The sequence below is a fragment of the Serratia sp. TMDUHS_CL genome (assembly GCF_037137105.1).
Lineage (GTDB): Bacteria > Pseudomonadota > Gammaproteobacteria > Enterobacterales > Enterobacteriaceae > Serratia > Serratia nevei.
Genome location: NZ_JBBBDV010000016.1, coordinates 1 through 55,772, shown reverse-complemented (window position 1 = coordinate 55,772; position 55,772 = coordinate 1). Strand labels below are relative to the sequence as shown.

Sequence of the window (55,772 nt, the reverse complement as noted above, 5' to 3'; positions counted from 1 at the left end):
ATAGCCCAAAGAGATCAAGGTTGCGGCGAATCGCGCGGGCTTTTATGCTCTGACGTCGGGAATTTCTCAGCGCAGCCCGCAGTTTCTACAATCGCGCTTGCTTATTGGCTGTATTTGCCGCACTCGGCAGGTATACTCTGGAACCTTGACTTATTTATCCCTTAACTGACGGGAGTTGTTACACCCCATGCTGCAAGAAATTATGCCATTCGTAAGCAGACACCCTATTCTGAGCCTGGCTTGGATCGCTCTGCTGGTCGCCGTGATCGTCATGACCTTCAAAAGCCGTTTCTCCAAGGTTAAAGAGATCGCCCGCGGTGAAGCTATTCGCCTGATCAACAAAGAAGAAGCCGTGGTGGTCGACACCCGCAGCCGCGACGATTTCCGCCGTGGTCACCTGGCCAACGCCATCAACCTGACCGCCAGCGAAATCAAAAACGGCAGCCTGGGCGAGCTGGAAAAACACAAAGCGCAGCCGATCATCGTCGTGTGCGCCAACGGCACCGCCTCCCGCGAGCCGGCGGAGAACCTGAGCAAGGCCGGTTTTGAAAAGGTGACGATGCTGAAAGACGGCATTTCCGGCTGGAGCGGAGAAAACCTGCCGCTGGTGCGCGGTAAGTAACCGTTTAACCTATTTGAGGTGGCAATCCATGGCTAACATTGATATCTACACCAAAGCGACCTGTCCGTTCTGCCATCGCGCCAAGGCGCTGTTGAACAGCAAGGGCGCGGCGTTTAACGAGATCGCCATCGACGGCGATAACGCCAAGCGCGAAGTGATGATCGAGCGCAGCGGGCGCAACACGGTGCCGCAGATTTTCATCGACGGCCGGCATATCGGCGGCTGCGATGATTTATATGAACTCGATGCTCGCGGCGGCCTGGATCCGCTGCTTTAAGCAGCTTGCCGGTTCACCGAGTGTCAATAAGGACGTTTAACCAAGGGTATTACTCACATGTCAGAACAAAACAGCACCGAAATGGCTTTCCAGATCCAACGTATTTATACCAAGGACATCTCCTTCGAAGCGCCGAACGCGCCGCAGGTTTTCCAGCAGGAATGGCAGCCGGAAGTTAAACTTGATCTGGATACCGCGTCCAGCCAGCTGGCTGACGAAGTGTATGAAGTGGTACTGCGCGTAACCGTGACGGCGAGCCTGGGCGAAGAAACTGCGTTCCTGTGCGAAGTGCAACAGGCGGGCATCTTCTCGGTAGCAGGCATCGAAGGCACGCAGCTGGCGCATTGCCTGGGTGCATACTGCCCGAACATCCTGTTCCCGTATGCGCGCGAGTGCATCACCAGCCTGGTTTCCCGCGGCACATTCCCGCAGCTGAACCTGGCACCGGTCAACTTTGACGCGCTGTTCATGAACTATCTGCAGCAGCAGGCGGAAGGCGAAGGTGCCGCACCACATCAGGATGCCTGATGAACACCGTCAATGCTTCAATGACTGTCATCGGTGCCGGCTCGTACGGCACCGCATTGGCCATTACGCTGGCGCGTAACGGCCACTCCGTGGTGCTGTGGGGGCACAACCCCGCGCAAATTCAAACGTTGCAGCAAGATCGCTGCAATCAGGCGTTTCTGCCCGACGTTCCCTTCCCCGATACCCTGCTGCTTGAAGCCGATTTGGCGCGTGCGCTGGCGGCCAGCCGCGACGTGCTGGTGGTGGTGCCGAGCCACGTGTTCGGCGACGTGCTGCGCCAGCTGAAGCCGCATCTGCGCCCGGACGCCCGTATCGTGTGGGCCACCAAGGGGCTGGAAGCGGAAACCGGCCGGTTGCTGCAGGACGTGGCGCGTGAGGCGTTGGGCGAGACGATCCCGCTGGCGGTGCTCTCCGGGCCGACGTTCGCCAAAGAGCTGGCCGCCGGCCTGCCGACGGCGATCGCGCTGGCGGCGACCGATGCGCAGTTCGCCGACGATCTGCAACAGCTGCTGCACTGCGGCAAGAGCTTCCGCGTCTATAGCAATCCCGACTTCATCGGCGTGCAGCTTGGCGGCGCGGTGAAGAACGTGATCGCCATTGGCGCCGGCATGTCCGACGGCATCGGTTTCGGCGCCAACGCCCGCACCGCGTTGATTACACGCGGGCTGGCGGAAATGAGCCGTCTGGGTTCTGCGCTGGGCGCCGATCCTTCGACGTTCATGGGCATGGCGGGGCTGGGGGATCTGGTGCTAACCTGCACGGACAACCAATCGCGCAACCGCCGCTTCGGCATTATGCTGGGGCAGGGCAAAGGCGTGCAGGAAGCGCAGGACAGCATCGGCCAGGTGGTCGAGGGCTATCGCAATACCAAAGAGGTGTTGGCGCTGGCGCAGCGGCACGGCGTGGAAATGCCGATCACCGAACAGATTTATCAGGTGCTTTACTGCCATAAAGACGCCCGCGAAGCGGCGCTGAGCCTGCTGGGGCGAGCCCGAAAGGACGAAAAACCCAGCGCGTGACATAAAACGATATGCCGGGGCAGCGTGCTGACCCCGCAAATGACCTGGGCCGCTTCGCGCTACCGTGTGAAGCGGCCCGTTTGGCAAGGCAGAGGGGAATGTGATGTCGTCAGAAGAGTTGGAGCAGGTCTGGAACAGCATTAAATCAGAAGCGCGAGCACTGGCTGATTGTGAACCGATGCTGGCCAGCTTTTTCCATGCGACGTTGCTCAAGCACGAGAACCTGGGCAGCGCGCTCAGCTATATGCTGGCCAACAAGCTGGCGACGCCGATCATGCCCGCCATCGCGGTGCGCGAGGTGGTGGAAGAGGCCTACAAGTCCGACAACCAGATGATCGTTTCGGCGGCGCGCGATATCCTTGCGGTGCGGCTGCGCGACCCGGCGGTCGATAAATATTCCACGCCGCTGCTTTACCTGAAAGGGTTCCATGCGCTGCAGGCTTACCGTATCGGTCACTGGCTGTGGCAGCAAGGGCGGCAAGCGCTGGCTATCTACCTGCAAAATCAAATTTCCGTCGCCTTCGGCGTGGACATCCACCCGGCGGCGACCATCGGCTGCGGCATCATGCTCGACCACGCCACCGGCATCGTGATCGGTGAAACGGCGGTGGTGGAGAACAACGTCTCTATCCTGCAGTCGGTCACCCTGGGCGGTACCGGTAAAACCAGCGGCGATCGTCACCCGAAAATTCGCGAAGGGGTGATGATTGGTGCCGGCGCCAAAATTCTCGGCAATATCGAAGTGGGCAAGGGCGCGAAGATCGGCGCGGGCTCGGTGGTCTTGCAGGCGATACCGCCGCATACCACCGCCGCCGGCGTACCGGCGCGCATCGTCGGGCGTCCGGAGAGCGATACGCCGTCGATGGATATGGACCAATACTTCAACGGCACCAATCACGGCTTTGAGTACGGCGACGGCATTTGAGTGCCGTCTGCGCAGCCATTCAGGGGGAGCTTCGGCTCCCCCTGTGTTTTTCAGGCGGCGGTCAGCCCTGTTTCGGGAAGTTGGTGATATCGGTAACGATGTCGTCGATCGCCGCCTTAACGTCATCCGCCGTGACCGGCGTGCTGTCGTTGTTGACGGTTTTGCCGTAAGCCTTGCGTACCACTTCCATCACCGTTTTACCGGTATCCTGGTCGATCAGCTCGCCTTCGATATACAGCGCGGTATTTTGCGTCCGGTGCCCGGTCGCCGCCATGGTGCTGGCAACGACCGCCGCGACCGGTACCACCTCATAGAACTTCATGTCTTCGTTTTCGGCGGAAACGGCGGTGATGGCGAGTTTGGCTACTAACACACGTGAGCCTGCCGGGCTGGGCAGAATGGTGAAGCGGTTCTGCAGCGCGGCTTTAATCCGCTGGGTCGCATACGCCTTGATTTTGTTCAGCGTGTCCTGGCTGACGCGCGTGGTCGGTTTTTCCGCCGGGAAATAGACCACCGGTTGGAAATAGAGGCCGCGGTAGTTGGATTCCTTGTAGTTTGGATCTATCCAGCGCAGCGTTTTATGGCCGCTTGGCGAGGTGGTTTCCTGCAGTTTGCTGTAATCGGACAAGAAGCCCGAATATTGAGACGTTTGGGTGACTTTGGACGAACAGCCCGCCAGCAACAGGCCCGCTGCCAGAACCGCCATGGCAACGCTCAAGCGTTGTTTCTTCATATGGTTTCCTATGATGAGTGGTGATTACCCTTACAAAACATAGCGCATTATCTGTGCCTCATCGGGCATTTTCGGGGCCGGGCGTGCCCTGCCGTGGCCTTTTTTCAGGATCGTGATGCGCCGCCGGTTTTCGCCGCCAGCGCCGGTGATAAGGCGGCGAGTAGGGTATCCGCTCTGGCCAGCGCCTGGCGTTGCTCAACTTGCCATAGGGGCAACAACGGCCAGAGATCCGCCTGATGCTCGGCCTGCAGGCACCAGACCTCCCGATCGTGCCAGTCGCCGAGGGCGTTTTGCGCCGCTTTGAGGCCCGCCGTCGCTTCGGCAGAGAGGGAAAGGCGTTGCGGATAGGCTTCGGCGGCATAACGCAGGCGTTTTATCAGCAGCCGCAGACGGTGGCGATCGTAGCCGGTATCGGCCAATGCCCGGCGCAGTTGCCGCTGCTGGCGCTGTAGGCGCCGGTTCAGGCGGTATTTGGCGGTGCGTCGCGCGGTGCGGCGGAAGCGGCGCGGCCAGGCGTGCAACAGCGAGGGAAAGTCGATGAGCTGCGGATGGGCGAGCAGTTGACGGCAGCGAGCCTGAAGATCGCTCCGGCGCACGTTGGCCTGCCAATCGAGGCGATGGCGCGCCAGGTCGGCGCTCAGCACCTCGAGATCGCGCAGCGGCGTCGTGAGCCTGCCCAACTCGGCGGCGGCCCGATCGAGCCGCGTTGCGCCGGGGCAGCCGCGCAACGGGCGCAGCAGGCTGCGAATGCGGCGCAGACAGACGCGCAGGTCGTGCAGCGCTTCGCTGTCTTGCGCCTGCTGCAGCCGCAGCAGCGCCTCGTTCAGCGCCGTCTCGAGGCGGCGAAGCTGGGTGACAATATCCTCGATGAAAGCCATGTGCCGTTCCTGGAAAGAACATCGCAGCGATGATGCTTCCAGTATGGCGCGTCGTCGCGGATTATGCCTTGATCAGCGCGCCGGCATAGTCCAGCTGCCGCCAGGCCTCATACACCACCACCGATACGGCATTCGACAGGTTCATGCTGCGGCTTTGCGCCTGCATCGGGATGCGGATTTTTTGCTGCGCAGGCAGCGCATCGAGGATGTCGGCGGGCAACCCGCGCGTTTCCGGGCCGAACAGCAGGTAGTCGCCGGCCTGATAGCTGACGGCGCTGTGCGCCGGCGTGCCTTTGGTGGTCAGGGCAAACAGCCGCTGTGGGTTTTCGGCGGCGAGAAAGGCGGCGTAATCGGCATGGCGGCTGACGCGGGTGAACTCATGGTAGTCCAGCCCGGCGCGGCGCAGGCGCTTGTCGTCCCACGGGAATCCCAGCGGTTCGATCAGGTGCAGGTTAAAGCCGGTATTGGCACACAGGCGGATGATATTGCCGGTGTTGGGTGGAATTTCGGGTTCAAATAAAACGATGTTCAGCATGTTGCAGGCCCCTCGTGAACGAGGGGCGCAGGATAGCAAACTCTTACTGTTCTGTCTTAGTCGACAGACGTTGATGATGCAGCGGCAGCCACAGCACCAGCCGCAGGCCGCCAAGCGGGCTGTCTTCGGCCTTCACCCAGCCGCGATGCTGGTTGACCGCCGCTTCGACGATCGCCAGGCCGAGGCCGGTGCCGCCGGATTCGCGGTCGCGCGCTTCATCGGTGCGGTAGAACGGACGGAAGATCTGCTCGCGATCTTCGGCGCTGACGCCGGGGCCGTCGTCGTCAACCTCGATGGTCACGCCCTGATTGTCGGCGCTGAACGCCACGGCAATGCGGGTGTGCGAATAACGCAGGGCGTTGCGCACGATGTTTTCCAACGCGCTGTCCAGCGCACTCGCGTTGCCGAACAGCGTCCACGGGCCGGGCGGCGCGGTGATCTCCAACTGCTTGCCCATCTGTTCCGCTTCGAAACGGGCGTTGTCCAGCACGTCGGCCCACAGGTCGTTGGCCTTCAGCTGCTCGCGCGCCAGCTCGCCTTTTTGCTGCCCGCGCGACAGCGCCAGCAGATCGTTGATCATCGAATCCAGCCGCTGCGCTTCGGTTTCGATGCGCGCCAGCTCGTGGCCTTCACCATGGCGGCGACGCATCAACGCGGTGGCCAGCTGCAGGCGCGTCAGCGGCGTGCGCAGCTCGTGCGAGATGTCCGAGATCAGCCGTTGCTGCGCGTTCATCATGCGCTCCAGCGCGCTGACCATCTGGTTGAAGCTGGCGCCGGTGGCCAGAAACTCCTGCGGGCCGGCCTCCAGTTCCGGATGCTGCTTCAGGTTGCCACGCGCCACGTCATCGGCGGCGTTCTTCAGCTTGCGTGCCGGTTTCGCCAGGCTCCAGGCCAGCCACAGCAGCAGCGGGGCGCTGATCAGCATGGTGACGATCAGCAGCAGCAGCGGCCGGTCGAACATCAGGTTGATGAAATCGGATTGCGGGCTGTTGGCGGGGCGGATCAGGTACAGCTGGTAGTTGTCTTCGCCGTCGCGCACCGCGAACGGCCCGACCAGCTCGACGCGACCGTACTTTTTCTTCTTCGGATGATCTGAATTATCGGATTGGCCGATGAAGTTGCGGACGATTTGCATTTCATTGCGCTGCGCGCCGATCACCCGGCCTTCGCTGGTGACCAGCAGCAGGCGTTGGCCCGGCGGCGCCCATTTGTCGATGGCGCGGAACAGGCGGCGCCACCACATCAGATCGTTGGCCGGATCGTTTTGCAACTCGGCCTCGACGTGCTGTTCCAGCATCAACCCCTGCCGCTGCTCGCTGTCGAGCAGCGAGGTCATTTGGCGGGAGTCGAGCTTGGGCACCATCAGCACCAACATTAGCACCAGGGCTAACGTGAACCAGAAAATGGCGAAGATGCGTGCCGTCAAACTGTTGATCATGTTGCAGATACCATCAAATAACCCCGCCCGCGCAGGGTTTTGAACCACGGATGCCCGTCTTTGCGATCCGGCAGCTTACGCCGCAGGTTGGAAATGTGCATGTCGATGGCGCGATCGAACGGGGTCAGGCGTTTGCCCAGCACTTCCTGGCTCAGCAGTTCGCGCGACACCACCTGGCCGAGATGCTGCGCCAGCAGGTAAAGCAGGGTGAATTCGGTGCCGGTCAGATCCAGTACCTGACCGTCGAAGCTGGCCTCCTGGCGGCCGGGGTTGAGCTGCAGGCCATCGACATCCAGCGTCGGGGCGCCGCTGTCGACCTGCTGCTGCTGTTCGCTCCAGTTGGAACGGCGCAGAATGGCGCGAATGCGCGCGACCAGTTCGCGATCGTTGAAGGGTTTCGGCAGGTAATCATCGGCGCCCAGCTCCAGACCCAGCACGCGGTCCAGTTCGCTGCCGCGCGCGGTCAGCATGATGACCGGCGTCTGGTGATGTTGGCGCAGTTCTTTCAGCGTATCGATGCCGTTTTTCTTCGGCATCATGATGTCGAGCAGCAGCAGGTCGACGGAGCTGTCCAGCAGCGACAACGCCTGCTCGCCATCGTGCGCGACGACGATATTAAAACCTTCCATTTCAAGCAGTTCTTTTAACAGCGAGGTCAACTCGCGGTCGTCGTCAACTAACAGAATCTTGTTCATTATGATTTACCTCCAGACGCAAAATACGTCATCAACTGTTGCCATTCCATGACTTTACGTAGTTTTACATGCACTGACGCAGGTTTTCAGGTGTAGCGGTACACTGCTCCTCGTTGATTCGCAAAGTGAGAAAGCTTGAGGAGTTGAAATGCGTAAGGTGACCGCATTAGTTATGGCATCACTGCTGGCAATTGGTTCGACCGCTGCCTTCGCTGCCGACACTATACCGGACACAGCCCAACCTCCCGGCAACGACGCGATGACCCGAATACCCGGCCAGCACCATATGTTCGACGGTGTCAGCCTCAGTGAACAGCAGCGCCAGCAAATGCGCGATTTGATGCGCCAGGCCCGGCACGATCTGCCTGGTGTCAATGTAGCTGAAATGGAAGCCATGCATAAACTGGTGACCGCAGAGAAATTTGACGAAGCCGCCGTGTATGCCCAGGCGGAAAAGATGGCCCAACAGCAGGTCAAGCGCCAGGTCGAAATGGCCCGGGTGCGCAACCAAATGTATAACCTGCTGACGCCAGAGCAAAAAAGTGTTTTAGACCAGAAACATCAGCAGCGTATGCAGCAGATGGAGCAACAAATTTCTGGTTTGCAGCAAGCTTCTGCCCAGAAGTGAAGTACGACTGAGTAGTCCCCTGTTTTTCCTTGCCATAGACACCATCCCTGTCTTCCCCGCCATGATGGCGGGGTTTTTTTTATCCGACATTTCGCTATATTGAGCGCCACACCTTTTGACCGGGATCCCTTCATGGAACAGCGCTATGCACGCCTGGTAAAGTCCGCTGCGTTGGCCGCTACCGCGCTGGCGTCGTCGCTGCTGTTGATCAAAATCGTCGCCTGGTACCACACCGGTTCGGTCAGCCTGCTGGCGGCGCTGGTGGATTCGCTGGTCGATATTGCCGCCTCGCTGACCAACCTTCTGGTGGTGCGCTATTCGCTGCAGCCGGCCGATGCCGAGCACACCTTTGGCCACGGCAAAGCGGAATCGCTGGCGGCGCTGGCGCAAAGCATGTTTATTTCCGGCTCCGCCCTGTTTCTGTTCCTCACCGGCTTCCAGCATCTGTATGCGCCGCAAACGCTGCGCGATCCCGGTATTGGGATCGTCGTGACGGTGATCGCGTTGGCCAGCACCCTGATTCTGGTTACCTATCAACGCTGGGTGGTCAGAAAAACCCGCAGCCAGGCCGTGCGCGCAGATATGCTGCATTATCAGTCAGATGTCATGATGAATGGTGCTATTCTTATCGCTCTTGGGCTAAGCTGGTACGGCTTCCACCGGGCAGATGCGCTGTTCGCGCTGGGCATCGGCGTATACATCCTCTATAGCGCGCTGCGTATGGGCTACGAAGCGGTGCAGTCGCTGCTGGATCGGGCGTTGCCGGATGACGAACGCCAGGCGATTATTGAGGTGGTTTCCTCTTGGCCCGGGGTGAAAGGCGCGCACGATCTGCGCACGCGGCAGTCGGGGCCGACGCGTTTCATCCAGCTGCATCTGGAGATGGAAGACACGCTGCCGCTGCGTGAGGCGCATCGGTTGGCCGATCAGGTGGAACAGGCGTTGCGTCACCGTTTTGCGGGGGCGGACGTCATCATTCACCTGGATCCGTGCTCCGTGGTGCCGCCGGGTAGGCAGGGGCATTGGGAGCTATAATCAGATAGAGGCATAGATCGAAGTATTATCATGAATATCTGAGTTAGCTCAGCGTGCCATGCGGTGTTTTTACCGTTATATTGCGTGACTTGAATCAATTCAGCTGGGTGTTTTTGATATAATATCCAGCAATAAGCCGTAAAGCTGGTTTTCTGCAGCCGGAGAGGTTTCAAGACGATCGGCGGAGACAGAATTCTTAAGAAATTGCATCTACACAGTTCAGAGGTAGTCATGATCAAGAAAATCGGTGTACTGACGAGCGGCGGTGATTCGCCGGGTATGAACGCTGCAATCCGCGGCGTTGTGCGTTCTGCGCTTTCAGAAGGTCTGGAAGTTTTTGGTATTTACGATGGCTACCTTGGCTTGTACGAAGATCGCATGGAGCAGCTGGACCGCTATAGCGTGTCCGACATGATCAACCGCGGCGGCACCTTCCTCGGCTCGGCCCGCTTCCCGGAGTTCAGGGATGAAAACGTGCGCGCCAAGGCGATTGAAAACCTGAAGAATCGCGGCATCGACGCGCTGGTGGTGATCGGCGGCGACGGTTCCTACATGGGCGCCAAACGCCTGACGGAAGAAGGCTTCCCGTGCATCGGCCTGCCGGGCACCATCGATAACGACGTTGCCGGCACCGACTACACCATCGGTTACTTCACCGCGCTGGAAACCGTGGTGGAAGCGATTGACCGCCTGCGCGATACCTCCTCTTCGCACCAGCGTATCTCCATCGTGGAAGTGATGGGCCGTTACTGCGGCGATCTGACGCTGGCGGCGGCGATTGCCGGCGGTTGCGAATTCATCGTGCTGCCTGAAATCGAATTCAACCGCGAAGACCTGGTGTGCGAAATCAAGGCCGGTATCGCCAAGGGTAAAAAACACGCCATCGTGGCGATCACCGAGCACATCTGCGATATCGATGAGCTGGCGCGCCACATCGAGCAGGAAACCAAGCGTGAAACTCGCGCTACCGTGTTGGGCCACATTCAACGCGGCGGTTCGCCGGTTGCCTACGACCGCATCCTGGCCTCGCGCATGGGCGCCTACGCCATCGAGCTGCTGCTGCAGGGTTACGGCGGCCGCTGCGTCGGTATCCAGAACGAAAAAATGGTGCACCACGACATCATCGACGCGATCGAAAACATGAAGCGTCCGTTCAAGGGTGACTGGCTGGAAACGGCGAAAAAACTGTACTGATATGCCGCTCACCGCACGACAAAAAAGCCTCCGCTCGCGGGGGCTTTTTTATGCCCGTCGGCGATATATTCCGGAATCATCTATCCCAAAATTTTTTATTCTTTAATTGCCGGGAAAGTTTCTGGCAGGCTCTGATGCTAAATCAACCGATTGAGGTTGCGCTTAATTTTCTGGGAGAGCCTGTCGATGCGTAAATGGGGTGTTGGTCTGACATTGGTGCTGTTGGCGTCCGGCGCCATGGCGAAGGATATTCAACTGCTGAACGTGTCATACGATCCGACGCGTGAGTTCTATCAGGCTTACAACACGGCATTCAGCAAGCACTATCAGGCGGAAACCGGCGACAAGGTGACGGTGCGCCAGTCGCATGGCGGCTCCGGCAAACAGGCGACCTCGGTGATCAACGGCATCGAGGCCGACGTGGTGACGCTGGCGTTGGCCTATGACGTCGACGCCATCGCCGAACGCGGGCGTATTGAGAAAGATTGGATCAAACGCCTGCCGGACAACTCGGCGCCTTACACCTCGACCATCGTCTTCCTGGTGCGCAAAGGCAACCCGAAACAGATTCACGATTGGCCCGATCTGCTCAAACCGGGCGTGTCGGTGATCACCCCGAACCCGAAAACCTCCGGTGGCGCCCGCTGGAACTACCTGGCCGCCTGGGGCTACGCGTTGCACCACAACAACAACGATAAGGCCAAGGCGCAGGACTTCGTCAAAAACCTGTACAAGAACGTCGAAGTGTTAGATTCCGGCGCGCGCGGCGCGACCAACACCTTTGTTGAGCGCGGTATCGGCGATGTGCTGATCGCCTGGGAAAACGAAGCGTTGTTGGCGGAGAAAGAACTGGGCAAAGACAAGTTCGAGATTATCACCCCGAGTGAATCGATCCTGGCCGAACCGACGGTGTCGGTAGTGGATAAGGTGGTCGATAAACGCGGTACCCGCAACGTGGCGACCGCCTACCTGAAGTATCTGTATTCGCCGGAAGGGCAGACCATCGCGGCACAGCACTATTACCGTCCGCGCGATGCGGCGGTGGCGGCCAAGTTTGCCGGGCAGTTCCCGCAGCTGAAGCTGTTTACCGTGGATGACACCTTCGGCGGCTGGACCGAAGCGCAGAAGGTGCACTTCGCCACCGGCGGCGTGTTCGACGAGATAAGCAAACGCTGATGCCGTCTGAGCGGCAATAAAAAACCCCGGCAAGCCGGGGTTTTTTTATGGCAAGCCTAAGGTAATCAGGCTTTTTTCGCTGCGGCAGCGGCTTTGACGATCACGGCGAAAGCGTCGGCTTTCAGCGAAGCGCCGCCAACCAGCGCGCCGTCGATGTCCGGCTGAGAGAACAGCTCTGCGGCGTTCTTGTCGTTCACCGAACCGCCGTACTGGATGATGATTTCAGCGGCAACCGCGGCATCGTGTTTGGCGATGTGGTCACGGATAAATTTGTGCACGGCCTGCGCCTGCGCAGGGGTAGCGGACTTGCCGGTACCGATGGCCCAGACCGGCTCATAGGCGATCACGGTGCCTTTCATCGCCGGTGCGCCCAGCGTTTTCAGCACGGCGTCGATCTGGCGCGCGCACACTTCTTCAGTTTTGCCCGCAGCGTTTTCCGCTTCGGTTTCACCGATGCACAGCACCGGGATCAGGCCGGCTTCTTTCAGCACGGCGAATTTCTCGGCGATGACTTCGTCGCTTTCTTTGTGGTAGGTGCGACGCTCGGAGTGGCCGATGATGATGTACTGGGCGCCGACGTCTTTCAGCATGTTGGCGGAAACTTCACCGGTGAAGGCGCCGGACAGGTTAACGTCCACGTTCTGCGCGCCCAGCGCGATGCGGCTGCCGGCCAGCGCGTGCTTGGCCTGATCCAGATACATCACCGGCGGGGCGATGGCGACGCCACAGCCGTCAACGCTGCTCAGCTCATTGCGCAGGCCGGCGATCAGTTCGTTGACCATGTGGGTGCTGCCGTTAAGCTTCCAGTTACCCATAACTAATGGATGACGCATGTTTTTTCCTCCAACTAGAAAACGCGAGAGTCGAAATGACAACTGCCGGACCGGCAGTTTACCTGCCCAACAGTATAGAGATCATTAAGCGCGAAGGCTTTGCTTTTCGTCATTAAATGCCGCGCCGTTACGGCTCGGAAAGCGCCAGCTTAATCGGTTCAACCGCGAAGGTTACGCCTTTATCGCCGTTGTCCGAGACGACATAGCGAATGGCGCCGACCTGCTGTTGGTAAAAGCGCGACCCTTTGCCTTTTTCCAGCAGGCTGTTCACCTTGTTCTGGCTCTGTTCCATTGTCAACGCCGGTTCGAACTGGCGCATCAGCGCCGCCATGTAGCTGATGGCGATGGCGCGCGCGGCTTTTTCTTCATTGGCCTGCTGCAGCGGCAGGTGAGTGATCTGCAACGTTTTGATTTTACCGGTGCCTTTCTCCAGCGCGGTGGAGGCGTACAGGTTTTCGTTGAGTTTGCTGGCGGCGCGCGTCAGCAGCGGCGAATCGTCTTCGGCGGTGGGAATGGCGCGGAATTCGCCAATCGGCAGCTTCGGGTTATCGCGGTTGTATTTTTCGCGGAATTTGACCACCGTCAGATCGAACGTCGGTGCCCCGGCCAGCAGGTAAGGTGCGGCGGGCGTCGCATCGGCGGGCGGCGGATCGGCCCAGGCGCTGGCGGCCACCTGCAGCAGGCAGGCGATGGCGAGGGTTTTTCTCAGCATGGCGTATGGCATCAAGGACAAAGATGGCTCCGATTAAAGCGATAACCCGCGGGGCTTGTCAAAGATCCCACGCCATTATCGGTTCGCTGACGAGAAAGCTGTGCGGCGCACCGCGTTATGCGAGGCGGAAAACTCGGCCCGGCAGCGCCTATGTTACACTGCGGCGCAGAATATGGGCAGGCTTAGAGCGCAGGAATCGATGACGTTACAACAGTGGTGTTTTTCTTTTAAGGGCCGCATCGGGCGGCGCGACTTCTGGATTTGGATGGGGCTGTGGTTGGTGCTGATGGCGGCGGCGTTTACGCTGGCCAATTATCAGCTGGTCGCCATCCAATCCATCGCCTTCTTTATCGTGGCGCTGCTGTGGCCGACGGCGGCGGTGCTGGTCAAGCGCCTGCACGATCGCAACAAGGCCGGCTGGTGGGCGCTGCTGCTGATCCTGGCGTGGATGCTGGCGGCGGGGAACTGGCAGATGCTGGCGCCGATCTGGCAATGGGGCGTTGGGCGTTTCATTCCGACGCTGATTATCGTGATGATGATGATCGATCTGGGTGCCTTCGTCGGCACGCCGGGAGATAACCGGTTTGGCCCGGAAGCCGAACCGGTGAAGTTCCGCTGACCCTCGCCGGGTTACCAGTAGTGTTCGCTGGTGATGTGGCCCGGCTTGCGGCGCAGGTGCTTGCGCATCTGGCGGTGGTCTTTCAGCGTTTGCTGGGTGTCCCGCACCATTTGCGGGTTGCCGCACAGCATCACGTGGCTGGTTTCGGCGTCGATAGTCAAACCGATCGCCGCTTCCAGCCGGCCGTCCTCGATCAGCGCCGGTACGCGGCCGGTCAATGAGCCGGGCGCCTCTTCGCGGCTGACGACGGTTTGGATGCGCAGCTTGCCGTTGTAGCGCTGCTGCAGTTGCTGCATCAGCGGCAGGTAGCTCAGGTCACGCGCAAAGCGCGCGGCGTGCACCAGCACCAGGTTGTTGAAGCGCTCCAGGCCGGCGCCCTGCTGCAGAATCGATAAATAGGGGCCGATGGCGGTGCCGGTCGCCAGCATCCACAGCGTATCGCAGTCGGGCACCTCGTCCAGCACGAAGAAGCCGGCCGCTTCTTTGGTTACCATCACGTCCGAGCCCGGCTGCAGCTGACTGAGGCGCGGGCTCAGCTTGCCTTCCGGCACGGTGACCAGATAGAACTCCAGATTGGCGTCGTCGGGGGCATTGACGTAGGAGTAGGCACGTTGCACCCGTTCGCCGTCGATCTCCAGCGCCAGCTTGGCAAATTGCCCGGCGGTGAAAGGATCGATGGGGGCATTGACCACCAGGCTGAACAGCCCGTCGGTCCATTGTTTTACCTGCGTAACCTTGCCGTTTACCCATTCAGCCATACTCTAAAGCTCCCGTGGTCGAATCAAATAAGCACAATGTCGTGAGCCGGAAATGGCGTGCGCGGTGCGCTCTACCCGGTAGTCGTTGCCGAACAGGCGGTGAAACAGCTGCAGCTCGGAATTGCACAGGCTGCTGCAGCTGGAACCGGCCACGCCAATCGGGCAGTGGTTTTCCACCAACAGCGTGCCGTGCGGGTGGTCGAACAATTCGGCCATGTAACCGTCGTGTTGCCGCAGGCGCACCAGGCGGGCTAACCGGTCCTGATGGCTGCGCTCGGCGGACAGCTCTTCGGCATAACGCAGATAAAGCTGCTCTTCGCGCGCGTTGAGCAACGGCTCCACCCCGGCGCCGCCAAACAGCTGCAGCGCGGATGCCCGCAGCCGCTCCTGATCGGCGGCGGCAAAGGCGTGCCCTCGCTCGGTCAGCGACCAGTAGCGCGTCGGGCGGCCGACCTTGCTGCGCGCTTCTTCGTAACAAACCAACTCACGTTTTTCCAGGGATTGCAGATGTTGTCGGATGCCCATCGGCGTAATGTCCAGACGCTCCGCCAGCATTTTGGCCGAGTGCGGGCCGAGAGCCTTTAACTGCAATAAAATCAGCTCAGGTGTTTTCATGAACCAAATCCCTATGGTGTTATTTTATTTCAAGTTGATGAAAAGAATTATCGATTAAATGCTAAAGCGCGGCTACTGCAAGGGCGCTATTTTTAACTCCAAAGCGTTAGACGTACAGTTTAATTTACGAGCCTGGTCGGGTTTGCTGCCAGTGTGACCTGGATCAATATCTGCCTGAAACTCGCTAAAAAAATCAGATTTGATTAGTTTATGCCGCCATAGAGGGCTGCTCGCCGTTCTGGCTGCTGCAACGGCCATACCGGGACGCTGTGACGAGTTGAAACGTTAACGAAGATAATGAGAAAACTAGAGAATTTTCACCTGCTGGTGATGCTTATCCTGTTGGTCGCCGTCGGCCAGATGGCGCAAACCATTTATGTTCCCGTGATTGCTGATATCGCCCACGATCTGTCGGTTCGCACCGGCGCCGTGCAACGGGTGATGGCGGCGTATCTGCTGACCTACGGTTTCTCCCAGCTGATTTACGGTCCGATATCGGACCGTATCGGACGTCGTCCGGTGATCCTGACCGGCATGATGATCTTCCTGGTCGGTGCGCTGGGCGCGCTGCTGTCCACCAACCTGACGATGCTGGTCGCCGCCAGCGCGATTCAGGGCATGGGCACCGGCGTGGCGGGCGTGATGGCGCGCACCATGCCGCGCGATCTGTATGCCGGCACCGCGCTGCGCTACGCCAATAGCCTGTTGAACATGGGGATTCTGGTTAGCCCGCTGCTGGCGCCGGTGATCGGCGGCGCATTGGCAATGGTGTTCGGCTGGCGCGCCTGTTATGCCTTCCTGTTGGCGCTGTGCGCCTGCGTCGCCTTCGCCATGTTTCGCTGGTTGCCGGAGACCCGCCCGGTGCAGACGGAAAAACGCCGCATGCTGGCCAGTTTTCGCCAGCTGCTGGGCGACAGCACTTTCAGCTGCTATCTGGTGATGCTGATCGGCGCGCTGGCGGGGATTGCGGTATTCGAGGCCAGCTGCGGCGTGTTGATGGGCGGCGTGTTGGGGCTGAGCGGTCTGACCGTCAGCATCCTGTTCATTCTGCCGATCCCGGCGGCGTTTTTCGGCGCCTGGTACGCCGGGCGCGACGGCAAGACCTTCCACACGCTGATGTGGCATTCGGTGATTAGCTGCCTGCTGGCGGGGGCGATGATGTGGATCCCGGGCTGGTTCGGCGTGATGAACATCTGGACGCTGATCGTGCCGGCCGCGCTGTTCTTCTTCGGCGCCGGCATGCTGTTCCCGCTGGCGACCACCGGGGCGATGGAGCCGTTCCCTTACCTGGCCGGCGCGGCGGGCGCGTTGGTGGGCGGCATGCAGAACATGGGATCGGGGCTCGCGACCTGGCTTTCCGCCATGCTGCCGCAAACCGGGCAGTTCAGCCTCGGATTGCTGATGTTCGCGATGGCGCTGCTGATCCTGCTGTGCTGGTGGCCGCTGTCCAACCGGATGCAACATCAGGGGCATACCGCATAACCCTCTTCCTGAACCGGCGCAGGCCTTAGTCTTGCAAGACGACTAAGGTCCTGCCGCCGGTTTGACCCAGGTTATTACTGCGCTGAGGCGATCGGTATACACTTTACCGACAGTATTTTTCCGGGTTATTCGCTATGTCATCACTGCAGTGCATTCAACGTGTTCCCGTCGGCTTCTTTGGGATGGTTCTGGGGGTTTTCGGCCTCGGCAGCGCCTGGCGATACGCCGCCACGCTCGGCTATGGGCCCGGCTGGCTGGGTGAGTCGCTCATCTTTCTCGGCAGTGCTATCTGGCTGGCGTTGGCGCTGATCTATCTCTGCCGCTGCCTGATTGACCCACGCGCGGTGCGTGACGAGTTTCGCAGCAACACTCAGTTCAGTTTTATCAGTCTGCTTCCGGCAGGCGGCGTGTTGGTGTCCATCGGTCTGCACCCCTACAGCCTGCCGCTGGCGAATGGGCTGATGGTCGCGGGCTCCGTCGGCCAGCTCATCTTCTCGGCCTGGCGCTGTGCGCCGTTGTGGCGCGGCGAGTTCGCGTCGGAGGCCACGACGCCGGGATTCTACCTGCCGACGGTGGCCGCTAACTTTATCTGCGCGATGGCGTTTGGCACCGCCGGCCACCCTGATATCGGCATGATGTTTCTTGGCGCCGGTTTGATTTCATGGCTGACCCTTGAACCCGCCATTATCCACCGTCTGCGCACCAAGGCCGCGCTGCCGGCCGCCGCCCGCGGCGTTATCGGTATTCAGCTGGCTCCGGCCTTTGTCGCCTGCTACGCGTGGTTATGCGTCAATGGCAATGACTTCGATACGTTCGCCTTAATCCTGTTGGGCTACGGCCTGCTGCAGCTGTTTTTTATGTTCCGGTTGGTGCGTTGGTTTTTTGCCGGTGGCTTCAGCCCGGGCATGTGGGCTTTCTCGTTCGGCTTATCGGCGATGGCGAACGCGTCGCTGCGGTTGTTGCAGAGCCAGCGCGGGGCAGATATGCAAGTGCTGGCCTGGGGGCTGTTCGCGTTGGCTAACCTGCTGCTCATCGGCCTGATGGTGAAGACGCTGTGGCTGCTGTTGTGTGGGAAACTGCTGCCCGCCAAAACGCCGGTGGCGGGATGAACCCGCCCTCAGCGGCGGCTGGGGGCGGTCTCTTGTCGGCTTACAGCAAAAACTCGTGCAGCGCCGGGTCTTTGCGATCCAGATAGTGGGTCGAACGGATGCGGCGGATGGTGCGCGACTTGCCGCGGATCAGCAGGGTTTCGGTCGTGGCCATGTTGCCCTGGCGGCTGATGCCCTCCAGCAGATCGCCCTTGGTGATGCCGGTGGCGGAGAAGATCACGTTGTCGTTGCGCGCCATCTGGTCCATGCGCAGCACCTGACCGGCCTCGATACCCATTTCCCGGCAGCGCGCCAGCTCCTGTTCGCCGATGCGGCGGTTCTCGGCGCTGTCGCCTTTCACCTCATGGCGCGGCAGCAAACGCGCCTGCATGTCGCCGTCCAGCGCGCGGATCACTGCGGCTGAGATCACCCCTTCCGGCGCGCCGCCGATGCCATACATCACATCGACCTCGCTTTCCGGCATGCAGGTGAGAATGGAGGCCGCCACGTCGCCGTCAGGAATGGCGAACACCCGCACGCCCAGCTGCTGCATCTGCGCGATGACGCCGTCGTGGCGCGGTTTGGCCAAGACGATCACCGTCAGCTGCGACAGCGGTTTGCCCAGCCGTGCGGCGACGTTCTGCAGGTTCTCCGCCAGCGGCAGGTCGAGATCGATGGTGCCGCGCGCCGCCGGGCCGACCACCAGCTTCTCCATGTACATGTCCGGCGCGTGCAGGAAGGTGCCGCGATCGCCCACCGCCAATACCGCCAGCGCATTCGACTGGCCCATGGCGGTCATGCGGGTGCCTTCGATCGGATCGACCGCGATGTCGACCGCGTCGCCCTGGCCGGTGCCGACCTGTTCGCCGATATACAGCATCGGCGCTTCGTCGATCTCGCCTTCGCCGATCACGATGCGGCCATCGATATCCACTTTGTTGAGCATGATGCGCATGGCGTGGACCGCCGCGCCGTCGGCGGCGTTCTTGTCGCCGCGTCCCAGCCATTTGTAGCCCGCCAGCGCGGCGGCTTCGGTAACGCGGGAAAATTCGATGGCTAATTCACGTTTCATGGCAAACCTGTCTGTGAGAAAGGGAAGAAAATATCGGCAAAGTCTATCACAGCACGGTGGCGGCGGGGCGGGGCAAAAAAAAGCGCCGCCCGCAGGCAGCGCTTGTTGGAGAAACGGCAGCGTCGAGATTACTCGTGATCTTCCCATGCCTGAGCACGAGCCACCGCTTTTTTCCAGCCGCTGTAGCGGTAGTTGCGTTCGGTGGTTTCGATGCTTGGGCGGAATTCGCGCTCAATCACCGCTTTGCTCTTCACTTCATCCAGATCGTTCCAGTAGCCGATGGCCAGGCCCGCCAGGAACGCGGCACCCAGCGCCGTCGATTCACGCACCTCAGGGCGTTCTACGCGGGTGCCGAGGATATCGGACTGGAACTGCATCAGGAAGTTGTTGGCGACCGCGCCACCGTCCACGCGCAGCGATTGCAGGCGGGTGTTGGCGTCGGCCTGCATGGCGTCCAGTACGTCACGGGTCTGGAAGGCGATGGATTCCAGCGTGGCGCGGATGATGTGGTTGCTGTTGGCGCCACGGGTCAGGCCGAAGATGGCGCCGCGGGCATACGGATCCCAGTAAGGGGCGCCCAGGCCGGTAAAGGCCGGCACCACATAGACGCCGTTGCTGTCTTTCACCTTGGTGGCGAAGTATTCGGAGTCGGCGGCGTCGCTGATCAGTTTCAGCTCATCGCGCAGCCACTGGATAGACGCACCGCCGATGAACACCGCGCCTTCCAGCGCATAGTTCACTTCGCCGCGCGGGCCGCAGGCGATGGTGGTCAGCAGGCCATTTTTCGAGCGCACCGCTTCTTTGCCGGTGTTCATCAGCAGGAAGCAGCCGGTGCCGTAGGTGTTCTTCGCCATGCCCGGTTGAACGCACAGCTGGCCGTACAGCGCTGCCTGCTGGTCACCGGCGATACCGGCGATAGGAATACGCGTGCCGCCTTTACCGCCGATGTTGGTCTGGCCGTACACCTCGGAGGAAGGACGGACTTTCGGCAGCATGGCACGCGGGATATCCAGCACTTCCAGCATGCGCTCATCCCAGTCCAGCTCGTGGATGTTGAACATCATGGTGCGTGAGGCGTTGGTGTAATCGGTAACGTGTACGCGCCCCTGGGTCATTTTCCACACCAGCCAGGTATCGACGGTGCCGAACAGCAGTTCGCCGCGCTTGGCGCGCTCGCGGGCGCCTTCGACGTTGTCCAGGATCCACTTCACCTTGGTGCCGGAGAAGTACGGGTCAACCACCAGGCCGGTGTTGTGACGGATGTACTCTTCCAGGCCGTCGCGCTTGAGCTTCTCGCAGATGTCGGCGGTGCGGCGGCACTGCCAGACGATGGCGTTGTAAATCGGCTTGCCGGTCTCTTTTTCCCAGACGATGGTGGTTTCGCGCTGGTTGGTGATGCCAATGCCGGCGATCTGATCGGAACTGATGTCGGCTTTCGCCAGCACTTCTACCAGCGTCGAGCTTTGCGACGCCCAGATCTCCATCGGGTCGTGCTCAACCCAGCCGGCCTTTGGATAGATCTGCGGGAATTCGCGCTGCGATACCGCAACGATGTTGGCGTCGTGATCGAGCACGACGGCGCGTGAACTGGTGGTCCCTTGGTCGAGTGCGACAATGTATTTTTTTTCTACAGTCATGGTAATTATCCTGCTGTTGTTAACCGTGTAAAACTGCACCCATCACGCTTTGCGCTGCTGGGTCTTGGCATCAGGCTCTTCTTCCGTCACGCAGACGTCGCACGGCAGGTGGCGGCCAATCAGCGCGCGGTAACCGAAAGCGCCCAGGCCACAGCCGACGATAGGGGCGAAGATCGGCACCAGGAAGTACGGGATGTCGCGTGCGCCGGTGAAGGCGACTTTGCCCCATCCGGCCAGGTAGGCGAACAGTTTCGGCCCGAAGTCACGCGCCGGGTTCAACGCAAAGCCGGTCAATGGTCCCATGGAGGCGCCGATCACGGCAATCAGAATACCGATCAGCAGCGGGGCCAGCGGGCCGCGCGGAATGCCGTTGCCGTCGTCGGTCAGCGCCAGGATCAGGCACATCAGAATGGCGGCGATTACCGTTTCTACCAGGAAGGCCTGGCCGACGGAGATGTGCGCGTTAGGGTAAGTCGAGAAGATGCCCGCCAGTTCGAGGCTTTCGTTGCTGCCGCGCACCATGTGGTGGGCCGCTTCGAAGTCGAAGAACAGGTTGTAGTACAGCCCATAGACCAGGGCAGCGGCGCAGAAGGCTCCGGCGACCTGAGCAATGATGTAAGGCACCACTTTGCGCCCGTCGAAGCAGGCGAACAGCCACAGAGCGAGGGTGACCGCAGGGTTGAGATGCGCGCCGGAAATGGCGGCGGTCAGATAGATGGCCATGGCGACGCCCAGGCCCCAAATGATGCTGATTTCCCACTGGCCGAAGCTGGCGCCCGCCAGTTTCAGCGCGGCAACGCAGCCTACGCCAAAGAAGATCAGCAGCGCCGTGCCGAGGAACTCGGCGATGCACTGGCCTTTTAATGTCGGACTGGTGGTTTGGCTCATAATGTTGTTGTCCTGCAAAACGGCGGTTGTTGGTTTATAGGCTCAGTTGGGTATACATCCGGCCTATGGGCACAGTTTTTTTCATCTCGTCCAATTATTGAATAAGGACGTGATGTAAATTTATCGTTAACGAACATAAACGAGAAATAGCGAAATCAAAATGTGTGTGGCGCGTCATAAAATTGAGCGATTTCGCGTCGTTTAGTGTTCTTTCTGAGCCATAAAAGTGTGATCTGACCAGTGGTTTGGCGAGGGTTGTTAACAACTCGCGGCGGTGGCGGCGGGGATTTTCAGTTTTTGCTGATGGCGGGGGCAGGAAAATTGCAACAGACTGCGCGATGATCCGGTATGTTGCTAGACAGGCGGAGACTGGCTACTTACAATCGTTTTTAACGAATCGAGACTGGCGCGCCTTCTGTAACGGCGCGCGTCACTGAGCGCGATGCAATATTCGCAGTAGCTGCAGCCGACGTTGCGGCCGCTACTTATAGATGTACGCCTTGCTATCATGAGGGGACTGAAGCATGTCATTTGAAGTATTTGAGAAACTGGAAGCAAAAGTACAGCAGGCGATTGATACCATCACCTTGTTGCAGATGGAAATTGAAGAGCTGAAAGACAAAAACAACTCTCTGTCGCAGGAAGTTCAGGCTGCCTCCGGCAACCACGAAGCGCTGGTGCGCGAAAACCAACAGCTGAAAGAAGAACAGCACGTATGGCAAGATCGCCTGCGCGCTCTGCTGGGCAAAATGGAAGAGGTCTGATTCCTCACGCCATGCAGCAACGAAAAGGGCGCCTCAGGCGCCCTTTTTCATGACCGAAAATCACTCGATGTCGAGCGGGTCTTCGGAGAGGATGATGCCGGTGTTGTCGGCATACAGGTGATCGCCGGAGAAGAAGGTGACGCCACCGAAGTTGACGCGGATATCGCTTTCGCCCACGCCTTCGCTCACGGCACCCACCGGGATCGCTGCCATCGCCTGAATGCCGATGTCGAGCTCTTCCAGATCGTCCACCTGACGCACCGCGCCGTACACCACGATGCCTTCCCATTCGTTCTGGGCGGCCAGGCGCGCCAGTTCGGCGTTGATCAGCGCCCGGCGTACCGAACCGCCGCCGTCGACCAACAGCACGCGGCCGCGGCCGTTTTCTTCAAGCAGATCGAACAACAGGCCGTTATCCTCAAAGCATTTCACCGTGGTGATCTGCCCGCCAAATGAAGTACGCCCGCCAAAATTGGAGAACAGAGGTTCAACAACGTTCACCTCTTCATGATAGATGTCGCAAAGTTCGGAAGTATCGTATTTCATAGGATTTTACGTCTGTTTGCCGCTGGAATGTTCAGTATATCCCTTTATTCGCCCTGTTGGCAAAATCATCAGTTTTTAACTGAGCGCCACGCCGATGGCGAACAGCAGGTTGGCCAGCAACGCCGCCTTGACCATGTGTTCCAGCATCGGCCGCATGCCGACCGGCGTCGGATCGCGCAACACGCGCAGGCCGTGGCGCACCAGCAGCGGGATCGCCAGCACGAACAGCCAGCCCCACGGGCTGTGGAGATTGAACAGCGTAAACAGCGCGAAACACAGCACCGCGCCGCCGAGCAGCAGGGCATGGTAAATGCGCGCCTTGTGCGGGCCGAGGCGCACCGCCAGCGTGTTCTTGCCGTTTTCGCGATCGCTCTCGATATCGCGCAGATTGTTGATGTTGAGCACCGCCGTCGCCAGCAGGCCGCAGGCGGTGGCCGGCAGCATCACGACGCTGTCGAAGGTGTGCGTTTGCAAATAGTAGGTGCCGGCCACGCTCAGCCAGCCGAAGAACACCAGCACCGAGATGTCGCCCAGCCCCAAATACCCGTAGGGTTTGTTGCCGACGGTATAGGTGATGGCCGCCACGATAGACAGCCCGCCCAGCACCAGGAAGCCCACCACGTCGCTGGGTTGCTCGCAGGCGACGGCGATCAGCGAACAGCCGGCGAGGGCGATCAGCACCACCGTCACCACCAGCGCCCGTTTCATCTGCGCCTGGGTGATCATGCCTTTTTGCATGCCGCGCAACGGCCCGATGCGATCTTCTTTGTCGCTGCCTTTGACCGCATCGCCGTAGTCGTTAGCCAGGTTGGAGAGGATCTGCAGCAGGCCGGCGGTCAACAGCGCCAGCAGCGCCACTTCAGGTTTCAGGCTGCCGTGCCAGGCGGCGATGGCCGAGCCGACCACGATGGAGGCAAAGGCCGACGGCAGGGTTCGGGGGCGTAGACTTTCCAGCCAGGCGGAGATCGGGGTGGTGGAGGTTGATGAGCTCATGTTTCGCTTCTGTCAGTGAGTTGCGGTGTCCGTTAGAAATAATTGTGGGAGGCAATGCCTCCCACACAGATGACTGACAAGACAATGATTGAGCGATTATAGGATAAAACGACTCAAATCTTCATCCGCCACCAGTTCATCCAGATGACTGCGCACGTAATCCGCATCAATTGTAATGGATTGGCCATTAATTTCACTCGCATCGTAGGAAATATCTTCCATCAGACGTTCCAGCACGGTGTGCAGACGACGCGCGCCGATGTTCTCGGTGCTTTCGTTGACCTGCCACGCGGCTTCGGCGATGCGGCGGATGCCGTCGGCGGTGAACTCGATGTTGACGCCTTCGGTGCCCATCAGCGCTTTGTACTGCTCGGTCAGCGACGCGCTCGGCTCGGTCAGGATGCGCTCGAAGTCTTCGGTGGTCAGCGCCTGCAGCTCAACGCGGATCGGCAGACGGCCCTGCAGTTCCGGGATCAGATCCGACGGATTGGCGGTCTGGAACGCGCCGGAAGCGATGAACAGGATGTGGTCGGTCTTCACCATACCGTGCTTGGTGGATACGGTGCAGCCTTCCACCAGCGGCAGCAGATCGCGCTGCACGCCTTCGCGCGAGACGTCCGGGCCGGAGCTCTGGCCGCCGCGCTTACAGATTTTGTCGATCTCGTCGATAAACACGATGCCGTGCTGTTCAACCGCTTCGATCGCCTGCTCTTTCAGCTCTTCCGGGTTCACCAGTTTTGCAGCTTCTTCTTCCACCAGCAGCTTGAAGGCTTCTTTGATCTTCACCTTGCGCGGCTTTTGCTTCTGGCCGCCGAGGTTCTGGAACATCGACTGCAGCTGGTTGGTCATCTCTTCCATGCCCGGAGGCGCCATGATTTCCACGCCCATCGGCGCCGCGGCCAGATCGATTTCGATCTCTTTGTCGTCCAGCTGGCCTTCGCGCAGTTTCTTGCGGAATGCCTGGCGGGCGGCGGACGGCTCCTGATGCTCTTCCGGCTGGCCCCAGTTGTTCTTGGCCGGCGGGATCAGCACGTCGAGAATGCGCTCTTCGGCCAACTCTTCGGCACGGGTGCGGTTTTTCTCGATCGACTGCATGCGCACCATTTTGATGGCGGCATCGGTCAGATCGCGGATGATGGAATCCACTTCTTTGCCCACATAGCCCACTTCGGTGAACTTGGTGGCTTCAACCTTGATGAACGGCGCGTTGGCCAGCTTCGCCAGACGACGGGCGATTTCGGTTTTACCGACGCCGGTCGGGCCGATCATCAGAATGTTTTTCGGGGTCACTTCGTGACGCAGCATCTCGTTGAGCTGCATCCGGCGCCAGCGGTTGCGCAGGGCAATGGCGACAGCGCGTTTGGCCTTGTTTTGGCCAATGATATAGCTGTCCAGTTCGCTGACGATCTCGCGCGGGGTCATTTCAGACATGGTATTCGATCCTTACGCTTTGGAAGGCAATTCTTCAATGGTGTGGAAATGGTTGGTGTAAATACAGATGTCGCCGGCGATGTTGAGGGATTTCTCAACGATGTCGCGGGCGCTCAGCTCGGTATTTTCCAACATGGCGCGGGCTGCGGCCTGGGCGTACGGGCCGCCGGAGCCGATGGCGATCAGATCGTTTTCCGGCTGCACCACATCGCCGTTGCCGGTGATGATCAGCGAGGCGGTTTCATCGGCGACCGCCAGCAGCGCTTCGAGCTTGCGCAGCATGCGGTCGGTGCGCCAGTCTTTCGCCAGCTCGACGGCGGCTTTCACCAGGTGGCCCTGATGCATTTCCAGTTTGCGTTCAAACAGTTCAAACAGCGTGAAGGCGTCAGCGGTGCCACCGGCGAAACCGGCGATCACTTTGTCGTTATACAGGCGACGCACTTTCTTGACGTTACCCTTCATCACCGTATTACCCAGGGTTGCCTGGCCATCACCACCGATGACGACCTGGCCGTTGCGGCGTACGCTTACAATTGTTGTCACGAGCAGACCCTCGTTAAAGACGGAAAGAAGTCCCCGCAGCGCCTGCTTTCGCAGACGCTACGAGGCATATTGAGAGTATAGATGGGGGGGGATTGACGCTTTTCAACCCCCAACGGAGAGGGGAATGCAACTCGACATGCCGACGCCCTTCAGGCGCGAAAGGGTTTTGTCCGCGGCGGCACGGCTGCTGTACGGGCCGAGCACCACGCGATTCCAACCGCCGCCGGCGGTGATGCGGCTCTCGATGCCTTCGAACGCCAGGCGCGCACGCACGGATTCAGCCTGATCGGTGGCGCGGAACGAACCGCATTGCACCATCCACTTCTGCTTCGATTCCGGTTTGGTTTCCTGCTTGGCCGTTTCCTGCTTCACTTCCGGTTTGGGCTCCGGCTTCGGTTGCGGCTTCGGCTCAGGCTGTTTCACCTGCACCGGTTGCTGGGTAGTCGGTTTTGGCTGCGGGTGCGGCTGCACCGGCGCGGTAGTGGCCCCGTTGCTGAACGGGTTGCGCGGCGGCTGGCTGACCTGCTGCTGTTGCTGTACCGACTGCTGCTGCATTTGCTGTTGTTGCATCTGCTGCTGCTGGCGGGTGCTGCGCGCGTTGGCCTGGCCCGGATCGTTATACGGCACTTCGTTCAGCTGCGTCGGGCGCTGCTGCATATCGGCCTGCATCTGCTCCAGCAGCTGCCGCTGTTCGGCGGTCAGCTGAGTTTTGGAATTGAGTTCGCCGCCGGCCGTCGGTTCGGTCGGGGTTTGCACACCGATCTGCCGGTTTTCCAGCTCTTTGATGTAGCGCCAGCGCTCTTCCGGCTTCGGCGGCAGGCCGTTGCCGGGGCGCGTGGTGTGTGCAGGCAACAACGGCGCGTCTTCCGGCTTATTGTGCGTAATGAAATAGAGGCCACCGACAAAGACAACCAGCAACGCGGCGGCTAACGCCAGCACGGTTTTGGAAACCTTCGGAGAACTGCGTTTTTTACGGCTGGGGGTTTTACGCTTAGCTCCTGCTGCGCGCCCACGGCTTACATAGTCTTTTTGTGCCACTATTATTCCGCTGTGTCCTGATGAGAGGATAAGTCCGTCATGTTACTGAACCCTAAAATATTTGACTAGCGTTTCGGGGCAGCGGTGCTGCCTCTGATAATCAATTCACTGTCCAATAGCCGGGAGCCGCTGGCCACCGTCTGGCCGTTCAACTGCTCCAACAGCAACAACATCGCCTGCTGGCCGATCTGGAAGCGCGGCTGCGCCACCGTGGTCAGCGGCGGATCGCAATACTGCGCCAGCTTGAGGTCGTCAAAGCCGACGATCGACAGATCCTGCGGTACCCGCAGCCCCATTTTCTTCGCCTGGGACAGCACGCCGATCGCCATGACGTCGCTGTGGCAGAATACCGCCGTTGGCGGTTTCGGCTGCGCCATCAGCGCCGTCAGCGCTTGCGCGCCGGCTTCGTAGGTAAAATCACCCCGGGTAATATAGCTGCTTTCGACGGTAATGCCATTACGACGTAGCGCTTGAACGTAACCCTGCAGCCGATAATGGCTCAGCGGCATCTGTTCCGGCCCGGCGACGCAGGCGATCTGCCGGTGGCCCAATTGATGCAAATAATGCACGGCTTCAAAGGCGGCGGTCAGGTTGTCGATGTGCACCGTCGGCAGTTCCAGCTCGGGGGCGAACTCGTTGGCCATCACCATCGGCGGCAGGTTGCGCTGTTCTTCCTTGCTGGCGTCGAACGGCAGGTTGGAGCCCAGCAGCAGCATGCCGTCGATCTGTTTGGTGATGATCAGATTGACGAAGGTGCGCTCTTGCTGGTTTTGCTGCGCGCAGTCGCCGATCAGCACCAGATAGCCTTGTTGGGCGGCGGTCTGTTCGATCCCCTGGATCACATCGGCGAAAAACGGATCGCAGATGTCGGGCACGATCACCAGGATGGTGCGGGATTCGTTGCGCTTGATATTGCGTGACAGAGCATGAGGAGAATAACCCACGGCCAGGACGGCCTGTTCCACCTTCTGGCGCGTTGGCGTTGACACCTTTTCCGGGTTCATCAGCGCACGCGATACGGTAGCCGTTGAAACGCCCGCCATTTCGGCGACGTCTTTCATGGTCGCCATGGATAACTCTTTCTTGTGTTCCAACGCCTTTCTCCTTGCGTCAGCCCCATGCCGACGCCACTACTGCTGTTTGCTCACAATGTCCGGCATGCGGTGGCGGGATTGTTGTCATTGAGCGCCACTCGCGTTCGGGCACTCCGTCGCGCTGCGATGTGGCGACAAAATTTGCCCTCGCAGACATTCTAAACAGAATACGCCCCGCCTTTGTTACCTAATTTGCATAAAAAATGTGACCTGAGAAGGTTTTTTAGCGTTCGCTCGCAATTTCAAGGGTAAACGTTTGCACTGCGGCAGCTAAATCGGACTTTTCCGGGATCAGCTGTCGATCGGATCGACATCCAGCGTCCATTTCACCTTGCGTGTTTGCGGCAGGGTGCCGATCAGCGGCAGCGAGCTTTTCATCAGCTGTTGCAGGACGCGCCGCGTCGGGTGCTGCAGCAGCAGCTGCCAGCGGAAACGGCCGCCGCGTTTGGACTGCAGCGCCGGCACCGGTCCCATTACCCACAGCGAATCGTCCTTCAGCGGGCTGGCTTCCAGCAGGTTGCGCAGCTGCTGCAGGAACAGCGGGGCCTGCTGGTTGTCGTGATCTTCGGCGCGCACGATGATGTGGCTGGTGTAAGGCGGCAGAAACACGCTGTTGCGCTCCGCCAGCGTCTGTTTGGCGAAGGCGTCGTAACCCTGTTGCAGCAGCACCTGCAGCAGCGGGTGCTCCGGATGGTGGGTTTGCAGCAGCACTTCCCCCTGCTTGCCCGCACGGCCGGCCCGCCCGGAGACCTGGGTATACAGCTGAGCGAAACGCTCGGCGGAGCGGAAGTCGGCGGAGAACAGCGCGCCGTCCACGTCCAGCAACGCCACCAGGGTGACGTCGGGAAAATGGTGGCCCTTGGCCAGCATCTGCGTGCCGATCAGAATGCGCGCTTCGCCGCGATGGATATCCGCCAGGTGCTGCTCAAGCGCGCCTTTACGGCTGGTGGTGTCGCGATCGATGCGGGTGATCGGCGTATCGGGGAACAGCGGCGCCAGCTCCTGCTCCAGCTGTTCGGTGCCGACGCCGACCGACACCAGGTGGGTGGAGCCGCACTGCGGGCACTGGTGCGGCACCGGCCGCTGGCTGTCGCAGTGGTGGCAGCGCAGCTGGCGCTGATGCTGGTGGAAGGTGTAGTAGTGATCGCAGCGCTGGCATTCGGCGATCCAGCCGCACTCGTGGCACAGCAGCGCCGGGGCGTAACCGCGGCGGTTGAGGAACAGCATCACCTGATTGCCGGCTTTTAAATGGTGCTGCATGCTCTTCAGCAGCGGCTGCGACAGGCCGACCTTCAGCGGCAGCCCTTTCAGATCGATCAGGTGCTGTGCCGCCGGTTTGGCGTTGCCCGCGCGTTGGGTGAGCTTCAGTTGGCGGTATTTGCCCAGCTGCACGTTGTGCAGCGTTTCCAATGCCGGGGTCGCGGAACCCATCACCATCGGGATATCCTCTTCCCGGGCGCGGAACACCGCCAGATCGCGGGCGTGGTAGCGCCAGCCTTCCTGTTGTTTATAAGAGCTGTCGTGCTCTTCGTCGATGATGATCACGCCCAGCTGACGGAACGGCGTGAACAGCGCCGAGCGGGTGCCGATGACGATGGCGGCTTCGCCGCTGCGCGCGCGCAGCCAAACCGCCAGCCGCTCGCTGTCGTTCAGGCCGGAGTGCAGTACGTCTACCGGCGCGTTGAAGCGCTCGCGAAAGCGGGCGATGGTTTGCGGCGTCAGGCCGATTTCCGGCACCAGCACCAGCGCCTGCCGGCCTTTGGCCAGCACGTTCTCCAGCACGCTGAGGTAGACCTCGGTCTTGCCGGAGCCGGTCACCCCGGCCAGCAGCCAGGCGGCGAACTGCTCATCCTCGCTTCTGATCGCCCCGACGGCGGTAGCCTGCTCAGTGTTCAGCCGCAGCCGCTCGCCGAGCACCGCGAAGTTGGGGCGCCAGTCGTGCGTATCCGCGACCTGAGCACGCAGATCGATCAGCCCTTTGGCGCGTAGCGCCTGCAGGGCGCTTTCCGTCAGCTCCAGCTGGCTGACCTGGTGGCGATAGACCGGGCGTTGCAGCAGCGCCGCCAGCGCCTGCTGCTGTTTCGGCGCGCGTTTCAGGCTTTCGGGCGGGGTGGCACGCCCCTCTTCGGTGGCGAACCATTGCCACAGCGGTGCGGCCTCGGCCGGTTTGCCTTGCCGCAGCAGGATCGGCAGCGCATGGAACAGCACCTCGCCGATGGGGTAGTGATAGTAATCGCTGGCCCAGCGCAGGATGCGCCACAGGCTGGGGGAGAACAGCGACTCGGCGTCGATCACGCTGTCGATCGGTTTGAGCTTGTCCAGCGGCAGTTCGCTGGTGTCGCTGCAGCCGGTGACGATGCCGATCGCATGCTGCCTGCCCCAAGGGACGCCCACGCGCGCGCCGGCCACCGGCTGCATGCCGGGCGGCAGCAGATAGTCGAAGGTGCGGGCGAGGGGGACCGGCAAGGCAACGTGTACGACGGGCATGATCTCATCCAAATTGAAAAAAGTGGGCATCAGTTTACACGGCGCATCGGCAAATGTACGGTTCCGATTGCGCGCCCCGACTAATGCTGTATAATTTGCCGCCTTTGGTATAATTCGATACCAAAATTCTATTATCAACCACGTGTGGTGTCTGGCGAAACAGGGCTGGATAGCGACACGGCCTTAACTGAGGTTTCCCATGAAACAAGGTATCCACCCAAAATACGAAGAAGTTACTGCTAACTGCTCTTGCGGTAACGTGATGAAGATCCGCTCCACCGTGGGCCACGATCTGAACCTGGACGTTTGTGGCGCATGCCACCCGTTCTACACTGGCAAGCAGCGTGACGTTGCTACCGGTGGCCGCGTTGACCGCTTCAACAAGCGTTTCAGCGTACCAGGCGCTAAGAAATAAGATTTCTTATCGTCCGATGAAAAAGGCGCCTTTGGCGCCTTTTTTCGTTTCTGCCGCCGGCGTTCGCCGGACGGTTCTCAATATTCCCAGGTATCGGGATCGACACCCAGTTCGCGCATCAACACTTTTGCGGCTTCCGGGATTTCATCGCTGCGCTCTTTGCGCAGGTCTTCATCGTTCGGCAGCGGCTGGCCGGTAAAGGCATGCAGAAACGCTTCGCACAGCAGTTCGCTGTTGGTGGCGTGGCGCAGGTTGTTCACCTGGCGACGGGTCCGTTCGTCGGTGAGGATTTTCAGGACCTTCAGCGGAATGGATACCGTGATCTTTTTGACTTGCTCGCTTTTTTTACCGTGTTCAGCGTAAGGGCTGACATACTCGCCGTTCCACTCAGCCATGGGACACCTTAACTTTGTCAGAAAAATTACAAAATTCTAAAAACCGGCCAATTATGCCCGATCTTCACTGTTCTCACTAAATAAATGTCAATTTTACGCGACCAGGGTCACTGAATGCCCCGCCTCGGCCGGACATTGTGGCTTAACATCTTATCGTCATGTCATATCGGCATAATTTTAGCGGGTATTGTGCCATTGCTCAATCTATACGCAGAGAAGTTTAGATGTCCAGATGTATTGACGTCTATCAATCCTGCGATTACTCTTTAGGCCTCATTCACCGAACCGAGAGCCGAGCGAGCCCATGACGCGTAAACCAGCCACGATTGCCGTACGCAGCGGCCTGAACGACGACGAACAGTATGGCTGCGTTGTCCCGCCGATTCATCTGTCCAGCACCTATAACTTTACCGACTTCAACCAACCCCGAGCCCATGATTACTCGCGCCGCGGCAACCCGACGCGCGACGTGGTGCAACGCGCGTTGGCGGAGCTGGAAGGCGGCGCCGGCGCGGTGATGACCGGCAGCGGGATGTCGGCGATCCATCTGGTGACCACCGTGCTGCTGAAGCCGGGCGATCTGCTGGTGGCGCCGCACGACTGCTACGGCGGCAGCTATCGGTTGTTCGACAGCCTGAGCAAGCGCGGCGCCTATCGCGTGCTGTTCGTCGATCAGGGTAATGAAGAAGCCCTGCAGCAGGCGCTGGCGCAAAAGCCGAAGCTGGTGCTGATTGAAAGCCCCAGCAATCCGCTGCTGCGGGTGGTGGACATCGCGGCGATCTGCGCCGCCGCACACGCGGCGGGCGCGTTGACGGTGGTGGACAACACCTTCCTCAGCCCGGCCCTGCAACAGCCGATCGAACTCGGTGCCGATCTGGTGGTCCATTCTTGCACCAAATACCTGAACGGGCATTCGGACGTGGTGGCCGGCGCGGTGATTGCCAAAGATCCCGAGCTGGCGGTCGAATTGGCCTGGTGGGCGAACAATATCGGCGTGACCGGCGGCGCGTTCGACAGCTATCTGCTGCTGCGCGGCATGCGCACGCTGTCGCCGCGCATCAAGGCGGCGCAGCAAAACGCCGAAGCGATTGTCGGCTATTTACAGCAGCAACCGCTGGTGAAAAAGCTGTATCATCCTTCCCTGCCGGAAAACCCGGGGCATGAGATCGCCCGCCGGCAGCAGCGTGGCTTCGGCGCGATGCTGAGTTTTGAACTGGACGGCGATGAAGCGGTGCTGCGCCGTTTTCTCTCTGCCCTTGAGCTGTTTACTCTGGCAGAATCGCTGGGCGGCGTAGAAAGCCTGATCTCGCATGCAGCGACCATGACCCACGCCGGCATGGCGGCGGAGGCGCGGGCAGCGGCCGGCATTTCCGAGAGCCTGCTGCGCATTTCCGTGGGTATTGAAGACAGTGAAGATTTGATTGCCGATCTGGAACGCGCTTTCCAGGCGGCGGCAACGAGGTAAGCATGAATGCAATTGCTGTAGCAGGGCCGGTGAGCGGGCGTCAACTGCACAAGTTTGGCGGCAGCAGTCTGGCGGATGTGAAGTGTTATCTGCGTGTGGCCGGGATTATGGCGGAATACAGCCAGCCGGGCGACATGATGGTGGTATCGGCCGCCGGCAGTACCACCAACCAGTTGATCAACTGGCTGAAGCTCAGCCAGAGCGATCGGCTGTCTGCGCACCAGGTGCAGCAGACGTTGCGCCGCTATCATAGCGATCTTATCGGCGGCCTGCTGCCGGCGGAAAGCGCCGAGCCGCTGATCGCCGAGTTCATTCAGGATCTGGAACGTCTGGCGGTGCTGCTGGACGGCAAAGTCGACGAGGTGTGCTATGCCGAAGTGGTCGGGCACGGCGAGATCTGGTCGGCGCGCCTGATGGCGGCGGTGCTCAACCACCTGGATATGCAGGCGGCCTGGCTGGATGCGCGTGATTTCCTGCGCGCCGAGCGCGCCGCGCAGCCGCAGGTGGATGAAGGCCGTTCTTATCCGCTGCTGCAACAATTGTTGGCCCAACATCCGGGCAAGCGCCTGGTGGTGACCGGCTTCATTTCGCGCAACGACGCCGGGGAAACCGTGCTGTTGGGGCGCAACGGCAGCGACTATTCAGCCACTCAGGTCGGCGCGTTGGCCGGCGCGGCGCGCGTCACCATCTGGAGCGACGTGGCCGGGGTATACAGCGCCGACCCGCGCAAGGTGAAAGACGCCTGCCTGCTGCCGTTGCTGCGCCTGGACGAAGCCAGCGAGCTGGCGCGCCTGGCGGCGCCGGTGCTGCATACCCGCACCCTGCAGCCGGTCTCCGGCAGCGATATCGATCTTCAGCTGCGCTGCAGCTACCAGCCGGAGCAGGGCTCGACGCGCATCGAGCGCGTATTGGCGTCCGGCACCGGCGCCAAGATTGTCACCAGCCACGACGACGTGTGTCTGATTGAGCTGCACGTCGCCGCTCAGCACGACTTCAAACTGGCGCAGAAAGAGTTGGATCTGGTGCTCAAGCGCGCACAGATCAAACCGCTGGCGGTGGGCATCCATCCTGACCGCAATCGGATACAGCTGTGCTACACCTCCGAGGTGGTCAACAGCGCGCTGGCGACCCTGCAGGCCTCGGCGCTGCCGGGTGAACTGCACCTGCGCGAAGGGTTGGCGCTGGTGGCGATGGTCGGCGCCGGGGTATGCAAGAACCCGCTGCACAGCCACCGTTTCTATCAGCAACTGAAAGATCAGCCGGTCGAGTTTATCTGGCAGGCCGAAGATGGCATCAGCCTGGTGGCGGTATTGCGCCAGGGGCCGACCGCTCTGCTGATTCAGGGGCTGCACCAAAGCCTGTTCCGTGCCGAGAAGCGCATCGGTCTGGTGCTGTTCGGCAAGGGCAACATCGGGTCGCGCTGGCTGGAGCTGTTCGCCCGTGAGCAGACCAATATCTCCGCGCGCAGCGGCTTCGAATTTATCCTGGCGGGGGTGGTGGACAGCCGCCGCAGCCTGCTGAACTACGACGGGCTGGATGCCAGCCGTGCATTGGCGTTCTTTGAGGACGAGGCGCAGGAACTTGACGAAGAGTCGCTGTTCCTGTGGATGCGCGCGCACCCGTTCGACGATCTGGTGGTGCTCGATGTGACCGCCAGTGAAGAGCTGGCCGGGCAGTATCTGGATTTCGCCAGCTACGGTTTCCACGTGATCGGCGCCAACAAGCTGGCGGGCGCCTCGTGCAGCGATACCTATCGCCAAATTCGCGACGCCTTCGCCAAAACCGGCCGCCACTGGCTGTATAACGCTACCGTCGGCGCCGGGCTGCCGGTCAACCATACGGTGCGCGATCTGCGCGACAGCGGCGACAGCATTTTGGCGATCAGCGGCATCTTCTCCGGCACGCTTTCCTGGCTGTTCTTGCAGTATGACGGCACGGTGCCGTTTACCGAACTGGTGGATCAGGCCTGGCAGCAGGGGCTGACCGAACCGGATCCGCGGGTCGATCTCTCCGGTCAGGACGTGATGCGCAAGCTGGTGATCCTGGCGCGCGAAGCGGGCTACGACATCGAACCGAACCAGGTGCGGGTCGAGTCGCTGGTGCCGGCGGGCTGCGAGCTGGGCTCCGTCGATCAGTTCTTCGAGAACGGCGAGGCGCTGAACCAGCAGATGCAGCAGCGCTTTGAGGCCGCCAGCGAAATGGGCCTGGTGTTGCGTCACGTGGCGCGTTTCGATGCCAACGGCAAGGCGCGGGTCGGCGTGGAGGCGGTGCGTCCTGAGCATCCGCTGGCCTCGCTGCTGCCGTGCGACAACGTGTTCGCCATCGAAAGCCGCTGGTATCGCGATAATCCGCTGGTGATCCGCGGGCCGGGCGCCGGCCGCGACGTGACCGCCGGCGCGATCCAGTCAGACCTTAACCGGTTGGCACAGCTGCTTTAATCCTCTGCGGGCGCGGGTTCACCGCGCCCCTTTGCTTTTCCTGCCATACTTATCCCTGCCGCCGTCATGAAATTCCCTCGTTGAGCGGGTGAAGATTAATCATCTTATTCCCCTCATTTTCCTGTTGACTCTTTAGCCAACATGCGGCATTTTCTATCTAGACGTCTAAACGTATAGACGCTCATCAAAATGAAATAAAAACAGTGATCGATAAGAGGTGAGCAGGGTATGAGCTTTTTCCACGCAAACCAGCGGGAAGCGCTGAATCAGAGTCTGGCGGAGTTGAACGGCCAGATTAACGTATCATTCGAGTTCTTCCCGCCGCGCACCAGCGAGATGGAAGAGACCCTGTGGCAGTCGATCGATCGTCTGAGCATCCTCAAACCCAAATTCGTTTCCGTCACCTACGGTGCCAACTCCGGCGAGCGCGATCGCACCCACAGCATCATCAAGGGGATCAAGGAGCGCACTGGCCTGGAGGCGGCGCCGCACCTGACCTGCATCGACGCCAGCCCGGCGCAGCTGCGCGACATCGCGACCGATTACTGGAACAGCGGCATCCGCCATATCGTGGCGCTGCGCGGTGATCTGCCGCCGGGCGCCGGCAAGCCGGAAATGTACGCGACCGATCTGGTGGCGCTGCTGAAAGACGTGGGTGACTTCGATATTTCCGTCGCTGCCTACCCGGAAGTGCACCCGGAGGCGAAGAGCGCCCAGGCCGATTTGATTAACCTGAAACGTAAGATCGATGCCGGCGCCAGCCGCGCCATCACCCAGTTCTTCTTCGACGTTGAGAGCTACCTGCGCTTCCGCGACCGCTGCGTCGCCGCCGGTATCGACGTGGAAATCGTGCCGGGCATTCTGCCGGTGTCCAACTTCAAGCAGCTGCAGCGCTTCGCCACCATGACCAACGTGCGGGTGCCAAGCTGGATGACCAGCATGTTCGAAGGGCTGGACGACGATGCGGAGACCCGCAAAATGGTCGGTGCCAACATCGCCATGGACATGGTGAAGATCCTCAGCCGCGAAGGGGTGAAAGATTTCCACTTCTATACGCTGAACCGCGCCGAGATGAGCTACGCCATCTGCCACACGCTGGGCGTGCGCCCGGTGGCCGCCGCCTGACAGGCTTGTTCCATTGAAAAAGGGCGTCGCTTTACCGCGGCGCCCTTTTTTTGTGGGGAAGACAAGACATAAAAAAACGGCCCCGATAAACGGGGCCGCGATTAGGCTCACTAGCCGGTGTTGCGCATCCCGGCGGCGACGCCGGCGATGGTGACCATCAGCGCCTGCTCGACGCGGGCGTCCGGCTGCTCCTGCTGACGCGAACGATGCAGCAGCTCGGCCTGCAAGACGTTCAGCGGGTCGGTATAAACGTTGCGCAGCGCGATGGATTCGGCGATCCACGGCAGGTCTTCCATCAGGTGCGCATCGTTGGCGATGGTCAGCACCACCTTGATGTCGCTTTCCAGCTGATCGCGCAGCTGTTGGCCCAGCGGCCACAGCGATTTATCCACCAGGCGCTGATCGTAGTATTCCGCCAGCCACAGGTCGGCTTTGGCGAACACCATTTCCAGCATGGCGATGCGGGTGGAGAAGAACGGCCAGTCGCGACACATCGCCTCCAGCTCCGCCTGCTTGCCGGCTTTCACCGCTTCCTGCAATCCGGCACCGGCGCCGAGCCAGGCCGGCAGCATCAGGCGGTTCTGCGTCCAGGCGAAGATCCACGGAATGGCGCGCAGGCTTTCCACGCCGCCGTTCGGCTTGCGTTTGGCCGGGCGTGAGCCCAGCGGCAGTTTACCCAGTTCCAGTTCCGGCGTGGCCGCGCGGAAGTAAGGCACGAAGTCCGGGTTTTCACGCACGTAGCCGCGATACATTCGGCAGGAGGTCTCGGACAGATCGTCCATCAACGCCCGCCATTCTTTCTTCGGTTCCGGCGGCGGCAGCAGGTTGGCCTCGAGGATCGCGCCGGCATACAGCGCCAGGCTGCTGATGGTGACTTCCGGCAGGCCGAATTTGAAGCGGATCATCTCGCCCTGTTCGGTGACGCGCAGGCCGCCCTTCAGGCTGCCTGGCGGCTGCGACAGCAGCGCCGCATGCGCCGGTGCGCCGCCGCGGCCGATGGAGCCGCCGCGCCCATGGAACAACGTCAGCGCCACGCCGGCTTTTTCACAGGTTTTGATCAACGCGTCCTGCGCACGGTACTGCGCCCAGGAAGCGGCCATCACGCCGGCGTCTTTCGCCGAGTCGGAGTAGCCGATCATTACCATCTGTTTGCCCTGAATAAAGCCGCGATACCAGTCGATGTTCAGCAGCTGGGTCATTACGTCGTCGGCGTTGTTCAGATCGTCGAGGGTTTCGAACAGCGGAGCGACCGGCAGCGCGAACGGGCAGCCGGCCTCTTTCAGCAGCAGGTGCACCGCCAGCACGTCGGAAGGCGTGCGCGCCATCGAAATCACGTAGGCGGCGATCGAGCCCTGCGGCGCTTCGGCGATCACCCGGCAGGTTTCCAGCACTTCCTGCGTGTCGGCGCTCGGTTGCCACTTAAGCGGCACCAGCGGGCGTTTGGAGTTCAGTTCGCGGATCAGGAACGCCTGTTTATCGGCTTCCGACCAGCTTTCATAGTCGCCCAGCCCCAGGTAGCGGGTCAGCTCGGCGATGGCTTCGGTATGGCGGGTGCTTTCCTGGCGCACGTCGATGCGCACCAGCGGCACGCCGAAGCAGCGCACGCGGCGCAGGGTATCCAGCAGCTGACCGTTGGCGATGATGCCCATACCGCAGGCCTGCAGCGATTGGTAGCAGGCATACAGCGGCTCCCACAGCTGCTCGTTGTTCACCAGCAGGTCGTGCGGCTTCAGCACGCGTTCGCCCTTCAGACGGCCTTCCAGATAGGCCTGGGAGCTCATCAGCTGGCTGCGCAGCTGCTTCATGATTTCGCGGTACGGTTCCTGCACCTCGTCACCGCCGGCGCGGGCGCGCAGCTCCGGGGTGCATTCGGTCATCGACAGCTCGGAGACCAGCACCTGGATATCGCGGGTGAACAGGTCGCAGGCTTTCCAGCGGCTGAGCAGCAGCACATGGCGGGTGATTTCGGCGGTCACGTTCGGGTTGCCGTCGCGGTCGCCGCCCATCCAGGAGGTGAAGCGCACCGGTACCGCTTCCGCCGGCAGGCTGTAATTGATGGAGTTTTCCAACTGCTCGTTGAACTCGCGCAGGAACGCCGGCACGCCTTCCCACAGGCTGTTTTCTACCACCGCGAAGCCCCATTTGGCTTCGTCGATCGGGGAGGGGCGATGTTTGCGAATTTCATCGGTGTGCCACGACTGGGCCACCAGCTGGCGCAGGCGGCGCATGATCTTGTTGCGCTCGTAGTCGGCCAGATCGTTGTGATCGAGCTGGCTGAGGCAGGTATTCACCTCCACCAGCTTGTGGATCAGGGTGCGGCGGGTGATCTCCGTCGGGTGCGCCGTCAGCACCAGCTCGATGGAAAGTTGCGACACCGCGTGCTGCAGCTCTTTGTCGCTGAGCTTTTTGTCTTTGAGGCGGCTGAACAGCTGCGCCAGCGCTTCCGGGTTGCTGGCGGCTTCGCCGTTGGGCGAAATGCTGTGGTACTGCTCGGCGACGTTGGTCAGGTTGAGGAACTGGCTGAAGGCGCGCGCCACCGGCAGCAGCTCGTCGTTGGACAGGTTCTGCAGGGTGGAGAGCAGCTCCTGGCGATGCGCTTCGTTGCCGGCGCGTGAAGATTTGGAAAGCTTACGGATGGTCTCAACGCGATCGAGAATATGCTCGCCCAGCGCTTCTTTGATGGTATCGCCGAGCAATTTGCCGAGCATACTGACATTACTGCGCATTGCCGAATATTGTTCGTTCATATAACCCCTGACCCAGTTCTGTATGATTTTTATCTTGTAAATAAATTTCACGCGTCAGGCGCAGACCGCCCGCCTGATCACATCGCGTTCCTGTCCAATCGTCAATTGACACTATTTTTAGCAAAAAAACATCAAAATCGGCGCATTTTCTGAAATTTAATTACGCCGCGTCGGTTATCAGCGTGGCTTATTTCGCCGTTTTCTACTTATTTTGAGGTAGGGGAAAGCATAAAGCATTTCCCCTGCTAAATGTCGGGTTTATTGCCGGCAAAAGTGATTGACCAGCTGGCCCAACAGTTTGCGCGTCGGTTCGATAAACGCGGTGTCGATATATTCGTCCGGCTGGTGGGCCTGATCGATGGAACCGGGGCCGAGCACCAACGTCGGGCAAACCTGCTGCACGAACGGCGCTTCGGTGCAGTAGTTGACCACCTGCGTGCGGGTGCCCAGTAGTTCCTCGATCACCGCCACCATGCGGTGGTCGGTCGGGCATTCGTAACCCGGCACCGACGCGTGCAGCTCTTCGATGGTCAGGCGGCCCGGCCAGCGTTGGCTCACCGGCTCCAATGCCTGATGCATCAGCTCGTTGATGTTGTCGAGCGTCATGCCGGGCAACGGGCGGATATCCAGGTGCAGCTCACAGCAGGCGCAGATGCGGTTGGCCGCGTCGCCGCCGCTGATATGGCCGAAGTTCATGGTGGGATAAGGCACGGCGAACGCCGGGTTGTTGTAGCGCTCCTGCAGGGTTTTGCGCAGCTCCATCAGGCGGCCGATGGATTCGTGCATCAGATCGATGGCGTTGACGCCGCGCGCCGGATCGCTGGAATGGCCGGACTGGCCGACGATGCGAATGGCGTTGGCCATGTGGCCCTTGTGTGCGCGCACCGGCTGCAGCGAGGTTGGTTCGCCGATGATGGCGAAATCCGGCCGAATGGCGGTGGAGGCGGCGAAATAACGTGCGCCGGCCATCGTCGTTTCTTCATCTGCGGTAGCCAGAATGTACAGCGGCTTGGTCAGTTTGCTCGCGTCGATGTCGCGCACCGCATCCAGAATAAAGGCGAAGAAGCCTTTCATGTCGGCGGTGCCCAGGCCGTAGAGCTTGTTGTCGTGCTCGGTCAGGGTGAAGGGATCGCGCGTCCAGCGGCCTTCGTCGTAAGGCACCGTATCGGTATGGCCGGCCAGCAGCAGGCCGCCGCTGCCTTCGCCGATGCTGGCCAGCAGGTTGAATTTGTGGCGCGATTCCGGCACCGGCTGTACGTCGACGCGAAAGCCCAGGTCGGCAAACCATCCGGCCAGCAAGTTGATTAACGCCTCATTGCTCTGATCGAGGCCGGCATCGGTGGCGCTGATCGACTTCGTTGCGATCAACGCCCGGTACAGCTCAATAAATGGAGGTAATTTCATCTTCACTGTTGACAGCCTTTGGTTAGGATAGTATCAATATTCATGCATTTATTTTGAATAAAAATACAGTAAGCCGAAGCGTAAGGGAACCCGATACCCGGATGTTTATAAAAGCATCAACGCCTGGCTCCGTGGGTGAACGGCGCAACAACGCTGGCTAGCCCTGTTACCTGGGTCGCAAGCGACCGCACGTCAGTTTAGAAGGTGAAAGGCCACATGTTGAATACGCTGATCGTTGGTGCCAGCGGTTACGCCGGAGCGGAGCTCACGGCTTACCTGAATCGCCACCCACACATGAACATAACCGCTTTAGCGGTTTCAGCGCAAAGTGCAGATGCAGGAAAGTTGCTTTCCGATCTCCATCCCCAGTTGAAAGGCATCGTCGATCTGCCGCTGCAGCCGTTGACCGACGTTGCCAAGGCGGCGCAGGGCATCGACGTGGTGTTCCTCGCCACCGCCCATGAAGTCAGCCACGATATCGCACCGGCCTTCCTGGCGGCGGGCTGCGTGGTGTTCGATCTGTCGGGCGCCTTCCGCGTGCAGGACGCCGGTTTTTATAGCCAGTACTACGGTTTTGAACATCAGCATGGCGCCCTGCTGGAGCAGGCGGTGTACGGCCTGGCGGAATGGCAGAGCGACAAGATTAAACAGGCGCAGCTGATTGCCGTGCCGGGCTGTTACCCGACGGCGGCGCAGCTGGCGCTGAAGCCGTTGATCGAGAAGCAGCTGCTGAACCTCGACCAGTGGCCGGTGATCAACGCCACCAGCGGCGTCAGCGGCGCCGGTCGTAAGGCCAGCATGACCACCAGCTTCTGCGAAGTGAGCCTGCAGCCGTACGGTATTTTCACTCATCGGCACCAGCCGGAGATCGCCGCGCACCTGGGCGTGCCGGTTATCTTTACGCCGCACCTGGGCAACTTCCCGCGCGGTATCCTTGAAACCATCACCTGCCGCCTGAAGGCCGGCGTGACCGCGCAGGACGTCGCGGCCGCCTATCATGCCGCCTATGACGACAAGCCGCTGGTGCGGTTATACGACCAGGGCGTGCCAGCGCTGAAAGCGGTGGTGGGGCTGCCGTTCTGCGACATCGGTTTTGCGGTGCAGGGCGAGCATCTGATCGCCGTAGCGGTGGAAGATAACCTGCTGAAAGGCGCGGCGGCGCAGGCGGTGCAATGCCTGAATATCCGTTTCGGCTTCCCGGAAACCCAGTCACTCCTTTAAACCAGCGTGAGTAAACAGCAATGAACCCGTTAATTATCAAGTTAGGTGGCGTGTTATTAGACAGTGAAGAAGCGCTGGAGCGCCTGTTTACCGCGCTGGACAGCTACCGGCAGCAGCATCAGCGCCCGCTGGTGATCGTGCACGGCGGCGGCTGCGTGGTGGACGAACTGATGAAGCAGCTCTCTTTGCCGGTGGTGAAAAAGAACGGCCTGCGGGTCACGCCGGCCGATCAGATCGACATCATCACCGGCGCGCTGGCCGGCACCGCCAACAAAACGCTGCTGGCGTGGGCGATTAAACATCAAATCAACGCCGTCGGCCTGAGCCTGGCGGATGGCGGCAGCGCGGTCGTGACCCCGCTCGATCCGGCATTGGGCCACGTCGGCAACGCGCAGCCCGGTTCGCCCGCGCTGCTCAATACCCTGCTGAGCGCCGGCTACCTGCCGGTGGTCAGCTCCATCGGCATCACCGCCGAAGGGCAGTTAATGAACGTGAACGCCGATCAGGCGGCGACGGCGCTGGCGGCGACGCTGGGGGCGGATCTGATCCTGCTGTCGGACGTCAGCGGCATCCTCGACGGCAAGGGGCAACGCATTGCGGAAATGACGGCGCAAAAAGCGGAACAACTGATCGCGCAAGGCATCATCACCGATGGTATGGTGGTGAAGGTGAATGCGGCGCTCGACGCGGCCCGCACCCTCGGCCGCCCGGTGGATATCGCCAGCTGGCGCCATGCCGATCAGCTTCCTGCTTTGTTTAACGGCGTGTCGATTGGCACCCGGATCCTCGCTTAATTTTAGAATTAGAAAGGAATAGATCATGCAAAACCAAAGCATCAAAAAAATCGTTCTGGCGTACTCCGGCGGCCTGGATACCTCGGCCATCATTCCATGGCTGAAAGAGAACTACGGCGGCTGTGAAGTGGTGGCGTTCGTGGCGGACATCGGTCAGGAGCGCAGCGATCTGGAAGGCGTGGAGCAAAAAGCCCTGCAGTCCGGTGCCTCTGAATGTCACGTGGTGGATCTGCGTGAAGAATTTATCCGCGATTACGTTTATCCAGTGCTGCAGACCGGCGCCCTGTACGAAGGCAGCTACCTGCTGGGCACGTCGATGGCGCGGCCGATCATCGCCAAGGCGCAGGTTGAGCTGGCGTTGAAAGTGGGCGCCGACGCGCTGTGCCACGGTGCGACCGGCAAAGGCAATGACCAGGTGCGTTTCGAGACCACCTACACCGCGCTGGCGCCGCAGCTGAAAGTGGTGGCGCCGTGGCGTGAGTGGAACCTGCGTTCCCGTGAAGCGCTGTTGGATTACCTGAAAGAGCGCAACATTCCGACCACCGCGTCGCTGGAAAAAATCTACAGCCGCGATGAGAACGCCTGGCACATCTCCACCGAAGGCGGCGTGCTGGAAAGCCCGTGGAATGCGCCGAACAAAGATTGCTGGGTATGGACCGTCGATCCGCAGGAAGCGCCGGATCAGCCTGAGCAGGTGACCGTTACCGTTGAGAAAGGCCGCGTTGTGGCGGTTAACGGTAAAGCGCTGTCGCCTTACCAGTGCCTGGAAACCCTGAACGCGCTGGGTGCCAAGCACGGCGTCGGCCGTATCGACATCGTGGAAAACCGCCTGGTGGGCATCAAATCCCGCGGCTGCTATGAAACCCCGGGAGGCACCATCATGGTGGCGGCGCTGCGCGCCGTCGAACAGCTGGTGTTGGATCGCGACAGCTTCAAATGGCGCGAGCAGCTGGGCCTGGAGATGTCCTATGTGGTGTACGACGGCCGCTGGTTCGCGCCGCTGCGCCGCTCGCTGCAGGCTTCTGCCGAAGCGCTGGCGGAAGAGGTGAACGGCGAAGTCGTGCTGCAGCTGTACAAAGGCCAGGTGACGGCGACCCAGAAGAAATCGGCCAACAGCCTGTACTCCGAAGAGTTCGCCACCTTCGGCGAAGACGAAGTTTACGATCACAGCCACGCGGGCGGCTTTATTCGCCTGTTCTCTCTGTCTTCACGCATCCGCGCGTTGAACGAGAAAAAGAATAAATAATCGATTGGCGTGACTCTGCAAGGGCGCAGCATGCTGCGCCCTTTCGCATAAAAATTCAGGAGTAAGATATGGCACTTTGGGGCGGACGGTTCACTCAGGCGGCGGATCAGCGGTTCAAGCAACTCAACGATTCGCTGCGGTTCGATTATCGCCTGGCGGAGCAGGATATCGTGGGCTCGGTGGCCTGGTCGAAGGCGCTGGTGACCGTTAACGTGTTGACGGCAACGGAGCAACAGCAGCTGGAGCAGGCGCTGAATGCGCTACTGACGGAGGTCCAGGCCGACCCTTTGGCGATCGTCCAAAGCGATGCCGAAGACATCCACAGCTGGGTGGAGCAGAAGCTGATCGAGAAGGTCGGTGATTTGGGCAAGAAGCTGCACACCGGCCGCAGCCGCAACGATCAGGTCGCGACCGATCTGAAGCTGTGGTGCAAACAGCAGATCGGCGATCTGCATCAGGCGATCGTCCAGCTGCAGCAGGCGCTGGTGGAGACCGCCGAAGCCAACCAGGATGCGGTGATGCCGGGGTATACCCACCTGCAACGCGCGCAGCCGGTGACTTTCGCGCACTGGTGCCTGGCCTATGTCGAGATGCTGGCGCGCGATGAGAGCCGTCTGCAGGATACCCTGAAACGGCTGGACGTCAGCCCGCTGGGCAGCGGCGCGCTGGCCGGCACCGCTTATCCTATCGATCGCGAGCAGCTGGCCGGCTGGCTGGGCTTCGCCTCGGCGACCCGCAACAGCCTGGACAGCGTATCCGATCGCGATCACGTGCTGGAGCTGCTGTCCAACGCCGCCATCAGCATGGTGCACCTGTCGCGCTTCGCCGAAGATCTGATCTTCTTCAACAGCGGCGAAGCGGCGTTTGTCGAGCTGTCCGACCGCGTGACCTCCGGCTCTTCGTTGATGCCGCAGAAGAAAAACCCGGACGCGCTGGAGCTGATCCGCGGCAAATGCGGCCGCGTACAGGGCGCGCTGACCGGTATGATGATGACGCTGAAAGGCCTGCCGCTGGCGTACAACAAAGACATGCAGGAAGACAAAGAAGGGCTGTTCGACGCGCTCGACACCTGGATGGACTGCCTGCAGGTGGCGGCGCTGGTGCTGGACGGCATCCAGGTGAAACGCCCGCGCTGCCAGGAAGCGGCGGAGCAGGGCTATGCCAATGCCACAGAGCTGGCGGATTACCTGGTCGCCAAGGGCGTGCCGTTCCGCGAAGCGCACCACATCGTCGGCGAGGCGGTGGTAGAAGCGATTCGCCAGGGTAAACCGCTGGAAGCGCTGCCGCTGGCGGACTTGCAGCAGTTTAGCGCGACGATCGGCGACGACGTTTACCCGATCCTGGCGTTGCAATCCTGCCTGGACAAGCGTGCGGCCAAAGGTGGCGTCGCACCGCAGCAGGTGGCCGCGGCAATCGCCGCAGCGAAACAGCGTTTGGCCTGACGACGACAAGGGCGGCCCGGCGCCGCCCTTGAACCTTTACCCCGCCAGACGTGCACACAGATAGCGGTTCAGGCTCACGCCTTCCTCCATCGCGCCGAGCGCCAGCCGGCGATGCTGTTCCGGCGTCATGCGCAGCACCAGTTTTCCGCTGAAGTTCTTTTCCGCCAGCGCCTGCGGCGGCGTTTCGCCTTGCGCCAGCATATCGGCGATCGTTTCGCTCACGACTTTTTCGATACCCTCCAGTGCGCCGGTACGCGTGGCCGCCAGCCAGGACAACGAGGGGAATTCGGCGCACAGCCCGACATATTCACGATCTTCCGCTGACCAGGTGATGCGATAGGTATAGTGTTCATGCCTTTCCATGTTCTTCCTCCATTCTGGCTCCTTTCTTCATTTTAGTATCAATATTGGTATCATTTTAATGTCGGCGCATAAAAAATGAGCGCAGAAGGGCCGTGAGGCAAGAGGAGGGAGGGAAGTGCTGTGCAAGAAAACCGGGCCTGAAGGCCCGGTGGGGATGAACGGAGAATGAGAGGTTATTCGCCCGGGCAGCGCTGGCAGCGCTCGATTTCGGCCGTGCCGAGTTTGAGCTTCGCCTGCAGATCGCGCAGCGCGGTGCGCAAACCTTCTTCGATCACCGGATGATAGAACGGCATGTCCAGCATCTGATCGACGGTCATCTGCTGCTGGTGAGCCCAGGCCAGCAGGTGTGCGATGTGTTCGGCGTCCGGTCCGATCATTTCCGCGCCGAGGAAACGGCCGGTGCCTTGCTCGCCGTAGAGGTGCAGAATGCCTTTGTTGCGCAGCATCACCCGCGAGCGGCCCTGATTCTCAAACGAGACGTTGCCCACTTCAAAGCAGCCGCAGGCACTGAACTTCTCGCTCAGCTCGCGGAAGGTTGAGCCGACCATGGCGATCTGCGGATCGGAGAACACCACCGAAATCGCGCTGCGGCGCAGGCCCGGGTTGATCTCCGGGAAGCTGCCGGCGTTGGCGCCGGCGATACGTGCCTGATCGCTGGCCTCGTGCAGCAGCGGCAGTTGGTTGCTGGCGTCGCCAGCGATGAAAATATGCGGCACGCTGGTTTGCATCGTCAGGCGGTCGGCCAGCGGTACGCCTCGGGCGTCGAGTTGCAAGCCGGTATTTTCGAGGCCCAGCCGATCGACGTTGGGGCGGCGGCCGGTGGCGGCCAGCACGTAGTCCACCAGGATCTCCTGCGGTTGGCCCTGCAGGTTCCGATAGCGGATAAACACCTTGTCGCCTTCGCGCTGCATCATCTCTACCTTCACGTCGGCGTCGAGATAGAACTCTTCCCCCAGTGCTTTGGCGGCGTAGTCGCGCACGGCGCTGTCGGTGAGCGGCCCGACTGCACCGCCGATGCCGAAGACCTTGGTGTCGACGCCGAGGCGGTGCAGCGCTTGCCCCAGCTCGAGCCCGATGACGCCGGGACCGAATACCGCTACGGACTGCGGCAAATCATCCCAGTTGAACAGGTCGTCGTTGACGATCAGACGATCGCCCAGTTCGCTCCACGGCGCCGGCCAGCTGGGGCGGGAGCCGGTGGCGATCACAATGCGCTGCGCCACGATGCGCGTATGGTCATCGACCTGCAGCGTGTTGTCGTCGATAAAGCGGGCATAGCCCTGAATTTTGTCGCCGGCCGGGATCTCGTCCACGCCTTCCAGCACGAAACCGACGAAGCGATCGCGTTCGCGCTTGACGCGCGCCATCACTTCACGTCCGTCGATGCGGGTTTTACCGGTTGGGTGCACGCCAAAGCCCGGCGCGCGTTCGATTTGATGCACCGCTTCGGCAGCGGCGATCAGCAACTTGGATGGCATACAGCCAACGCGCGCACAGGTGGTGCCGTAAGGCCCGCCTTCGATCATCACCACGCTGGGGGTAGACAGTTTGGCCGCGCGATAGGCGCCGAGCCCTGCGGTGCCGCCGCCGATGACCGCGACATCAACGTTCAACAGTTTCATATCCGCTCCTGAAAGGTAAAAAAAGGGCGGGCCGTAGCCCGCCAAAGTTCACGTTGGCTTTGTTATTACTTATTAAGCTGACAGGAAAGTTTCCAGATCGTCGCTGCCACCGATGTGACGGCCGCCGATGAACACTTGCGGCACCGTGGCGCGGCCGCTGACGGCGCGCAGGCTGACGGTGGTGGCGTCTTTGCCCAGCACGATCTCTTCATACTGAATGCCGCGTTCTTGCAGCATCTGTTTGGCTTTGGCGCAGAATGGGCAGCCTGGTTTGGTGAACAGGGAGACCGACTCCTGCACTTTGAATTCCGGCGCCAGGTATTTCAGCATGGTGTCGGCGTCGGACACCTCAAACGGGTCGCCCGGTTTGTTCGGTTCGACGAACATTTTCTCGACCACGCCGTCGCGCACCAGCATCGAGTAGCGCCATGAACGTGGGCCAAAGCCCAGATCCGCTTTCTCGACCAGCATGTTCATGCCTTTGGTGAATTCACCGTTGCCGTCCGGCACGAAGGTGATGTTTTCCGCATGCTGATCGGCTTTCCAGGCGTTCATCACGAAGGTGTCGTTCACCGAGACGCACAGAATACCGTCGACACCGTGCTGTTTGAATACGCTGGACAGCTCGTTGTAGCGCGGCAGATGGCTCGAAGAGCAGGTCGGCGTGAACGCGCCCGGCAGCGAGAACACGATGACCGTTTTGTTTTTGAACAGGTCATCAGTGGTCACATCAATCCATTGGTCGCCCTGACGGGTGTGGAAAGTAACCTGAGGAACTTTCTTGCCTTCTTGACTGGTAAACATTGATTAACCCCTTAATTAGGAAAAGTAATTTTTAGCATTTAGCGCGATATCGCTTCGTTGGGACACATTATTGTCGCTGGGGCTTGATAGATCTAATCGCTCATTGCTATCTTATCTATCGCCATGAGCTATCATGGAATGGAGGGAAACAATGAATATTCGTGATTTAGAGTATCTGGTCGCCTTGGCCGAGCACCGGCACTTCCGCCGTGCGGCCGATTCATGCCATGTGAGCCAGCCCACGCTGAGCGGGCAGATCCGCAAGCTGGAAGACGAGTTGGGCGTCATGCTGCTCGAGCGCACCAGCCGCAAGGTGCTGTTCACCCAGGCGGGTCTGTTGCTGGTGGAGCAGGCGCGTACCGTGCTGCGCGAAGTGAAAGTATTGAAGGAGATGGCCAGCCAGCAGGGCGAAGCCATGTCCGGGCCGCTGCACATCGGCCTGATCCCGACCGTGGGGCCTTATCTGCTGCCGCAGATCATCCCGACGCTGCACAAAACTTTCCCGAAACTGGAAATGTACCTGCACGAAGCGCAAACCCAGCAACTGCTGGCGCAACTCGACAGCGGCAAATTGGACTGCGCCATTCTGGCATTGGTGAAGGAAACCGAGGCGTTTATCGAAGTGCCTCTGTTCGATGAACCGATGAAGCTGGCGGTGTATTCCGATCACCCGTGGGCGCAGCGCGAGCGCGTGGCGATGCCGGATTTGGCGGGAGAGAAGCTGCTGATGCTGGAAGATGGCCACTGCCTGCGCGATCAGGCGATGGGCTTCTGCTTCCAGGCGGGCGCGGATGAGGATACCCACTTCCGCGCCACCAGTCTGGAAACGCTGCGCAATATGGTCGCGGCCGGCAGCGGCATTACCCTGCTGCCGTCACTGGCGGTGCCGCCGCAGCGCGAACGCGACGGCGTCTGCTATCTGGATTGCTACAAGCCGGAACCGAAGCGCACCATCGCGTTGGTGTATCGCCCCGGTTCCCCACTGCGCAGCCGTTATGAGCAGTTGGCCGAAGCGATCCGCGAGCACATGCAGGGCTACATCGACAACGCGTTAAAACAGGCGGTTTAAGCCGTTAAGCGCCGCCACCCGGTAGGCTTCGGCCATGGTCGGATAGTTGAAGGTCGTATTAACGAAATACTCGATAGTATTGCCTTCACCTTTCTGTTCCATGATCGCCTGACCGATGTGGATGATCTCCGCCGCACGCTCGCCGAAGCAGTGGATCCCGAGGATCTGCAGGGTGTCGCGATGGAACAGGATCTTCAGGCTGCCGACGTTCATCCCGGCGATCTGCGCGCGCGCCAGATGTTTGAACTGGGCGCGGCCCACTTCATACGGCACCTTCATCGCCGTCAGTTCCTGCTCGGTTTTGCCGACGGAGCTGATTTCCGGAATGGTGTAGATGCCGGTCGGGATATCTTCGATTAAGTGACCGCTGGCTTCGCCGGAAGCGATCGCCTGCGCGGCGATGCGGCCCTGATCGTAGGCGGCGGAAGCCAGGCTCGGATAGCCGATCACGTCACCGACCGCGTAGATGTGCGACAGCGCGGTTTGGTACATGCTGTTCACCTTCAGCAGCCCGCGGCTGTCCGATTCCAGGCCGACGTTTTCCAACCCCAGCGAATCGGTGTTGCCGGTACGGCCGTTGGCGTACAGCAGGCAGTCCGCTTTCACCTTCTTGCCGGATTTCAGGTGTACGATCACGCCGTCTTCGGTGCCTTCAATCTTCTCGAACTCCTCGTTGTGGCGGATCACCACGCCGTTGTTCCAGAAGTGGTAAGAGAGCGAATCCGACATCTCCTGATCGAGGAACGCCAGCAGGCGATCGCGAGTGTTGATCAGATCCACCTTGACGTTCAGGCCGCGGAAGATAGACGCGTATTCGCAGCCGATCACCCCGGCGCCGTAAATGATCACGTGGCGCGGTTCATGGCTCAGCTCGAGAATGGAATCGCTGTCGTAGATGCGCGGGTGATTGAAATCGACGCTGGCCGGATGGTAAGGGCGCGAGCCGCAGGCGATCACGATGTGGTCGGCGCGGATGGTGTCCTGGGTGCCGTCCATGTAGCTGACGCTGACGGTGTTGGCGTCGATGAAGCGCGCGTCGCCGGCGAACAGTTTGCACTGGTTCCGCTCATAGAAGCCTTGGCGCATGCGGGTCTGCTGGCTGATGACGTTATCGGCGTGGCGTAAAATGTCAGGGAAGGTCGCGCTGAGCGTGCGCGAGTTGTTGTAAAGCGGGTTCTGGTTGAATTCGATAATGCGGCTGACGGCGTGGCGGAGGGCTTTGGAAGGGATGGTGCCCCAGTGGGTACATCCGCCGCCTACGTTGTTGTACCGTTCGATAACGGCCACGCGGGCGCCCTGTTTCACCAGCCCCATGGCGGCACCTTCACCACCAGGGCCCGAGCCAATCACAATGGCATCAAATTGATAGTGCTGTTGCATGTAGGAGAGACCTGTTTTTTTATACAAGATTACAACGGTATCTTAACATCATAGCGCTGCTCACCCAATCACCATTAGGCTTTTTGAGGCAAAGCACAATCGGCTCAGGGCGGAAGTGTGATAGAGCGCGTTAGTATAAATGCTGTTGCAATAAAATTTGCTATATTGCCGAGTCTAGGGCGTTAGACTGAGAGAATGGAACCTATCCGGATATGCATATGGGCGTCAGAGCACAACAAAAAGAACGGACTCGTCGTTCCCTGATCGAAGCCGCATTCAGCCAGCTGAGCGCCGAACGCAGCTTCGCCAGCCTGAGCCTGCGGGAAGTTTCACGCGAGGCGGGCATCGCGCCCACGTCGTTTTACCGCCATTTCCGCGATGTGGATGAGCTGGGGCTGACCATGGTGGACGAAAGCGGCCTGATGCTGCGTCAGTTGATGCGCCAGGCGCGCCAACGCATCGCCAAGGGCGGCAGCGTGATCCGCACTTCGGTGTCCACCTTTATGGAATTTATCGGCAACAACCCGAACGCCTTCCGCCTGCTGCTGCGCGAGCGCTCCGGCACGTCGGCGGCATTCCGTGCGGCGGTGGCGCGCGAGATCCAGCATTTCATCGCCGAACTGGCGGACTACCTCGAGTTGGAAAATCACATGCCGCGCAGCTTTACCGAAGCGCAGGCGGAAGCGATGGTCACCATCGTGTTCAGCGCCGGCGCGGAAGCGCTGGATATCGACGTCGAGCAGCGGCAGCAGCTGGAAGAACGGCTGGTGCTGCAGCTGCGGATGATCTCCAAAGGGGCGTATTACTGGTATCGTCGCGAACAAGAAAAAGCTTCTGTGTCCCACGTATAAAAAAGGTAAAAAATGATGGAAAAACCAGGCCGTGAAAATGGCACCTTACTGCTGGCGTTGATTGCCGGCCTTTCGATCAACGGTTCGTTTGCCGCGCTGTTCAGCTCGGTGGTGCCGTTTTCGATCTTCCCGCTGATCGCGTTGGTGCTGGCGGTGTACTGCCTGCATCAGCGTTACCTGAACCGCGCCATGCCGGACGGCATGCCGAAGCTGGCGGCGGCCTGTTTCCTGCTGGGGCTGCTGATGTACAGCGCCATCGTGCGCGCAGAATACCCGCAGATCGGTTCCAACTTCCTGCCGTCGGTAATCTGCGTGGCGTTGGTGCTGTGGATCGGAGTCAAACTGAAGGCGCGCAAGGCGCCGGATGCGCCGACTCAAGAGTCGTAATGCAACGGGGCGCCATGATGGCGCCCCTGTCGTATCAGCAGCGCTTTTCCAGCAGCACGCCGCATTCCATGTGATGGGTATACGGGAACTGATCGAACAGCGCCAGGCGGCTGACCCGGTGCGTGGCCTGCAGCGTTTCCAGGTTGGCGCACAGCGTTTCCGGGTTGCATGAGATATACAGAATGCGCGGGTAGGCCTGCACCATCTTCACCGTTTCATCGTCCAGCCCGCTACGCGGCGGATCGACGAAAATTGTCTCGCAGTTGTAACCGCTCAGATCGATGCCCTTCAACCGGTTGAATTCGCGCACCCCGTTCATCGCCTGGGTGAAATCTTCCGCCGCCATGCGGATGATCTGCACATTGTCGATATGGTTGGCAGCGATGTTGTATTGCGCCGCCGCCACCGACGGTTTGGCGATCTCGGTCGCCAGCACGCGCTCGAAATTGCGCGCCAGCGCCAGCGAGAAGTTGCCGTTGCCGCAATACAGCTCCAGCAAATCGCCTTTGGAACCGGCGGTCACCGCCAGCGCCCATTCCAGCATCTGCACGTTCATGGCCGCGTTGGGCTGAGTGAAGCTGTTTTCCACCTGGCGGTAGATCATGTCGCGGCCGGCGACCGGCAGCACTTCGTCAACATAATCCTGGTCGAGCATGATTTTGGTCTTCGACGCCCGGCCGATCAGCTGCAGATCGAAACCCTGAGCGCGCAGTTCGTCACGCAGCTGCTCGGCGCGCCGTTGCCAAACGTCATCCAGCTTGCGGTGGTACAGCAGCGAGGCGATGATTTTGCCGCTTTGCGTCGACAGATAATCGATCTGGAACAGCTTGTGGCGCAGGATCGGCTCCGGTTTCAGCGCGGCGAGCAGGGCGCTCATCAGGCGGTTGATCAGTTCGCTGGCGGCCGGGAATTGATCGACGCGAATACGCTGCTTGGTCTGCTGATCGAACATGATGTGGTACATGTCGTCCGCGTCGTGCCAGATGCGGAATTCGGCGCGCATGCGGTAGTGGTCGACTGGCGAGCGGAACACTTCCGGCTCGGGCGCCGCGAACGGTGACATCAACGTCTTCAGGCGGGCGACTTTCTCCGCCAGTTGGTCATCGTAACGTTCAATAGGCAAATTCTCGGGCGTCATGTGTGTCTTCTCGTCAGGCAAATTTGATCAGCGGGGATTGTAGGGAATCAGCCCGTGAAGTCCAGTTTTGTCGCGTTTATTATTTGTAACATTAGTAGCAGTCTAGACATCTATTTTCATTGATCGTAGCATTGCCGTCCGGCCTCAAGCAGCGAGTGAAAAGGGAATCCGGTGTGAATCCGGAGCTGACGCGCAGCGGTAAGGGGAAGTCACGGCGATAGCGTTTCGACGCAGACACTGTCCACTGCAGGATGGGAAGTCATCGCCCGTTGCCGGTCGCACCCCGCGGCCCGCAAATCCCAAGCCCGAAGACCTGCCGGTGTTACGTCGCAATGTCCGTGGCCGTCGCGAACTACCGGCCATGATCCTGCGGCATCCGCCAATTAAGTTTGGATGCTTTTCTCATGACAATTACAAAAAATACGCTGCTGGCGGTGGTCTCCTCCGTCACGGCTTTTTCTGGATGGGCGCAAGACAACACGACAGCCACGAATGGCGATAACCTGGTGGTGACCGCCAACCGCTTCCCGCAGCCGGTTTCTTCCGTGCTGGCGCCGACTTCTATCGTCACCCGTAACGATATCGATCGTTGGCAGGCCAAGAGCCTGACCGACGTGATGCGCCGTTTGCCGGGCGTGGACATCGGCCAAAACGGCGGGCTGGGGCAAAAGAGCTCACTGTTTATTCGCGGCACCAACTCCAGCCATGTCTTGGTATTGATCGACGGCATTCGCCTTAACCAGGCGGGCGTCAGCGGCTCTTCCGATCTCAGCCAAATCCCGATTTCGCTGGTGCAGAAAGTCGAATACATTCGCGGCCCGCGCTCGGCGGTGTACGGTTCCGACGCCATCGGTGGTGTGGTCAACATCATCACCACGCGTGAAAAGAACGGTACTACGCTCTCTGCAGGCGTCGGCTCCAACGGCTATCAGGCCTATGACGCGTCGACCCAGCAACAGCTGGGCGATAGCACCGTGGCGACGGTGGCAGGGAATTACACTTATACCAAAGGGTATGATGTGGTGGCTGAAGGCAACACCAGCATTCCGCAGCCCGATCGCGATGGCTTCATGAGCAAATCGCTATATGGGGCGGTACAGCACCGGTTCAACGAGCAAATCAGCGGCTTTGTGCGTGGATATGGCTACGACAACCGTACGGGCTACGACGGCTTTTATTCTTACGATAAAAATTTCAATATCACCGGTCTGCCGGATACGCGCAAACTGTATAGTCAAACTTGGGACACCGGGTTGCGCTATCAGGAAGGGATTTACGCCACGCAGTTAGTGGGAAGCTATAGCCACAGCAAAGACTACAATTACGATCCGCGCAAAGGGCAGTATGCGATCTCCTCCAGCCTGGATGATTCGGAGCAATACAATCTGCAGTGGGGCAATACTTTCAAGGTGGCTCAAGGCACCGTCAGTGCGGGTGCCGACTGGCAGGATCAACAGATCAAACCGGGCACCGCGTCCGTCAGCCGCGAGAGAAGCCAGCGCAATACCGGCATCTATCTGACCGGGCAGCAACTGGTGGGGCCGGTGACGCTTGAGGCTGCCGCGCGCGGCGACGATAATTCGGAGTTCGGCTGGCACGGCACGTGGCAAACCAGCGCGGCCTGGGAGTTCATCGAAGGATACCGCTTCATCGCTTCCTATGGCACCGCGTTTAAAGCGCCAAACATGAACCAGCTGTTTAGTACCACTTATGGCAATAGCAACTTGAAGCCGGAAGAAAGCAAACAGTGGGAAGGCGGCTTCGAAGGTTTGACCGGGCCGGTGACCTGGCGCGTTTCCGGTTATCGCAACGACATTGATAACCTGATTGACAGCGATCCGGTGAGTTACCGTTATTACAATATCGGTAAGGCGACCATTAAGGGCGTAGAGGCCACCGCTTCTTTTGAAACCGGTCCGTTGACGCATCAGATTGGTTACGATTATGTCGACCCGCGCAATGCTAAAACCAACGAAGTGCTGCTGCGCCGCGCGAAACAACAGGTGAAATATGAGCTGGATTGGCAGCTGTACGACTTTGACTGGGCAGTGACCTATCAATACTTAGGTGAGCGCTACGACAAGGATTATGGCGTTTATCCAAGCCCGACGGTTAAACTTGGCGGAGTGAGCCTGTGGGATCTCGCAGTTTCGTATCCGGTCACATCTCATCTGACAGTTCGTGGTAGAATTGCCAACCTGTTTGATAAAGATTATGAGACGGCCTATGGCTACGCTACTCCAGGAAGAGAATACTACCTCACTGGAAGCTATACCTTCTAACAGCACCGCCACACCTCGCCCGACGGTGCTGGTTTTCGATTCCGGCGTCGGCGGGCTGTCGGTATATCAAGAGATTCGGCAGTTGCTGCCGGATCTCCACTATATATACGCTTTCGACAACGTGGCGTTCCCCTACGGCGAGAAGTCCGAAGAGTTTATCGTTGAGCGCGTGGTGGAGATTGTCGGCGCAGTGCAGCAGCGGCATCCTCTGGCGATTGTCGTCATTGCCTGTAACACGGCCAGCACCGTCTCTTTGCCGGCCCTGCGCGAGCGCTTCAGTTTCCCGGTCGTGGGCGTGGTACCCGCCATCAAGCCTGCCGCCCGTCTTACCGTCAATGGCATTGTCGGCCTGTTGGCGACTCGCGGCACCGTACAGCGCAGCTACACCCACGAACTGATTTCCCGTTTCGCTACCGACTGCAAGATTGAGCTGCTGGGCTCTTCAGAGCTGGTGGAGCTGGCGGAGGCCAAGCTGCACGGCGAAGCCGTGCCGCTGCCGGTGCTGAAGAAGATCCTGCATCCGTGGCTGAGCATGCGCGAGCCGCCGGATACCGTCGTGCTGGGCTGCACTCATTTTCCTCTATTAGCTGAAGAGCTGATGCAGGTGTTGCCGGAAGGCACCCGGCTGGTGGATTCCGGTGCGGCGATTGCCCGTCGTACCGCCTGGCTCATCTCGACGCAGGAAAATCTGGTCTCGAGCCAGGAAGAGAATCTGGCGTATTGCATGGCGCTAAATGAAGATACTGACGCTTTATTGCCCGTTTTGCAGGGCTACGGCTTTAAATCGTTGAAAAAACTGCCGCTTTAACGGTGTTTTGGTTAAACATTCAACGGTCGGAAAAAATATTGAAAATAGGGGTTGCGGCCCGCCGAGAACTCCCTATAATGCGCCTCCACTGAC

The 55,772-nt window shown here is 60.2% G+C and carries 53 protein-coding genes and 1 riboswitch; of the genes, 26 read left to right on the top strand and 27 right to left on the bottom strand.

Annotation, left to right across the window (positions count from 1 at the left end):
• Positions 1-187: 187 nt before the first annotated feature.
• From WCL58_RS22700 to cysE, 5 genes are all read left to right on the top strand, one after another.
• Positions 188-622 carry a rhodanese-like domain-containing protein gene (locus WCL58_RS22700; protein WP_038872623.1) on the top strand — a complete coding sequence of 145 codons (435 nt, stop codon included), beginning with the start codon at positions 188-190 and terminating at the stop codon, positions 620-622.
• A gap of 28 nt (positions 623-650) precedes the next feature.
• Positions 651-899 carry a glutaredoxin 3 gene (grxC, locus tag WCL58_RS22695; protein ID WP_336851631.1) on the top strand — a complete coding sequence of 83 codons (249 nt, stop codon included), beginning with the start codon at positions 651-653 and terminating at the stop codon, positions 897-899.
• A gap of 57 nt (positions 900-956) precedes the next feature.
• Positions 957-1,427: a protein-export chaperone SecB gene (gene secB, locus WCL58_RS22690; protein WP_025304678.1), complete on the top strand. Its 471-nt coding sequence runs from the start codon at positions 957-959 to the stop codon at positions 1,425-1,427.
• Positions 1,427-2,446, top strand: a complete 1,020-nt coding sequence (gene gpsA, locus WCL58_RS22685; protein ID WP_038872626.1) for an NAD(P)H-dependent glycerol-3-phosphate dehydrogenase — start codon at positions 1,427-1,429, stop codon at positions 2,444-2,446. Before secB ends, gpsA begins: the two co-directional genes overlap by 1 nt.
• A gap of 103 nt (positions 2,447-2,549) precedes the next feature.
• Positions 2,550-3,371 (top strand): serine O-acetyltransferase, encoded by an 822-nt coding sequence (cysE, locus tag WCL58_RS22680; protein WP_004931135.1) that lies wholly within the window; start codon positions 2,550-2,552, stop codon positions 3,369-3,371.
• Between the two features lie 61 nt (positions 3,372-3,432).
• On the opposite strand, the gene WCL58_RS22675 is transcribed toward cysE, so the two are convergent.
• From WCL58_RS22675 to cpxR, 5 genes are all read right to left on the bottom strand, one after another.
• Positions 3,433-4,104 (bottom strand): DUF3313 domain-containing protein, encoded by a 672-nt coding sequence (locus WCL58_RS22675; protein ID WP_038872629.1) that lies wholly within the window; start codon positions 4,102-4,104, stop codon positions 3,433-3,435.
• Positions 4,105-4,208: 104 nt separating this feature from the next.
• Entirely contained in the window at positions 4,209-4,982 is a 774-nt protein-coding gene (locus tag WCL58_RS22670) for a CHAD domain-containing protein (protein WP_336851630.1), read from the bottom strand.
• 61 nt (positions 4,983-5,043) lie between these two features.
• On the bottom strand, positions 5,044-5,517 hold the full coding sequence (trmL, locus tag WCL58_RS22665; protein WP_004931130.1) for a tRNA (uridine(34)/cytosine(34)/5-carboxymethylaminomethyluridine(34)-2'-O)-methyltransferase TrmL: 474 nt from the start codon (positions 5,515-5,517) through the stop codon (positions 5,044-5,046).
• A gap of 43 nt (positions 5,518-5,560) precedes the next feature.
• Positions 5,561-6,955, bottom strand: coding sequence for an envelope stress sensor histidine kinase CpxA (cpxA, locus tag WCL58_RS22660; protein WP_047729612.1), 1,395 nt, complete (start codon positions 6,953-6,955; stop codon positions 5,561-5,563).
• A complete protein-coding gene (gene cpxR / locus WCL58_RS22655) occupies positions 6,952-7,650 on the bottom strand; it encodes an envelope stress response regulator transcription factor CpxR (RefSeq protein ID WP_004931124.1) in 699 nt (232 codons plus the stop codon). Before cpxR ends, cpxA begins: the two co-directional genes overlap by 4 nt.
• A 148-nt stretch (positions 7,651-7,798) precedes the next feature.
• Between cpxR and cpxP the strand changes: the two genes are divergently transcribed.
• The 4 genes from cpxP to WCL58_RS22635 all read left to right on the top strand — a co-directional run bounded on the left by cpxP (position 7,799) and on the right by WCL58_RS22635 (position 11,683).
• A complete protein-coding gene (cpxP, locus tag WCL58_RS22650; protein ID WP_004931122.1) occupies positions 7,799-8,278 on the top strand; it encodes a cell-envelope stress modulator CpxP in 480 nt (159 codons plus the stop codon).
• Between the two features lie 132 nt (positions 8,279-8,410).
• Positions 8,411-9,313: a CDF family cation-efflux transporter FieF gene (gene fieF, locus WCL58_RS22645; RefSeq protein WP_060435278.1), complete on the top strand. Its 903-nt coding sequence runs from the start codon at positions 8,411-8,413 to the stop codon at positions 9,311-9,313.
• A 231-nt stretch (positions 9,314-9,544) separates the two neighbouring features.
• Positions 9,545-10,507, top strand: a complete 963-nt coding sequence (gene pfkA / locus WCL58_RS22640) for a 6-phosphofructokinase (RefSeq protein ID WP_004931116.1) — start codon at positions 9,545-9,547, stop codon at positions 10,505-10,507.
• A gap of 186 nt (positions 10,508-10,693) precedes the next feature.
• Entirely contained in the window at positions 10,694-11,683 is a 990-nt protein-coding gene (locus WCL58_RS22635; protein WP_060424973.1) for a sulfate ABC transporter substrate-binding protein, read from the top strand.
• Between the two features lie 65 nt (positions 11,684-11,748).
• On the opposite strand, the gene tpiA is transcribed toward WCL58_RS22635, so the two are convergent.
• The gene (tpiA, locus tag WCL58_RS22630) at positions 11,749-12,516 is read right to left on the bottom strand and encodes a triose-phosphate isomerase (RefSeq protein WP_004931113.1); all 768 of its coding nucleotides are present in this window, start codon (positions 12,514-12,516) and stop codon (positions 11,749-11,751) included.
• A 127-nt stretch (positions 12,517-12,643) separates the two neighbouring features.
• Entirely contained in the window at positions 12,644-13,228 is a 585-nt protein-coding gene (locus tag WCL58_RS22625; protein ID WP_336851638.1) for a DUF1454 family protein, read from the bottom strand.
• Positions 13,229-13,427: 199 nt separating this feature from the next.
• On the opposite strand from WCL58_RS22625, the gene WCL58_RS22620 reads away from it, so the two are divergent.
• A complete protein-coding gene (locus WCL58_RS22620; RefSeq protein WP_019452229.1) occupies positions 13,428-13,847 on the top strand; it encodes a DUF805 domain-containing protein in 420 nt (139 codons plus the stop codon).
• A gap of 11 nt (positions 13,848-13,858) precedes the next feature.
• Here WCL58_RS22620 and fpr read toward each other — a convergent pair whose 3' ends face one another.
• Together fpr and WCL58_RS22610 are read right to left on the bottom strand one after the other, a co-directional pair.
• Complete coding sequence (fpr, locus tag WCL58_RS22615) at positions 13,859-14,605, bottom strand: ferredoxin--NADP(+) reductase (protein WP_047729616.1); 747 nt, start codon at positions 14,603-14,605, stop codon at positions 13,859-13,861.
• A 3-nt stretch (positions 14,606-14,608) separates the two neighbouring features.
• A complete protein-coding gene (locus WCL58_RS22610) occupies positions 14,609-15,220 on the bottom strand; it encodes a helix-turn-helix transcriptional regulator (RefSeq protein ID WP_060424972.1) in 612 nt (203 codons plus the stop codon).
• Between the two features lie 297 nt (positions 15,221-15,517).
• Between WCL58_RS22610 and emrD the strand changes: the two genes are divergently transcribed.
• Positions 15,518-16,702, top strand: coding sequence for a multidrug efflux MFS transporter EmrD (emrD, locus tag WCL58_RS22605; protein ID WP_004931102.1), 1,185 nt, complete (start codon positions 15,518-15,520; stop codon positions 16,700-16,702).
• Positions 16,703-16,836: 134 nt separating this feature from the next.
• A complete protein-coding gene (tehA, locus tag WCL58_RS22600; protein WP_336851629.1) occupies positions 16,837-17,811 on the top strand; it encodes a dicarboxylate transporter/tellurite-resistance protein TehA in 975 nt (324 codons plus the stop codon).
• Positions 17,812-17,851: 40 nt separating this feature from the next.
• Here tehA and glpX read toward each other — a convergent pair whose 3' ends face one another.
• The 3 genes from glpX to WCL58_RS22585 form a co-directional block, all read right to left on the bottom strand.
• Positions 17,852-18,862, bottom strand: a complete 1,011-nt coding sequence (gene glpX, locus WCL58_RS22595) for a class II fructose-bisphosphatase (protein WP_336851628.1) — start codon at positions 18,860-18,862, stop codon at positions 17,852-17,854.
• A gap of 128 nt (positions 18,863-18,990) precedes the next feature.
• Positions 18,991-20,499: a glycerol kinase GlpK gene (glpK, locus tag WCL58_RS22590; protein ID WP_019452234.1), complete on the bottom strand. Its 1,509-nt coding sequence runs from the start codon at positions 20,497-20,499 to the stop codon at positions 18,991-18,993.
• Between the two features lie 42 nt (positions 20,500-20,541).
• The gene (locus WCL58_RS22585; RefSeq protein WP_038872721.1) at positions 20,542-21,387 is read right to left on the bottom strand and encodes an MIP/aquaporin family protein; all 846 of its coding nucleotides are present in this window, start codon (positions 21,385-21,387) and stop codon (positions 20,542-20,544) included.
• Positions 21,388-21,911: 524 nt separating this feature from the next.
• Between WCL58_RS22585 and zapB the strand changes: the two genes are divergently transcribed.
• Positions 21,912-22,151 carry a septal ring assembly protein ZapB gene (gene zapB / locus WCL58_RS22580; RefSeq protein ID WP_004931092.1) on the top strand — a complete coding sequence of 80 codons (240 nt, stop codon included), beginning with the start codon at positions 21,912-21,914 and terminating at the stop codon, positions 22,149-22,151.
• Between the two features lie 60 nt (positions 22,152-22,211).
• On the opposite strand, the gene rraA is transcribed toward zapB, so the two are convergent.
• The 7 genes from rraA to priA all read right to left on the bottom strand — a co-directional run bounded on the left by rraA (position 22,212) and on the right by priA (position 30,283).
• Positions 22,212-22,697, bottom strand: a complete 486-nt coding sequence (gene rraA / locus WCL58_RS22575) for a ribonuclease E activity regulator RraA (RefSeq protein ID WP_038872664.1) — start codon at positions 22,695-22,697, stop codon at positions 22,212-22,214.
• A 75-nt stretch (positions 22,698-22,772) separates the two neighbouring features.
• Positions 22,773-23,690, bottom strand: coding sequence for a 1,4-dihydroxy-2-naphthoate polyprenyltransferase (locus WCL58_RS22570; protein ID WP_336851627.1), 918 nt, complete (start codon positions 23,688-23,690; stop codon positions 22,773-22,775).
• Between the two features lie 96 nt (positions 23,691-23,786).
• Positions 23,787-25,121 (bottom strand): HslU--HslV peptidase ATPase subunit, encoded by a 1,335-nt coding sequence (gene hslU, locus WCL58_RS22565; protein ID WP_025304663.1) that lies wholly within the window; start codon positions 25,119-25,121, stop codon positions 23,787-23,789.
• A 12-nt stretch (positions 25,122-25,133) separates the two neighbouring features.
• Entirely contained in the window at positions 25,134-25,664 is a 531-nt protein-coding gene (hslV, locus tag WCL58_RS22560) for an ATP-dependent protease subunit HslV (protein WP_004931085.1), read from the bottom strand.
• 102 nt (positions 25,665-25,766) lie between these two features.
• Positions 25,767-26,702: a cell division protein FtsN gene (ftsN, locus tag WCL58_RS22555; RefSeq protein WP_336851626.1), complete on the bottom strand. Its 936-nt coding sequence runs from the start codon at positions 26,700-26,702 to the stop codon at positions 25,767-25,769.
• Between the two features lie 65 nt (positions 26,703-26,767).
• A complete protein-coding gene (gene cytR, locus WCL58_RS22550; protein ID WP_004931082.1) occupies positions 26,768-27,796 on the bottom strand; it encodes a DNA-binding transcriptional regulator CytR in 1,029 nt (342 codons plus the stop codon).
• A gap of 291 nt (positions 27,797-28,087) precedes the next feature.
• Positions 28,088-30,283, bottom strand: coding sequence for a primosomal protein N' (gene priA, locus WCL58_RS22545; protein ID WP_033654545.1), 2,196 nt, complete (start codon positions 30,281-30,283; stop codon positions 28,088-28,090).
• Between the two features lie 199 nt (positions 30,284-30,482).
• Between priA and rpmE the strand changes: the two genes are divergently transcribed.
• Entirely contained in the window at positions 30,483-30,698 is a 216-nt protein-coding gene (gene rpmE, locus WCL58_RS22540; RefSeq protein ID WP_004931078.1) for a 50S ribosomal protein L31, read from the top strand.
• 77 nt (positions 30,699-30,775) lie between these two features.
• On the opposite strand, the gene metJ is transcribed toward rpmE, so the two are convergent.
• Entirely contained in the window at positions 30,776-31,093 is a 318-nt protein-coding gene (metJ, locus tag WCL58_RS22535) for a met regulon transcriptional regulator MetJ (protein WP_006317756.1), read from the bottom strand.
• Positions 31,094-31,397: 304 nt separating this feature from the next.
• On the opposite strand from metJ, the gene metB reads away from it, so the two are divergent.
• The 3 genes from metB (at position 31,398) to metF (ending at position 36,121) form a co-directional block, all read left to right on the top strand.
• A complete protein-coding gene (gene metB / locus WCL58_RS22530; protein ID WP_060448501.1) occupies positions 31,398-32,558 on the top strand; it encodes a cystathionine gamma-synthase in 1,161 nt (386 codons plus the stop codon).
• A gap of 2 nt (positions 32,559-32,560) precedes the next feature.
• Positions 32,561-34,996: a bifunctional aspartate kinase/homoserine dehydrogenase II gene (locus WCL58_RS22525; RefSeq protein WP_193158497.1), complete on the top strand. Its 2,436-nt coding sequence runs from the start codon at positions 32,561-32,563 to the stop codon at positions 34,994-34,996.
• A 228-nt stretch (positions 34,997-35,224) separates the two neighbouring features.
• Positions 35,225-36,121, top strand: a complete 897-nt coding sequence (gene metF, locus WCL58_RS22520) for a methylenetetrahydrofolate reductase (protein WP_089186590.1) — start codon at positions 35,225-35,227, stop codon at positions 36,119-36,121.
• Between the two features lie 110 nt (positions 36,122-36,231).
• Here metF and ppc read toward each other — a convergent pair whose 3' ends face one another.
• Complete coding sequence (gene ppc, locus WCL58_RS22515; protein WP_038872687.1) at positions 36,232-38,868, bottom strand: phosphoenolpyruvate carboxylase; 2,637 nt, start codon at positions 38,866-38,868, stop codon at positions 36,232-36,234.
• Positions 38,869-39,126: 258 nt separating this feature from the next.
• Positions 39,127-40,272 (bottom strand): acetylornithine deacetylase, encoded by a 1,146-nt coding sequence (gene argE / locus WCL58_RS22510; protein WP_033649896.1) that lies wholly within the window; start codon positions 40,270-40,272, stop codon positions 39,127-39,129.
• A gap of 216 nt (positions 40,273-40,488) precedes the next feature.
• Here argE and argC point away from each other — a divergent pair, with 216 nt between their 5' ends.
• The 4 genes from argC (at position 40,489) to argH (ending at position 44,975) form a co-directional block, all read left to right on the top strand.
• Positions 40,489-41,493 carry an N-acetyl-gamma-glutamyl-phosphate reductase gene (gene argC / locus WCL58_RS22505; protein ID WP_025304655.1) on the top strand — a complete coding sequence of 335 codons (1,005 nt, stop codon included), beginning with the start codon at positions 40,489-40,491 and terminating at the stop codon, positions 41,491-41,493.
• 20 nt (positions 41,494-41,513) lie between these two features.
• Positions 41,514-42,287, top strand: a complete 774-nt coding sequence (argB, locus tag WCL58_RS22500; RefSeq protein WP_038872691.1) for an acetylglutamate kinase — start codon at positions 41,514-41,516, stop codon at positions 42,285-42,287.
• A 25-nt stretch (positions 42,288-42,312) separates the two neighbouring features.
• Positions 42,313-43,533, top strand: a complete 1,221-nt coding sequence (locus tag WCL58_RS22495; protein ID WP_336851625.1) for an argininosuccinate synthase — start codon at positions 42,313-42,315, stop codon at positions 43,531-43,533.
• 68 nt (positions 43,534-43,601) lie between these two features.
• Positions 43,602-44,975, top strand: coding sequence for an argininosuccinate lyase (gene argH, locus WCL58_RS22490; RefSeq protein WP_336851624.1), 1,374 nt, complete (start codon positions 43,602-43,604; stop codon positions 44,973-44,975).
• A 36-nt stretch (positions 44,976-45,011) separates the two neighbouring features.
• Here argH and WCL58_RS22485 read toward each other — a convergent pair whose 3' ends face one another.
• The 3 genes from WCL58_RS22485 to WCL58_RS22475 all read right to left on the bottom strand — a co-directional run bounded on the left by WCL58_RS22485 (position 45,012) and on the right by WCL58_RS22475 (position 47,764).
• Entirely contained in the window at positions 45,012-45,338 is a 327-nt protein-coding gene (locus WCL58_RS22485; protein WP_060424959.1) for a type II toxin-antitoxin system HicB family antitoxin, read from the bottom strand.
• Positions 45,339-45,511: 173 nt separating this feature from the next.
• Positions 45,512-46,960: a dihydrolipoyl dehydrogenase gene (locus tag WCL58_RS22480; protein WP_336851623.1), complete on the bottom strand. Its 1,449-nt coding sequence runs from the start codon at positions 46,958-46,960 to the stop codon at positions 45,512-45,514.
• A gap of 72 nt (positions 46,961-47,032) precedes the next feature.
• The gene (locus tag WCL58_RS22475; RefSeq protein ID WP_019452251.1) at positions 47,033-47,764 is read right to left on the bottom strand and encodes a glutathione peroxidase; all 732 of its coding nucleotides are present in this window, start codon (positions 47,762-47,764) and stop codon (positions 47,033-47,035) included.
• Between the two features lie 151 nt (positions 47,765-47,915).
• On the opposite strand from WCL58_RS22475, the gene oxyR reads away from it, so the two are divergent.
• Positions 47,916-48,833, top strand: a complete 918-nt coding sequence (gene oxyR / locus WCL58_RS22470; protein WP_033636422.1) for a DNA-binding transcriptional regulator OxyR — start codon at positions 47,916-47,918, stop codon at positions 48,831-48,833.
• Here oxyR and sthA read toward each other — a convergent pair.
• Entirely contained in the window at positions 48,816-50,213 is a 1,398-nt protein-coding gene (sthA, locus tag WCL58_RS22465; RefSeq protein ID WP_004931047.1) for a Si-specific NAD(P)(+) transhydrogenase, read from the bottom strand. The genes oxyR and sthA overlap by 18 nt on opposite strands.
• Positions 50,214-50,431: 218 nt before the next feature.
• Here sthA and fabR point away from each other — a divergent pair, with 218 nt between their 5' ends.
• Both fabR and WCL58_RS22455 read left to right on the top strand, forming a co-directional pair.
• On the top strand, positions 50,432-51,064 hold the full coding sequence (gene fabR, locus WCL58_RS22460) for an HTH-type transcriptional repressor FabR (protein ID WP_004931044.1): 633 nt from the start codon (positions 50,432-50,434) through the stop codon (positions 51,062-51,064).
• A gap of 15 nt (positions 51,065-51,079) precedes the next feature.
• Complete coding sequence (locus WCL58_RS22455; RefSeq protein ID WP_049201879.1) at positions 51,080-51,451, top strand: YijD family membrane protein; 372 nt, start codon at positions 51,080-51,082, stop codon at positions 51,449-51,451.
• Between the two features lie 34 nt (positions 51,452-51,485).
• Here WCL58_RS22455 and trmA read toward each other — a convergent pair whose 3' ends face one another.
• Positions 51,486-52,589, bottom strand: a complete 1,104-nt coding sequence (gene trmA, locus WCL58_RS22450) for a tRNA (uridine(54)-C5)-methyltransferase TrmA (RefSeq protein ID WP_336851622.1) — start codon at positions 52,587-52,589, stop codon at positions 51,486-51,488.
• Between the two features lie 115 nt (positions 52,590-52,704).
• A riboswitch (cobalamin riboswitch) is annotated at positions 52,705-52,924 on the top strand.
• A gap of 69 nt (positions 52,925-52,993) precedes the next feature.
• On the opposite strand from trmA, the gene btuB reads away from it, so the two are divergent.
• Together btuB and murI are read left to right on the top strand one after the other, a co-directional pair.
• Positions 52,994-54,871, top strand: coding sequence for a TonB-dependent vitamin B12 receptor BtuB (gene btuB, locus WCL58_RS22445; protein WP_060424950.1), 1,878 nt, complete (start codon positions 52,994-52,996; stop codon positions 54,869-54,871).
• Complete coding sequence (murI, locus tag WCL58_RS22440; RefSeq protein ID WP_060424947.1) at positions 54,816-55,679, top strand: glutamate racemase; 864 nt, start codon at positions 54,816-54,818, stop codon at positions 55,677-55,679. The genes btuB and murI overlap by 56 nt, the downstream gene beginning before the upstream one ends.
• Positions 55,680-55,772 lie beyond the last annotated feature (93 nt).

What these genes read in the sequence shown, in the direction of transcription:
- hslU (WP_025304663.1), bottom strand. Translation starts at nt 25,121, where the DNA reads ATGTCTGAAATGACCCCGCGCGAGATCGTCAGCGAACTGGACAGCTAT.
- WCL58_RS22485 (WP_060424959.1), bottom strand. Translation starts at nt 45,338, where the DNA reads ATGGAAAGGCATGAACACTATACCTATCGCATCACCTGGTCAGCGGAA.
- WCL58_RS22480 (WP_336851623.1), bottom strand. Translation starts at nt 46,960, where the DNA reads ATGAAACTGTTGAACGTTGATGTCGCGGTCATCGGCGGCGGCACCGCA.
- WCL58_RS22620 (WP_019452229.1), top strand. Translation starts at nt 13,428, where the DNA reads ATGACGTTACAACAGTGGTGTTTTTCTTTTAAGGGCCGCATCGGGCGG.
- argE (WP_033649896.1), bottom strand. Translation starts at nt 40,272, where the DNA reads ATGAAATTACCTCCATTTATTGAGCTGTACCGGGCGTTGATCGCAACG.
- zapB (WP_004931092.1), top strand. Translation starts at nt 21,912, where the DNA reads ATGTCATTTGAAGTATTTGAGAAACTGGAAGCAAAAGTACAGCAGGCG.
- rraA (WP_038872664.1), bottom strand. Translation starts at nt 22,697, where the DNA reads ATGAAATACGATACTTCCGAACTTTGCGACATCTATCATGAAGAGGTG.
- glpK (WP_019452234.1), bottom strand. Translation starts at nt 20,499, where the DNA reads ATGACTGTAGAAAAAAAATACATTGTCGCACTCGACCAAGGGACCACC.
- btuB (WP_060424950.1), top strand. Translation starts at nt 52,994, where the DNA reads ATGACAATTACAAAAAATACGCTGCTGGCGGTGGTCTCCTCCGTCACG.
- rpmE (WP_004931078.1), top strand. Translation starts at nt 30,483, where the DNA reads ATGAAACAAGGTATCCACCCAAAATACGAAGAAGTTACTGCTAACTGC.
- tehA (WP_336851629.1), top strand. Translation starts at nt 16,837, where the DNA reads ATGTCATCACTGCAGTGCATTCAACGTGTTCCCGTCGGCTTCTTTGGG.
- fabR (WP_004931044.1), top strand. Translation starts at nt 50,432, where the DNA reads ATGGGCGTCAGAGCACAACAAAAAGAACGGACTCGTCGTTCCCTGATC.
- tpiA (WP_004931113.1), bottom strand. Translation starts at nt 12,516, where the DNA reads ATGCGTCATCCATTAGTTATGGGTAACTGGAAGCTTAACGGCAGCACC.
- cpxA (WP_047729612.1), bottom strand. Translation starts at nt 6,955, where the DNA reads ATGATCAACAGTTTGACGGCACGCATCTTCGCCATTTTCTGGTTCACG.
- cpxR (WP_004931124.1), bottom strand. Translation starts at nt 7,650, where the DNA reads ATGAACAAGATTCTGTTAGTTGACGACGACCGCGAGTTGACCTCGCTG.
- WCL58_RS22585 (WP_038872721.1), bottom strand. Translation starts at nt 21,387, where the DNA reads ATGAGCCAAACCACCAGTCCGACATTAAAAGGCCAGTGCATCGCCGAG.
- gpsA (WP_038872626.1), top strand. Translation starts at nt 1,427, where the DNA reads ATGAACACCGTCAATGCTTCAATGACTGTCATCGGTGCCGGCTCGTAC.
- murI (WP_060424947.1), top strand. Translation starts at nt 54,816, where the DNA reads ATGGCTACGCTACTCCAGGAAGAGAATACTACCTCACTGGAAGCTATA.
- WCL58_RS22610 (WP_060424972.1), bottom strand. Translation starts at nt 15,220, where the DNA reads ATGAAAACACCTGAGCTGATTTTATTGCAGTTAAAGGCTCTCGGCCCG.
- WCL58_RS22625 (WP_336851638.1), bottom strand. Translation starts at nt 13,228, where the DNA reads ATGCTGAGAAAAACCCTCGCCATCGCCTGCCTGCTGCAGGTGGCCGCC.
- trmL (WP_004931130.1), bottom strand. Translation starts at nt 5,517, where the DNA reads ATGCTGAACATCGTTTTATTTGAACCCGAAATTCCACCCAACACCGGC.
- argC (WP_025304655.1), top strand. Translation starts at nt 40,489, where the DNA reads ATGTTGAATACGCTGATCGTTGGTGCCAGCGGTTACGCCGGAGCGGAG.
- metJ (WP_006317756.1), bottom strand. Translation starts at nt 31,093, where the DNA reads ATGGCTGAGTGGAACGGCGAGTATGTCAGCCCTTACGCTGAACACGGT.
- WCL58_RS22525 (WP_193158497.1), top strand. Translation starts at nt 32,561, where the DNA reads ATGAATGCAATTGCTGTAGCAGGGCCGGTGAGCGGGCGTCAACTGCAC.
- ppc (WP_038872687.1), bottom strand. Translation starts at nt 38,868, where the DNA reads ATGAACGAACAATATTCGGCAATGCGCAGTAATGTCAGTATGCTCGGC.
- priA (WP_033654545.1), bottom strand. Translation starts at nt 30,283, where the DNA reads ATGCCCGTCGTACACGTTGCCTTGCCGGTCCCCCTCGCCCGCACCTTC.
- WCL58_RS22475 (WP_019452251.1), bottom strand. Translation starts at nt 47,764, where the DNA reads ATGTTTACCAGTCAAGAAGGCAAGAAAGTTCCTCAGGTTACTTTCCAC.
- WCL58_RS22495 (WP_336851625.1), top strand. Translation starts at nt 42,313, where the DNA reads ATGCAAAACCAAAGCATCAAAAAAATCGTTCTGGCGTACTCCGGCGGC.
- fpr (WP_047729616.1), bottom strand. Translation starts at nt 14,605, where the DNA reads ATGGCTGAATGGGTAAACGGCAAGGTTACGCAGGTAAAACAATGGACC.
- fieF (WP_060435278.1), top strand. Translation starts at nt 8,411, where the DNA reads ATGGAACAGCGCTATGCACGCCTGGTAAAGTCCGCTGCGTTGGCCGCT.
- argH (WP_336851624.1), top strand. Translation starts at nt 43,602, where the DNA reads ATGGCACTTTGGGGCGGACGGTTCACTCAGGCGGCGGATCAGCGGTTC.
- WCL58_RS22675 (WP_038872629.1), bottom strand. Translation starts at nt 4,104, where the DNA reads ATGAAGAAACAACGCTTGAGCGTTGCCATGGCGGTTCTGGCAGCGGGC.
- argB (WP_038872691.1), top strand. Translation starts at nt 41,514, where the DNA reads ATGAACCCGTTAATTATCAAGTTAGGTGGCGTGTTATTAGACAGTGAA.
- pfkA (WP_004931116.1), top strand. Translation starts at nt 9,545, where the DNA reads ATGATCAAGAAAATCGGTGTACTGACGAGCGGCGGTGATTCGCCGGGT.
- metB (WP_060448501.1), top strand. Translation starts at nt 31,398, where the DNA reads ATGACGCGTAAACCAGCCACGATTGCCGTACGCAGCGGCCTGAACGAC.
- metF (WP_089186590.1), top strand. Translation starts at nt 35,225, where the DNA reads ATGAGCTTTTTCCACGCAAACCAGCGGGAAGCGCTGAATCAGAGTCTG.
- emrD (WP_004931102.1), top strand. Translation starts at nt 15,518, where the DNA reads ATGAGAAAACTAGAGAATTTTCACCTGCTGGTGATGCTTATCCTGTTG.
- cysE (WP_004931135.1), top strand. Translation starts at nt 2,550, where the DNA reads ATGTCGTCAGAAGAGTTGGAGCAGGTCTGGAACAGCATTAAATCAGAA.
- WCL58_RS22700 (WP_038872623.1), top strand. Translation starts at nt 188, where the DNA reads ATGCTGCAAGAAATTATGCCATTCGTAAGCAGACACCCTATTCTGAGC.
- grxC (WP_336851631.1), top strand. Translation starts at nt 651, where the DNA reads ATGGCTAACATTGATATCTACACCAAAGCGACCTGTCCGTTCTGCCAT.
- WCL58_RS22570 (WP_336851627.1), bottom strand. Translation starts at nt 23,690, where the DNA reads ATGAGCTCATCAACCTCCACCACCCCGATCTCCGCCTGGCTGGAAAGT.
- cpxP (WP_004931122.1), top strand. Translation starts at nt 7,799, where the DNA reads ATGCGTAAGGTGACCGCATTAGTTATGGCATCACTGCTGGCAATTGGT.
- WCL58_RS22635 (WP_060424973.1), top strand. Translation starts at nt 10,694, where the DNA reads ATGCGTAAATGGGGTGTTGGTCTGACATTGGTGCTGTTGGCGTCCGGC.
- oxyR (WP_033636422.1), top strand. Translation starts at nt 47,916, where the DNA reads ATGAATATTCGTGATTTAGAGTATCTGGTCGCCTTGGCCGAGCACCGG.
- WCL58_RS22670 (WP_336851630.1), bottom strand. Translation starts at nt 4,982, where the DNA reads ATGGCTTTCATCGAGGATATTGTCACCCAGCTTCGCCGCCTCGAGACG.
- secB (WP_025304678.1), top strand. Translation starts at nt 957, where the DNA reads ATGTCAGAACAAAACAGCACCGAAATGGCTTTCCAGATCCAACGTATT.
- glpX (WP_336851628.1), bottom strand. Translation starts at nt 18,862, where the DNA reads ATGAAACGTGAATTAGCCATCGAATTTTCCCGCGTTACCGAAGCCGCC.
- WCL58_RS22455 (WP_049201879.1), top strand. Translation starts at nt 51,080, where the DNA reads ATGGAAAAACCAGGCCGTGAAAATGGCACCTTACTGCTGGCGTTGATT.
- sthA (WP_004931047.1), bottom strand. Translation starts at nt 50,213, where the DNA reads ATGCAACAGCACTATCAATTTGATGCCATTGTGATTGGCTCGGGCCCT.
- trmA (WP_336851622.1), bottom strand. Translation starts at nt 52,589, where the DNA reads ATGACGCCCGAGAATTTGCCTATTGAACGTTACGATGACCAACTGGCG.